Raw genomic sequence first — 56,616 nt, forward strand, 5'->3', positions numbered from 1 at the left:
GAAGGTGGGGGCTTGCCTTACCCTAACCCACCCCTCTCGTCATAAGCCTTCTGCGCCGCCAGCACCGCGTCCATATTGCCCTCCGCCCAGTGGGCCAGTGCCGCAACCGTGTCGGTCAGCGTGCGCCCGAGCGGCGTCAGGGAATATTCGACCGTGACCGGCACCGTCGGAAAGGCCTGCCGCGAAATCAGGCCGTCGCGCTCGAGCTTTTTCAGCGTCTGAGACAGAACCTTCTGCGAAATGCCCTTGATTTCCCGCCGCAGCAGGTTGAAGCGCACCGCGTCCACCCGCAGCTTGTCGAGGATCAGCAGCGCCCATTTGTCAGCGATCCTGTCCAGCACCATGCGTGTGGGGCAGCGATCCTCGTAAACGTCATAGACATGTTCCATCGTCTCATCCCGCTCTGAAAAGCCCGGGTCGGTTTCCTTGAGGATACCAGATAACCGGAAAGTGCTCTCTTTTCCTGATTTCGAATACACAGTACGTATGTTTTCGAAACATGGTTTCTACTAGATACTACGGAGATTTGAGATGACTGGCAAGATACTCGTAATCGGCTCCACCGGCACCATCGGCACGCCGCTGGTAAAGGCGCTTCTGGCCAAGGGCGAAAGCGTGAAAGCGGCCTCGCGCACCGGCAAGGCAGCCGAAGGCGCGGAAGGGGTGCGCTTCGATTATACCGACGCCTCGACCTACACGGATGCCTTCGATGGCGTCGATCGTCTGTTTCTGATCCTGGCTGGCGGGCGTCTGGATGCAATCGACGCGCTGACGCCGGTTGTCGAGGAAGCTGCCCGCCGCAATGTGAAGATCGTGTTCCTCAGCGTCTTCGGCGTCGATGCCGACGATTCCATTCCCTATCGCCAAGTGGAACTGAAGATCATCGCTTCCGGCGCGCCTTACGTCATTCTGCGCCCCAACTGGTTTGCCGATAATTTCCACACCTACTGGAAGGCCGGCATCGAACACGGCCAGATCGCCGTTCCGGCAGGCGAAGGCAAGTCGAGCTTCATCGACGTGCGCGATATCGCCGACAGTGCAGCGGCAGCGCTGACCTCGACGGCTTTCGACAATAAGGCGTTCAACCTGACCGGGCCGAAGGCTTTGAGTTACGGCGAGGCGGCCACGATCATCTCGCAGGCCATCGGCAAGCCGGTCGGCTATAGCGCGGTTTCGGACGATGTTTTCATCGGCATTCTGACCGGCGCTGGCGTTCCGAAGGATTACGCCGCCTTCCTCGCGTCGATCTTCTATCCGGTGCGCGAAGGCTGGACGTCGGCGGTCACCGGTGATGTCGAGACTTTGACCGGCCACGCACCGCGCTCGCTGGAAACCTATGTGGCCGACCATGTGGCCGCGCTGAAGGACTGACGCTCATAAACGACACGCCCGTCGCGTCACGCCGGATCGGTGGAGCCGCGGCGGGCCTTGAACAACATCTTCAGCCGCTGGATATCATCCGCATTCCAGCCCTGCGGTGCGGTTACCTGCATCCACGCATCGATATAGTGCTCCGGCGCATAGACATGGCCGTAACCGATCGGCGCCGTGGTGGCGGCGGCAACATCAAGTCCGAGCTGCAGCAGGGTCACGACCGGGAACCAGCGGAAGGATGTGGAGACGTCAGGGCCGTGATGAACCATCCATTGCGGTCGCCGGTAAAGCGATGCGGCCTCGAAGAAGGTGATCGGGTCGCTGGCATATTGCAGATAGACGATGCGCATCGGGCCCCACTTCGCATCAGGCATATGCGCGGTGGTATATTGGTTGGCGAAGCGGATGACCGAGGAATCGCGGAAACGCGGCAGCCATTCCGGCGTACCCGCCACGCGCCCATTGGTGGCCATGCGCCATGTGGGGCTGGAAAAGGGCGGACCGCTCCACAGGGCACCCTGGAACGGGTCGGAGAGCACATCGTAAAGATCGGATGATTTCTGCGAGTTCAGCGAACCGAGGCTCAGCCCGTGCAGATAGAGTTTCGGGCGCATCTCCTTCGGCAGGGTGGTCCAGTAACCGTAGACGGCCTGAAACAGCGCGCGCGCCGTTTCCACACCGTAATCCGGTTCGGTCAGAAGCGCGATCCAGCTGGAAAGATAGGAATATTGCACGGCAACGCTGGCGATATCGCCGTCATGCAGATATTCGACCGTATCAAGCGCTTCCGGATCGATCCAGCCGGTGCCGGTGGGAATGACGACCAGCAACACCTTGCGCTCGAACCCGCCAACCCGCTTCAGCTCCTCCAGCGCAAGTGCTGCCCTTTCCTCGGGCGTTGCCGCAGAATTCAGGCCTGCATAGACCCTGAGCGGTTCCTTGGCCGGGCGGTGGGTGAAGGCGGAAATCTCCTGTGCCTCCGGCCCGCCGGCCACGAATTCGCGGCCTCTGCGGCCAAGCGATTCCCATGTCATCAGGGAAGCGCTGCTGCCGGTTTTGAGCGCATCGGAAGGGCGCGGTACATCCGGCTCGATCAGCGCATCCACCTGTTTCAGCGAGGAATCGGCAAACTTCAGGCCGATATCGAAGATCAGACCGTTCAGCAGCATCCATGACAGCACGATGGCGGCGGCTATACCGAGCACATTGGCGAGGCGGCGCGGCAGGAAGTGACGGCTGCGCACCGAGAAGAATCGCCGGATGAGCTGGAAAAGCCGTCCAGCGCCGATGAGGAGGGCGGAGACCAGCACCGCAACGCCGCCGGTCTTGGTGGGATGGGCGCTGGGCAACGGATCGAGCTCCATCAGGATACGGATGGAATTCTGCCAGTCTTTCGCCTGCCAAAGAAACGCGATCGCCGTTATCGCGCTGGCAAGGGCGATGAGAAAGCGGATGCTGCGCCGGTTATGGCGCGAGGGGTGGGGCAATTCCAGATAGGTCCATATGGCGGTGAGCGCCACGCCGATCAGGTAACCGATGGCAAAGGAAAATCCGCACAGCACACCCTGCATCAGCCATGTGCGCGGCAGAAGAGACGGCGTGAGCGAAGCGCAGAACAGAATAGTGCCAAAGACGATGCCGGTTGCCGAAAGACCCGCAAACAACCGCCCAACCCATTGTTTCAACAACTTGACTTGCCCCTTTTTCCCGCCGTCTGGCACGAGTGTAGTATGCGGCGGGCGAGGGTGCAAACCCTGTTCGCAGGATAAAAATCACAAGTATAGGAAAATAATCCTTTACAGCGTGACGATGGTTTGATAGGTTTAGGTCACAGTCGGAGATTTGCGGCTGAGCGGCAAAGGTCGGTTTAACCGATGCTTTTTCCGCGACACGTCATTTCTCTCGCAGGTCCACCTCATGGCAAATATCCTCAATTGCGATCTGGCGCTCCACGGCGTCTGGCAGGAAAGCTGCGCCTATGGCGGCGAGGGCAGGCTGGAGGCCGCACCCGAGATAAAATCGCGGGCCGACAAGCTGGCTGCCGAAGATGCGGCGCGCAATGGCAATCTGCGGCAATTGCTGAACGAGCTGACGGTGGAGATGCGCGAACAGTTCTGCATGTACCGCAACCTGCGGCAGACAAGCGAAGCGGCATTTTTATCAACGGTGGAGGATGCTTCGGGCAAACAGGCGCGCGCCGACGTGAAGGCCGCAACGGATCAGCTTTCGCTGATTGTGCGCACACTGGAACGGATCGATGCCCTGCAACGGGTGCTGGCAGAAGAGAGGCAAGCTCTTGCCGGCGAGGACGAAGCCGATACCGAAGATTACGAAATGGCGGTGGCGCATTTCCTCAAACGCATCGACGAACTGGCGGAACAGAAATGCCGCGCGAGGCTGGAGGCAGATCTGGCTCGTAGTGCATCTACAGAAGCAGACACATGACGGATGTTTCGAGCGAACCCCAACTGCAAAAGCAGGTCTTCACCCTTCTGCGCGACTGGCGTTTCATCGGTAACCTGCCGCAACAGCCGCCTGAGGGTGACTGGCGGACGTGGCTTCTGATCGGCGGGCGAGGATCCGGCAAGACCCGCGCCGGGGCCGAATGGGTGCACAGGATTGCGTCCGCCGGCAAGCAATCTGATCTGCGCATCGCGCTTGTTGCGGAAACCCTGGGGGATGCCCGTGAGGTGATGATCGACGGCATTTCCGGCATCTACCGTATCGCCCGCCGTTGCCGCCCCGCCTTCGAGGTATCGCGCCGCCGGCTCATCTGGCCAAACGGGGCCATGGCGCAGGTGTTTTCCTCGGAAGACCCAGAAAGCCTGCGCGGCCCGCAATTTCACATGGCTTGGGCCGATGAACTTGGAAAATGGAAATATCCGCAGGAAACCTGGGACATGCTGCAATTTGGCCTGCGTCTTGGTGAGGCCCCACGGCAATTGGTGACGACGACGCCACGGCCCATTCCCCTCCTGAAGGCGCTTCTCGCCGACCCTTCGAGCCGGGTGGCCAAAATGCCGACGGCGATGAATGCGCAAAATCTCTCACCGGGTTTCCTGAAAGCCATGCACGACCGTTACGGCGGTACGCGGCTGGGGCGTCAGGAAATCGGCGGCGAACTGATTGATGAGCGCGAAGGCGCGCTGTGGAAACGTGCCGATCTGGAAGCAATTGTGGAAACCGACCATGAGTCGCTGGCGCGGATCGTGGTCGCGGTAGACCCGCCCGCCGGTATCGGTGAAAATTCCTGCTGCGGCATCGTGGCGGCCGGGCTTGGCATATCAGGCAAGTTGGTCGTGCTTGCGGATTGTTCGGTGGAAGGTGAAACACCGGGCGGCTGGGCGCGGGCCGTTGTCGCCGCCGTTCGCCGTCATGAGGGCGACCGGGTGGTTGCGGAAGTCAATCAGGGCGGCGAGATGGTGCGGGCAATGTTGCAGAGCATAGACGCCAATCTGCCGCTGACCCTGGTGCGGGCAAGCCGGGGCAAGTTCACCCGCGCCGAGCCGGTGGCGGCACTCTACGAACAGGGCAGGGTACGCCACGCCGCACGGTTTGAAAAACTAACCGACCAGATGGCGGATTTCGGACCCGACGGTCTTTCATCCGGACGCTCGCCCGACCGGCTCGATGCGCTGGTTTGGGCAATAACGGCGTTGACGACGACTGTGGCGAGTGAGCCGAGGGTGCGAGGGATGTGATGTCCGCGATTATTGGCCCCATGAATGAGAGCCAATTGCCTATCTAGCCGATGCATATTGGTTCTTCTCCCCGGCGGGGAGAAGAAATCCGGGTCGCCGTTAACGCCCAAAATCGGACGTCTGGCAGATCCTACTTCTTCGGAGACTGCGCGGGTTTCGGCTGAGAACCGGTTTCGCGCATCTGGCGCCACTCGTTTTCGAGCCGGTCATAAACGGTCTGGGGGATTGTCGCTGTCATGGTGGCATTCCTCCTTGAATGGTCAACGCTGCGGAAGTGCGCGGTGAATGGAGTTAGCGCGCTAAGGTTCCGCAACTCAAGGAATTTTTTACCTCAAAACCCCGGTCAGCGGATTAAAATCGATTAGGATTTTTTCAAATCGATTTAGTTCTGACGGCCGTCATGTGGAAAAAACAAAGGGTGATATCGCCCACGATTTTCAGGAGCCGGCTGTGGCCTATGACGAGGCGCGATTCTTCGCGTCGGTGCGAATTTCCATCTACGGTGGTCGCCTGCGAGCTACACAGCTTGACGGGACGAAGGCGATCCTGGCCGGCTTCGGCAAGGCCCTGCCGGGCGGTGATCCCCGCTGGCTCGCCTACATGCTGGCCACCACTTTTCACGAGACGGCTGCGACCATGCAGCCGGTGCGCGAGACATTGGCGGCAAACGATGCCGAGGCGATCGCAAGGCTGGACCGGGCCTTTGCGGCAGGCAGGCTGCCCATGGTGCGCAAACCCTATTGGCGGCCAGACGCCGACGGCAGAAGCTGGCTCGGGCGCGGTTTCGTGCAACTGACGCATCGCCGCAATTACGAGGCCATGTCGCAGCTGACCGGTGTGGACCTTCTGGAGCGTCCCGAGCGCGCCATGGAACCGGATGTGGCAACCGCGATCCTGATCCACGGCATGATAGCCGGCAGCTTTACCGGCCGGAAACTTGCCGATGTCTTCGAGGGCAAGCGTGAGGATTGGGAGGGTGCGCGCGCCATCATCAATGGCCGCGACCGGGCGCGGCCTGTCGGGGACTACGGCCGGGCATTTCATCGCGCACTTTTGGCGGCGCGGATTGAACCGGCGCGGGGCAGATGATAACCCGTTAGCAAGCGCCGCAAGGGCCATATTCGAATTTTGCATGACAGGTGACACCGTGATCCGCCATATCGTTTTTTTCACCGTTCCCGAGGAAAACCGCGACGCCGTGCGCAAGGGGCTCTCCGGCCTCACCGCCATACCGCATTCGCTGAAGCTCGAAATCGGCGAGAATGTGAAGAAGGACCAATGGGGCAATTCGGTCGATTTCATCGTTTATGGCGAGTTCGAAAACGAGGCGGCGCTCGCGGCCTACAAAGCCGACCCCGCTTATGATCTTTCGACGCGTACGGTGAAGCCGCTGCGCGAGACGCGGGTTGCCGCTGATTTCAACAGCGATACGGCAGTGAAAGCGCCAATCCGGTAAGTTTCGTCAAGACTCGGGCCCTCCACCCTCATTCCTGTGCTTGTCACAGGAATCCAGCCGACGCGCGTCTGCGCGGCGAAAAGAGTGCTTTCAGTCCAAAGACTTGGGCTGGCTGAATCCCTGTGACGAGCACAGGGATGAGGGCCTGGCGGGAAACTGAGCCCGCATTAAAACAAGGACAATTCCATGCGATTTCCGTTTTCCCTGCCGTGGCGGCGCCCGGCGGATGGCAGAGCCGTGCCTGAACGCAAGACAGCGGCGGGCGGCTTCATGGCGGTTGCGGCGCAGGGTGGGCAGGCATTCTGGTCCGGCCGCTCCTATGCCGCACTCGCCCGCGAGGGCTTCATGAAAAACCCGGTAGCGCACCGCGCCGCCCGCATGGTGGCAGAAGCCTCCGCATCAGTGAGCTGGCTGCTTTACGATGGCGATGAGGAGATCGGCGATCATTCGCTGCTCGCACTTCTAGGTAAGCCGAGCGCTCATATGGGCGGGCCGGACTTTTTCGAGACGCTGTATGGCCATCTGATGTTGGCTGGCAACGCCTATATCGAACCGCTAGTGGTCGGCGAACGACTGCGCGAGCTGCATCTTCTACGGCCGGACCGGGTGAGCATCATCGAAGGCGCGGATGGCTGGCCCGTGGGTTACGATTATCGTGCCGAGGGCCGCGCCATCAGGCGCATTGCCGCTGAACGTGACGGGCTGGGGCTGCTGCACCTGAAGCTTTTTCATCCGCTGGACGATCGGGCCGGGTTCGCTCCCCTTGCTTCGGCGGGCGCGGCTCTCGATCTCCACAATGCCGCAAGCCAGTGGAACAAACGTCTGCTCGACAATTCCGCTCGCCCTTCCGGTGCGCTGGTCTATCAGCCGAAGGAGGGGGGCAATCTCTCCACCGAGCAATATGAGCGGCTGAAGCGCGAGCTGGAGGAAGGTTATCAGGGCGCGATGAATGCAGGCCGACCGCTTCTTCTGGAAGGCGGTCTCGACTGGAAGGCCATGGGGCTTTCGCCGCGCGATATGGATTTTCTGGAAGCACGCAACGGTGCGGCACGCGACATCGCGCTTGCACTCGGCGTACCGCCGATGCTGATCGGCATTCCCGGCGACAATACCTATGCCAATTACCAGGAGGCAAACCGCGCTTTTTATCGTCTCACCGTGCTGCCGCTCGTCAACCGCACGGCGGCACGGCTCTGCGGCTGGCTGTCGCCGATTTTCGGCTCCGGGCTGCGGCTGGAACCGGATCTTGACAGGATCGCCGGTCTTGCCGGTGAGCGGGACGCCCTGTGGACAAGGATCGGCGCAGCATCGTTTTTGACCGACGAGGAAAAGCGGGAGGCGGTGGGGTATTAGCCTCCGTGCTTGAGCCACCGGGCTGCGTCTTCGACCAATTTCTGAACCAGCGGAATCGTTTTGTGAGGTTAGCCGTTCAAGCGATTCTGAAGACTCGCGAAATGGCGTTTTGAAACTGCACACCCGACCTGCGGGCGACGCGGCGCGTCTGTCCGATTTTTCACATCCTAAACCGGAATGATTACCCATGTCTGAATTCGCCAATGAAGGCGGCATCTGGGCCGCCCGCATCACCGGTGCCGTCGCAGGCGCGGGTGTGTCGCTCGTCTACCTCCTGCCGAAAAGCAAACGCGAGGCGGCGAGCCGTTTCGTGACCGGCGTCTCCTGCGGCATGATCTTCGGCGGCCCCGTGGGCCTGTGGATCGTGCAGCAACTCGAGATTGCCGGCGCGCTTTCCGGCCGGGAAATCATGGTGGCGGGCTCCGCCGCTGCCAGCATGGTGGCCTGGTGGGGGCTTGGCCTGCTGGTGCGCGTGGCCGACCGTTACAACGCCCGTCCGCGCGCTTAGCCTCCACGCGGCACCCCATTTTCACATCGCAGGAGTTTCCCATGCACGTCTATCGCGGGCCGCGCCCCGCCACGCGCAAATTCGCAAATCTGGAACTGCGCGGCATAGCTGGCGACGGCACGTTTTCCGGTTATGCCAGCGTCTTCGGCGAGGTCGATCTCGGCCGCGACGTGATCGAGCGCGGCGCTTTCCGCCGCTCCATCGAGGAACGCGGTGCGGGCGGTATCCGGATGCTCTACCAGCACGATCCGGCCGAGCCGATCGGCGCATGGCGCACCATCCGCGAGGATGAGCGCGGGCTTTACGTGGAAGGTGTTCTCGCCCCCGGCGTCGCCCGTTCGCGCGAGGTCCATTCGCTGATGAAGACAGGCGCGCTGGACGGGCTTTCGATCGGTTTTCGCACGGTACGTTCCAGCAAGGAGGGGCGCTCCGGCAAGGCGGCACGCTCTGGCGTCAGGCGCATTCTGGAGGCCGATCTCTGGGAAATCTCTGTGGTGACCTTTCCGATGCTGCCGTCCGCGCGGGTATCGGATGTCAAACACGCCCGCTTCTTCCGCGACCGCGAAACCGAGCTGGTGCGCACCATGCGCCGCGCGGCGCGTTCGCTTTTCGACACAGCCTTCAAACGCTGACTTCCTCCCAAACACTTCCGAAAACAAGGATGGCGACATGACAGACCAGATGACAAAACCGGCCGCAATGACGGTTGCGCCGCAGGTGAAGGCCGTGCCCGATACGATGACGGCGGCCTTCGACGAGTTCATGGAGGCCTTCGAGGCCTTCCGCGACACCAACGACCAGCGGCTTTCCGATATCGAACGCAAGATGGGGTCCGACGTCGTGACCCGCGACAAGCTCGACCGCATCGACAAGGCGCTCGATGACAACCGCAAGATCATGGACGATCTGGCGCTCAAGAAAGCGCGCCCGGCGCTCGGCCGCAAGCAGGCGCATTCCCTCGATACGGATGAGCACAAGGCCGCCTTCGAAGCCTATATCCGCCGGGGTGAGGAGGGCGCGCTGCGCGATCTGGAGGCCAAGGCCTTTGCCGGATCGACAGGCGTCGATGGTGGTTATCTGCTGCCCACCGAAACGGATGGCGAGATCGGCCGCCGCATGACGGCGATTTCACCGATCCGGTCGCTGGCGACCGTGCGGCAGGTTTCCACTGCCGTGCTGAAGAAGCCGTTTTCGCCGGGCGGATTTGCCACCGGCTGGGTCTCTGAAACGGCGGCTCGCCCCGAGACGACGACACCGAAGCTCTCCGAACTTTCCTTCCCGACCATGGAACTCTACGCCATGCCTGCCGCAACCCAGGGGTTGCTGGATGATGCGGCCGTGGATATCGAGGCCTGGATCGCCTCGGAAGTGGACATTGCCTTTGCAGAACAGGAGGCAGCGGCGTTCATTGCCGGCGACGGCACCAACAAACCGAAGGGTTTCCTCTCCTATACGGCCGTCGCCAATGACAGCTGGAGCTGGGGCAATATCGGTTATGTCGCCACCGGTGTTGCGGGTGGCTTCGCCTCCGCGGGGCCAATGGATGTGCTGCTGGATGCCGTCTATGGACTGAAGGCAGGCCACCGCCAGAACGGCAACTTCGTGATGAACCGCAAGACGCAAGGCGCGCTGCGCCGCTTCAAGGATACCAGCGGCGCCTATCTCTGGCATCCGCCCGCTGCCGCCGGGCAGCCCGCCTCGCTGATGGGCTTTCCCGTGATGGAGGCCGAAGACATGCCGAATGTCGCGGCAAACAGCTTCGCCATCGCTTTCGGTGATTTCCGCGCCGGTTACCTCGTGGTGGACCGCACCGGCGTGCGCATCCTGCGCGATCCCTATTCGGCAAAACCCTATGTGCTGTTCTACACCACCAAGCGCGTGGGCGGCGGCGTTCAGAACTTCGAGGCGATCAAGCTGGTGAAGTTCGGGGTGAATTGACCACAATCTTCCCCGTCACCCCGGACCAAGTCGGGGGTGACGGCGTGCGGATGCTACATTTTCGCCAAACGCTTTCGGCCGAAATTCTTTCTGTCCCATACCCGGAGACCCCATGACCTATGCCCTCATTCATCCGCCGCAGGCGGAGCCGCTGACGCTTGCCGAGGTGAAGGCGCATTTGCGTCTCGACGGCGGCGACGAGGATGCGCTGCTGGCTGCGCTGATCCGTACCGCCCGCGAGCATCTGGAACGTACGACAGGACTTTGCCTGATACGCCAGACCTGGCGGCTCTATCTCGACCGGTGGCCGCCGAGTGGCATGATTCTGATTGGTAAGGGACCGGTGCAAACCATCGAAACGATTCTGGTTTTTGACGGTCAAGGGCGCGCGGCCGACATCACAGCCGCCGACAGATTGCTTGACGGCGAGGCGCGCCCGGCACGGCTGTGGCTGCGCGACCCGCCAGCACCCGGACGGGTGATGAACGGCATCGAGATCGACTTCATTGCCGGTTACGGTGAGGCGGGAACCGATGTGCCCGATACGCTGAAACGCGCCATGCTGATGCATGTGGCCCAGATGTTCGCCTTCCGCGGTGCCGTTGCTCCGGAAAATCAACCCGCAGCGGTTCCGGCCGGTTACGAGCGGCTGGTGTCGCCGTTCTGCCGTGTTGGGCTCTGAGCCATGAACCTCGTTTTTCTCGACCCCGGCAAGCTTACGGCGCGGTTGGAGCTTGAGGTGCGCAGTGAGGTACCGGACGGGCAGGGTGGGGCCGCGGAAAGCTGGAGTTTCCTGCGTTCGCTCTGGGCTGCCATCGAACCTGTTTCGAATGCCTCGCATGAGCGGGCCTCGGCTGAGGGCGTAACAATCACCCACCGCGTCTGGCTGGTCTGGCGCAGCGACATTGCCGCCGGCATGCGCTTTCGCAAGGGACGGCGCATTCTGGCGATCCGAGCCGTGATGGATCCGGACGAGACCCGCCGTTTCATCGTCTGCCGCTGTGAGGAGGAAAGCCCGTGAATGCCGCAAATGTGCTTCTACAGGCGATTTTCGCAAGACTTTCCGGCGACGCTGCTCTGATGGCGCTTATCCCCGGCGGTATCGTCGACCGGCTTTTGCCGCGCGCCATCCTGCCCTTGATCGTTATCGGCGAACTTGAAAGCCGCGATTACTCGACGGCGACGGAAAAGGCCGAAGAACATTTTCTGTCGCTGTACATCTGGAGCGATGCCAATGGCCGCAGGTGCGCGGGTGAGATTGCCGGGCGGGTGAAAACCCTGCTCGACGATGCCGCCCTTCCGCTTGTCGGTATCTCGCTCGTCAATCTGCAGCTTCTCTCGAGCCGTTCGCGGCGCGAGCCGAAGACACGGAACTTCCTCGCAGAAATGCGTTTCAGGGCGCTAACGGAATAGGGTCGGTTCAGGAATTCTGTTTGCGCACGGTGCGCCAAAGCACGATCAGCAGCAGAAACGAAATGCTGATCAGCACGGCGGCGATGGTAAGCATGGCCGCCACCCCGCCGCGATCCAGCGCCAGCGTGAAAATGACGGGCGCCACGGCAATCGCAAGGTTCTGCGGCAGGGAGATACGCGCGGCCTGAAGGCCATATTGTTCCGGTGAAAATACTGCGAGCGGCAACACCGCGCGACTGACGGTGAGCACGCCCGCGCCAAAGCCGAAGAAAATGATGAAGCCGATGAAAGCGGGCATGGCCGGGGCAAAAACGAGCAATAGCACGAAGGATGCGAGCAGCATACCTAAGCCGATCATGCAGGTGACGAAAGGATTGCCGTGTTTTCCAAGCAGAAAATCCAACCCGCGCGCCATGATCGCAAGCACGCTGCGCACGGCTGCCAGTTGCACGGCGAGCGATTGCGATGCGCCGGCATGGACCAGCAGCAAAGGCAGGAGCGGCGAAAAGCCAAAGGCTGTGAAGGCGCTAAGCGTCGTCATTGCCGCCAGAAGCAGAAAGGCGCGCCGCGTATCGACAGGCGATGTCGAGACCGCAGCGCCTTTCGACGTGCCTGGAGTATTGCTCGTCCTTCGTCCGGGAAGGACAAAAACATAGAGTGGCAGAAGCACGAATATTTGCAGACAGGCATATACCAAAAGGGTGCCGCGCCAACCCAGGTGCTGATCTGCGACGGTGGTGACGGGCAGGAAAACCGCTGCCGAAAGTCCGGTAAACACCATCAGAAGCGTCAGCGACCGGCCACTTTCCGCGCCGACACGTTCCACCACAGCCGTATGGGCCGCCGTCGTCAGGCCGCAGGTCGCGGCCAGACCCATCACGACCCAGCCGAGGACGTAGCTGATCACGCCGCCCGCAAAGGCGAGCACGACAAAACCCGCCGTGAACAGCAACGAACCCGCCACAAGAACAGGGGCGGCACCACGGCGCACCAGCGTTCTTCCCAGAAGCGGGCCGCAGAGGGCGCTGATCGTCATCATGACGGTGAGACCGGCAAAAACGACCTCGTTTGCGATGGCCAGTTCCTGTCCGATGCGTGGCCCCAGTATGGCCAGCATGTCGAAACCGGTGCCCCAGCTGACGACCTGCCCAACCGCAAGCACGCCGATAAGGCGCGCGCGAGACGTGAAGGGGGTGGCATCAGACATGATGAAAATCGCGGGTGCGAGATGCGGGAATGCTTTTGGTAGCAGGCCAGTTGCGACCCGGCAACATCAAACGAGACGACATCAATCGAAACGAGAGGGAGAACACCATGGTGGCGCAGAAGGGCAAGGACCTGCTGCTGAAGTTCAACAACGCCGGCTCCTATGTAACCGTGGCGGGGCTCAGAACCAAGCGTCTGGCCTTCAACGCGCAGGCGGTCGATATTACCGACGGCGAAAGCGCCGGGCGCTGGCGCGAGCTTCTGGCCGGCGCCGGCGTGCAGCGGGCATCGCTGACGGCGTCGGGCATCTTCAAGGATCAGGCAAGCGATGCGCTGGTGCGTGGCGCATTTTTCGCCGGCTCCATTCCGGGCTGGCAGATCGTCATTCCTGACTTTGGCACGATCACCGGGCCGTTCCAGATCGTCGCGCTCGAATATTCCGGTCGCCACGATGGCGAAGTGCAATTCGAGACTGCGCTGGAATCGGCCGGTTTCCTTAATTTCGGAGCACTGTGATGCCGCAAGGGTTACGTTACGGGCGGGCGAACCGCCATCGCGGCGAGATCGAGGCGCTGATCGATGGCGAAAGGCGCGTTCTTTGCCTGACGCTCGGCGCTCTCGCCGAACTCGAAACCGCCTTTCAGGCCGATGATCTCACCGCGCTCGCCGAACGTTTCGTAGCAGGACGTATGAAGGCGACCGATATGATACGGGTAATCGGCGCAGGTCTGCGCGGCGCGGGCAACGTGTTTTCCGATGAGGACGTGGCCGCAGCCACGGTGGAAGGCGGCCTTGCCGGCCACGCCGCCATCGTCGCCGATCTCCTGACAGCCACCTTTGCCGGTTCGAGGGGCACACCGCCGGACCCTTGAGTGCCGCGGCAGGTGAGGTGGGCGATCTGACGCCGCGTCCTTTTCCCTGGGAGGCGGTAATACACACCGGTTTCCACCTGCTGCGGCTTTCCTCCGAAACCTTCTGGCGGCTGACGCCAAGGGAGTTCTTTGCCATGACCGGCGGCATCCGCCCCGCTTTCCACACCCTCGACCGCCCGGCGATGGATGCGATGATGCGGCGGTTTCCGGATGGGTGAGTGTGGTTTGCTATTTTGGGGGACGTGCATCTTTCGTGAAAACGACCAGGCAATTCAAACATCTACGGCTCCGTTTTGAATCAGAAAGGCAAGCGTGATTGCAGGCGAAGTATCGATTGCGGACAGTCGCGAGGAAGCGGAAGCGCTCTCGGAGGTGATGGGTGATCTCGAACGGCGTTCCGAGCGGTTCGGGGCGGCGTTGACTTCTGCCATGCAGGCCGCGGTGACGGGCGGCAAGGGGTTGGATGACGTGTTGCGCGGGCTTGGCGAACGGCTCTCCGGCATTGCGCTTTCCGCCGGGCTGAAGCCGCTTGAGAACATGATCGGCAATGCCGTGGGCGGGCTTTTGAATGGCGGCGGTTCGCTGTTTGCCTTTGCCGATGGCGGGGCGCCGGGACGCAGTATCACGCCCTTTGCCGATGGCGGTGTGGTCGCAAGCCCGGCCTTCTTCCCGATGGGCGGCGGGCTTGGCCTGATGGGCGAAGCGGGTGCCGAGGCGATCCTGCCGCTGAAGCGTGGTTCGGATGGGGCGCTCGGTGTTGCCGCACCGGCGGGTGGCGGCGGCGCGCAGATCGTTTTCAATGTGACGGCGTCGGATGCGGCGAGCTTCAGAAAAAGTGAAGGCCAGATCGCCGCCATGCTGGCGCGCAGCGTCGGGCGTGGCCAGCGCGGCCTGTGACGGATTGAACCTCCTCCCTGCACGACCTCTGTGTCGAGCGTGATCCTTCCAGCTTTCCCAGACCACCAAAAAACGAATCCAGGAACAACGACATGGCGGCATTTCATGAAGTGCGGTTTCCGCTGAGGCTGGCACTTGGCGTAAGCGGCGGGCCGGTAAGGAGAACCGATATCGTCAACCTTTCCAATGGGCGGGAGAACCGCAACCAGCGTTGGAAGAATGCCAGACGCGCCTATGACGCAGGATCGGGCATTCGCTCCGTTGCCGATCTTTACGAGGTGCTGTCCTTTTTCGAGGCGCGGCGCGGTGAACTCCATGGCTTTCGGTTTCGCGACCCGGTGGATTTCAAATCATGTCCGCCGGGCCAGACACCTGCTGCAAGCGACCAGAAGATTGGCACCGGTGACGGCACGACGACGGCTTTTCAGCTGGTGAAGACCTATGCCGATGCGGGCGGTTCTTTCACCCGGCGGGTGGAGAAGCCGGTCGAGGCTTCGGTCATCATCTCAGTCGATGGGGTGAAAGCCGTCTTGTCGGATTTTTCGGTCGACCATGCGACCGGTACGGTGACGTTTCGCGCCGATAAGGCGCCGCCTGCCGGTGCCGCAATCCGGGCCGGTTTCGAATTCGACGTGCCGGTGCGATTTGCAATAGACCGCATCGACGTGAACCTCACCGTCTTCGAGGCGGGCCGCATTCCCTCCATTCCATTGATGGAAATCCTGCCATGAAGACCATTCCTGCCGCTTTGGCCGAACATCTGGCGGGCGAGGCCACGACCACCTGCCATTGCTGGAAAGTGACGCTGAAGGACGGCGAGGTCATCGGTTTTACCGACCATGACGAGACCCTTTCCTTCGCCGGTACCGCCTATCTGGCCGCAAGCGGCTTTGGTGCAAGTGACAGCGACAGCGAGGCCGGACTTGGCGCGAGTGCGGGTGAAGTGACGGGCGGCTTTTCCAGTGAGGCGATTTCCGAAAGCGATCTGGCCGCCGGACGTTTCGATGGTGCGCAGGTGGCGCTCTACCTCGTCAACTGGCAGGTGCCGGAACAGCATGTGCTGCTGAACATGCGCGAAATCGGCGAGGTGACACGGGCGGGCGGGGCGTTTCGTGCCGAGCTGCGCAGCATCGCCCATCGTCTTTCCCAGCCGCAGGGCAGGGTCTATGGGCGGCGCTGCGATGCCGCCCTAGGTGATCGGCGATGCGGCGTCGATCTCAATCGATTTACCGGCACCGGCAGCGTTGCGGGCATGGACGCGGCGGGCAACCTGCTGGTAACAGGGCTGGACGCTTTCGCCGATGGTTTCTTCAGCCGGGGGAAATTGCGGTTTCTGAGCGGCCAACTTGCCGGCAAGGGTTTCGATCTCGACGGCCACGAGAAACGCGATGGCGGCACGCTTCTGTCCTTTTGGCTCGCTCCGGAGCAACCGCCGCAGCCGGGTGATGTTTTTTCCGTCATCGCCGGTTGCGACAAGAGTTTTGCGACCTGCAAGGCGAAATTCGCCAATTACCTGAACTTTCGTGGCTTTCCGCATCTGCCGGGGGCGGATTTCGCCTATTCCTACGCCAGCGGCGGCCAGACCCATGACGGCAAGGCGCTGTTTCCATGAGCAGTACCTCAGAAAAAGTGCTGGCGGTCGCGCAAGGCTGGATCGGCACGCCCTACCGGCATCAGGCGTCGTTGCAAGGCGTTGGCTGCGATTGCCTCGGCCTTGTCAGGGGCATCTGGCGCTCGCTTTACGGCGAGGAACCGGAACTGCCGCCGCCCTACACACCAGATTGGGCCGAGCGGGGCGGCGAGGACCGGCTGCTGGATGCCGCGACACGTTATTTTTCGGCGGTGCCTGATATGGAAGAGGCGATGCCGGGCGACCTGCTGCTGTTCCGCTGGCGGGCCGATGCAGCGGCGAAACATCTCGGCATTCTCGCCGGGCCACAGCATTTCATCCATGCCTATGAACAGGCGGCAGTGGTGCGCTCGGCGCTGGTGCCCGGCTGGAAGCGACGTATTGCCGGCGTCTTCCGTTTTCCCGAACCCTGACATTTTTCGAGGCGACCATGGCGACCATTCTCTTTCAGGCGGCGGGTGCAGCACTCGGCGGCGTTTTCGGCCCCGTGGGTGCCATCATCGGCCGCGCGGCTGGCGCGCTGGCGGGCAATGCCGTCGACCGCGCGCTGCTTTCGAACGGGCGGACGGTGTCCGGCGCCCGGCTTTCCACAGCGCGTATTCCGGGTGCGGACGAAGGCGCGGCCGTCAACCGGCTTTACGGCACGGCGAGGATCGGCGGTACGCTGATCTGGGCGACGCGCTTTGAGGAAAGCGTCGAGGTGACGCGTCGTGGCGGCAAGGGCAATCGCGGCCCGAAGGTCGAGTCCTTTCGCTACTTCGCCAATCTCGCCGTCGGGCTGTGCGAGGGCGAGGCGGCCATGGTGCGGCGCGTCTGGGCCGATGGGCGGGAACTGGACCTGAGCGCCATCGAGATGCGCTTTTATCCCGGCAGCGAGACGCAATTACCGGATCCGCTGATCGAGGCAAAACAGGCCGCAGGCAATGCACCCGCCTTTCGCGGGTTGGCCTATGTGGTGTTCGAACGCCTGCCGCTTGACAACTATGGCAACCGCATTCCGCTGATGCAGTTCGAGGTGGTGCGACCGGTCGGCCGGCTGGAAAAAGCCATCCGTGCCATCACCGTCATTCCCGGTGCGACGGAACACGGTTACGCCACGGCGCAGGTTTCGGAACGCACCGGCATGGGCGAAAGTCGCATCATGAACCGCAATTGCCTGACGGCCTTGACCGACTGGCAGGCCGCGATCGACGAATTGCAGGCGCTGTGCCCCAATCTGCAAAGCGTGGCGCTGGTAGTGAGCTGGTTCGGCACCGACATGCGCGCGGGCGAATGCCGCATTCTGCCGGGTGTGGAAGTGGCGGGTCGCGACAGGGAAAGTGCGGCATGGTCCGTCGCCGGTGTTTCGCGCGGGCAAGCGCATCTCGTCAGCCATCACGGCGGCGGCCCGGCCTATGGTGGCACGCCGGATGATAAAAGCGTTGTGCAGGCGATAGCCGACCTCAAGGCGCGTGGTCTGAAGGTCTGCCTTTATCCATTCCTGATGATGGATGTGCCAGCCGGCAACGGCCTGCCGGACCCCTACGGCAAAGGCGAGCAGGACGCCTATGGCTGGCGCGGACGCATCACCTGTTTTCCGGCGCCGGGCCTGGCAGGTTCGCCCGACCGCAGTGCAGGCACGCGCACGGAGATTTCCACCTTTTGCAACCGCACTGAGGGGTATCGCCGCATGGTGCTGCATTATGCGGCGCTGGTGGCGCAGGCGGGTGGGGTGGATGCCTTCCTGATCGGCTCGGAGCTGCGTGGGCTGACAAGCCTGCGCGACCATAACGACGCCTTTCCTTTCGTGGAGGAACTGGTGCGGCTGGCGGCAGATGTGCGCGCCGTTGTCGGGCCGGCAACGAAACTGACCTATGGCGCGGACTGGAGCGAATATTTCGGCTATCAGCCGGCGGACGGTTCCGGCGACGTGTTCTTCAATCTAGATCCGCTGTGGGCAAGCCCTGATATCGATGCGATCGGCATCGACAACTATATGCCGCTTTCCGACTGGCGCGACGAGGATGCCGCAAACGGCAATCCTGATGGTATGAGCGGCCCGGACGATGCTAACGCCTTCCGTTATGCCATCACGGCGGGCGAGGGTTTCGACTGGTATTACGCCAGCGATGCCGACCGCGCGGCGCGGCGACGCAAGCCCATCACTGATGGTCTCAGGGGCAAGCCGTGGGTATTCCGCTACAAGGACCTGCGAAGCTGGTGGCAGAATGCCCATTTTGACCAAGTGCGCGGTGCAGAGAAGTTGACGCCAACCGCATGGGTGCCAGGGTCGAAACCGATCTGGTTCACCGAACTCGGCTGCCCGGCGGTGGACAAGAGTGCGACGCGCCCGAATGTCTTTCCCGATCCGAAATCGACGGAAAACGCTTATCCCTATTTTTCCCGCAGGAGCCGCGCCGACAGCCAGCAGCGACGGTTTCTGGAGGCGCATCTCGACCACTGGAGGGGGAAGGGGGATGCGGCGATGGTGGATCCGAACCGCGTCTATATGTGGACCTGGGATGCGCGGCCGTTCCCCGCCTTTCCGCAGAACGGCGCGGCCTGGAGCGATGGGGCCAACTGGCGTACCGGCCATTGGCTGAACGGCCGGCTTGGGACTGCCACACTTGCCGATACCATCGCCGCGATCCTGACGGACCATGGATTTTCCGGCTTCGACGTCTCTGCCGTCAGTGGCGATCTGACGGGATATGTGCAGGGCGACGTGACCTCGGCCCGCAACCTCCTGGAGCCGCTGATGTCGGCGTTTCAGGTGGATGTGGCCGAGGACGGCGGAACCCTGCGCTTCCGTTCTCGCAATACGGCGGTTCTGCCCGTGCGTGACGCTGCCGTGCTGGCCGATCTGGACGACGAACCGCTGTGGTCGGAAAATCGCGGCCATGACAGCGATTTCGCCGCAGAGGCCGTGCTGACCTCGTTCAATCCGGCGCTGGACTACGAGCAGGCGAGCGTGCGTTCGCGCCGTATCGACAATGCCGGCAGCCGCGTCATGCGGCTCGACCTGAACGCGGCACTCCCGGCGGAAACAGCGGAAGTCGCGGCTGAGGCCCTGTTGCGTGACAACAGGCAGGCACGGCGCACGCTGCGTTTTGCCCTGCCGCCCGCAGATATCGCTCTGGAACCCGGCGATTGCATTCGTCTCCCGCAGAATGTGTTTTCGGAGGCTCCGGCAGGGAGGTTTCTGGTCAGCCGGATTGAGGACGGTACTGTACGGCAGGTGGAGGCGCGCGCCTTTTCCGCCGCATCCGCTGCTTTTTCGGGCGCTTTGGATGAGCGTCGTGTTGGCGGGGCAAACGGCGCGGAAGGTTTTGCCCCGGAGGTGCTGTTTCTCGACCTGCCGCGCCATGACGGCACAGCGTCTGAAAATTCGGCGCGGATTGCCGTTTTTGCACGGCCATGGCGGCCTATCGTCGTTTCGTCCTCCGCAGGCACGGAAGGCTACCGGCAGCGCGCCGTGCTTGACCGGCCCGCGATGATCGGCACGTTGGCCATGCCGCTGACATCAGGCCCCTCCGGCCGTTTCGACCGGCAAAACACCATCCTGATCGATCTGCCATCCGGCGAGCTTTCCTCGGCCACGGAGCTTTCGGTGCTGAACGGCGAGAACCGCATGGCGGTGAGGGCCGCAAACGGTGTTTGGGAGATCATCGCTTTCGCGCGCGCAGAGGAAATTGCGCCCGCGCGCTGGCGGCTTTCCGCTTTGTTGCGTGGGCTTGGCGGCACGGAAGATGCGTTGGCCATTGGCGCGCCGGTGGGCGCCCCTGTCGTGGTGCTGGACGCGGCGGTGCAGCCGCTCGGTCTTGCCGCGACCGAACGCGGACGGCGGCTGAACTGGATCGCCGAGGCGGCGGGAATGGCGGGCGCCCCCGCCGGTCCTTTTGTCTTCGAGGGTGGCTTGCGGGCTGAAACGCCGCTTGCGCCGGTGCATCTTGCGGCCGAGCGGCGCAGGGACGGCATTTTGCTGCGCTGGGTGCGCCGAGGCCGGATGGAGGCCGATGGCTGGGACGCGAGCGAGATACCGCTGGAAGAGCCGTTCGAGCGTTACCGCGTGGAGGTGCTGGATCGCGAGGCCGTTCGACGCACGGCAGAGGTCTCCGAACCCTTCTGGCTGTACCCCAAAGCGGACGAACTCACAGATTTCCCGACCTTGCGGGATCACATTTCCGTGCGTGTCCGTCAGCTCGGCCGTGCGGTGCCTCTGGGAGTGGCGGCGCACGCCGTTCTCCCACTCTGACAACCACCTGAAAAACAACGCAAAGGACGAGATTATGGAGAGTACCAAGGCATGGTATCAATCGCGCACGATCTGGGGCGCCCTGGTTGCGGTTTTCGCACCGCTTTTCAGCGTCGCTGGTCTTGATCTTCCCGCCGGCCTGCACGGCGAGCTGGCGGAGGGACTGGTGACCGTTGCGGGCGGAATTGGCGGCCTCGTCGCACTTTACGGCCGCCTTTCGGCAACCCGTGCCATCCGCTGACGCCACTTGCGCCCATACCGTCCCCGCCGTGCGTCGTGGCGTCGGGGGCGGCATTCATTTGCCATTCAGACGCTTTGCGCTACATATTCGGTCACAATACGGTTCGAGACGCAGCCGATTTTTTTGGAAGATTTGTGCAATGGCATCACCTCTCATCATCGCGACGCTTGCAGCCGGGCTTTCCGGTTTCACGGCGCCCGAGGCTGATTTGCAGGGCCATTACATTCTGGCTGCAAGCGATTGCGGCGCGGCCGTTGCCCGCGTGGTGCGCGAAACCGGTGGTCAGCTTCTTTCGGTCTATCCCTCCGGTGACGGTCAGTCCTGTGTAGTTACCGTTCTCGTCCAGGGTAATGGCGAGCGCCCGCGCAAGGTAACGATGCGCGTGCCGATGTAGCCTTGCCCGCATCGCCGAAATATCGGAAAACAATCCGAGACAGTTAGCATGACCGGCGACGCGCGCGCGGGCCGGGACGTAAGGAAAGGGCGGATAATGCGTATTCTCGTGGTTGAGGACGATGCCAATCTCAATCGTCAGCTGACCGACGCGCTTAAAGAAGCCGGTTATGTTGTCGATCAGGCATTTGACGGCGAGGAAGGCCATTATCTCGGCGATACCGAACCCTATGACGCGATCGTTCTCGATATCGGCCTGCCGCAGATGGACGGCATCACCGTCGTCGAGAAATGGCGCGCGGCGGGCAAGGCCATGCCGGTCCTCATTCTCACCGCCCGTGACCGCTGGAGCGACAAGGTGGCGGGTATCGATGCCGGTGCCGACGATTACGTGACCAAGCCCTTCCATGTCGAAGAAGTTCTTGCCCGCGTGCGTGCGCTCATCCGCCGCGCCGCTGGCCACGCTTCCTCCGAACTCGTCTGCGGACCGGTCAAGCTCGATACCAAATCCTCCAAGGCAACGGTCAACGGCGTGACGCTGAAGCTCACCTCGCATGAGTTCCGCCTGCTTTCCTATCTCATGCATCACATGGGCGAGGTCGTCTCGCGCACGGAGCTGGTCGAACATATGTACGATCAGGATTTCGACAGGGATTCCAACACGATCGAGGTGTTTGTCGGACGTTTGCGCAAGAAGCTCGGGGTTGATCTGATCGAGACCATCCGTGGCCTCGGTTACCGGATGCAAGCGCCGGCAGATGCGAAGTAGCTCTCTTACCGCCCGCGTTCTTCTTCTCGCCTCGGCCTGGTCGGCGCTGGCGCTGGTGGTCATTGCCGTCGTGATCTCGACGCTCTACCGGCAGGGCGTGGAGCGCAGCTTCACCGATCTTCTGCGGGCGCAGCTTTATAACGTCATTAATTCCGTGACGATTTCGAACGAGAATACGCTGGCCGGCAGCCCGCAGCTCGGCGATCTCCGGTTCTCGCAGCCCGATACCGGCTGGTACTGGGTGGTGGAGCCGCTCGGCAATTTCCAGACGGCACCGCTGGTCTCCTCTTCGCTCGGCGTCGCGTCCTTGCCGGTGCCGAGCATTATCGATGCTCCCTTCGATAACAGATACGAGCGTTTTTATGCCGTGACCGACGAGGCGGGCAACAAGGTGCGGGTGGCGGAAACGGAAGTCGTGCTGGATGGTGAAGGCCGCGCGGCGCGTTTCCGCGTTTCCGGCAACCTCAACGTCGTTGAAGACGATGTGCGCAATTTCTCCAACAGCCTTTATCTGGCGCTCGCCGTCTTCGGTGTCGGCAGTCTGGTCGTCAATGGCCTTGCGATTCTCTACAGTCTGCGGCCGCTCGATCAGGCCCGTCTGGCGCTCGGAAAGATCAGGGGCGGGGAGGCGGAAAGCCTCGAAGGCGAATTCCCGCGCGAAATCCAGCCGTTGGCGAACGAAGTCAATGCGCTGATCGACAGCAACCGGCGCATCGTCGAGCGCGCCCGCATGCAGGTCGGCAATCTCGCACATTCGCTGAAAACGCCGATTGCCGTGCTTCTGAACGAGGCCCGCACGCTGGAGCCGCAGCATGGCGATCTGGTGCGCGCGCAGGCTGACGCCATGCAGGCGCAGGTGCAATCCTATCTTTCCCGCGCCCGCATTGCCGCCCAGCGCGGTTCGATCCTTGCCCGTGTGGAAGCGGAGCCGGCGCTGGAACGGCTCGTGCGCGTCATGCGCCGCCTCAACCCCGACAAGCAGTTCGAGCTGAATTTCGAGCATCCGGGGGCGGTGCTGGGCATGGAACAGCAGGATTTGGAGGAGATCGTCGGCAATCTTCTCGAGAATGCCGCGCGTTTTGCACAGACCAAAGTCGTCGTCACGCTTGCGACCGGCACTCACCCGTCCTCCGACCCCGAAATGGGCCGGCGCTCATGGGTGGAGTTGATCGTGGAGGATGACGGGCCGGGGCTGGAGCCCGGGCAGATAAGCGAAGCGATGAAGCGCGGCAGGCGGCTGGACGAAAGCCGTCCTGGCACCGGCCTCGGATTGTCGATCGTTTCCGAAGTGGTGTCTGAGTACCATGGCCACTTTTCCCTCTCGCGCAGCGGGATAGGTGGCCTGAAAGCCGATCTGATTTTGCCTGGCCTCTCGAAAGAGCTTGCGTGAGGCAAGAAAAAAGGCAAGAAATTCAATGCCGATATATAACGCGCGGTGCGGTAAGGAAAAGAGGACAGGGTTTGGTTGACGTGTATGATGGCTGCCGCTCCGTGACGATGCGTTCGCTGGTGTCACGCCCGGCACTTCTCTCGATCCTGTGCGTATCGATGCTGAGCGCCTGCACCACCACGGGCACCCGCTCGGCCGGTGGCAGTCTGTTCGGCGGTTCGGCACAACCTTCAACGCCGTTCCTTGCCAACATGCAGGGCGGCATTGTCGGACGAAGCGGTCTGCAGCTCGAAAAGGGCGACCGCACCAAAGCGCTCGAGGCCGAATATCGCGCACTGGAAACCGCCCCGGTCGGTACGCCGGTGACATGGACCGGCGACGATGCCAGCGGCCAGGTGGTTGCCAATGCGCCCTATCAGGTGGGCAACCAGAATTGCCGGCAATATTCCCACACGCTGACTGTCGATGAAAAGGAAACCCGGGTTCGCGGTGCGGCCTGCCGCAATGCCGATGGCAGCTGGTCTCCTTTGACGTAAATCAAGGTCATGGACCTTTCCGAGTGACAGGAAGGGCTATAGCGGTGCACCTGGACGCCGGGCGGTGCGGCGTGATGTCTCAAATTCGCGTCATCTCCGCGCTTCATGTTTCCATGTGCCGTGCATTCGAGTAATTGAGCCTTATGTTCTGGATTGTCGTTGCGATATTGACGGCGGCTGTCGCCATCGTCCTGATGTACCCGCTGATGCGGAAGACCGAGGTGTCGCAGACGCGCCGCGACGGCGAGGTTGCAGTCTATCGCGACCAGCTTGCCGAACTGGACCGCGAGCGTGCCGCTGGCCTGATCGGCGAGACGGAGGCGGAATATGCCCGCGCCGAAATCGGCCGCCGGCTGCTTGCCGCAGCCGATACCCGTCAAGACGCTGAAAGCAGCGCCCGGCCGCTGCGGCACAATCTCGCCGTAACCCTGATTACCGTTTTGCTGCCTGCACTTGGCCTCTGTCTTTACATCTGGAAGGGAAGTCCGGAAGTGCCGGACATGCCGCTCGAGGCACGTCTGGAGCAACCCGGTAACGACATGAACCTTCTGGTCGCCCGTGCCGAGCGGCACCTCGCCGAAAACCCCGACGACGGTGCAGGCTGGGATATCCTGGCGCCGATCTATTTCAAGACGATGCGGCTTGGCGATGCCGAGCTTGCCTATCGCAACGCGCTTCGTCTGCAAGGGCCGAGCACGGAACGGCTGACGGGACTTGGCGAAACACTGGTGGCGAGCAATGACGGCATCGTCATCGAGGCTGCGCGTGAGGCCTTTGCCGAAGCCGAGCGGCTGAAACCCGGCAATCCACGCGCCCGCTTTTATCTGGCGCTGTCGCTGGAGCAGGCGGGCAAGGCGCAGGAGGCGCGTGCGGCCTTTGCAGCACTGGCGGCGGATGCACCAGCCGGTGCGCCATGGTTGCCGCTGGTGCGGGAACATATCGCCAGAACCGGCGGCGAGGCAGCGCCCGGCCCGACCGCAGGCGACGTGGCGGCGGCGAAAGACATGACGCCCGCCGACCGGCAGGCGATGATCGAGGGCATGGTGGCGAGCCTCGACGCCAAGCTCAGGGAAAATCCCGGTGATTTCGAAGGCTGGATGCGCCTCGTGCGCGCCTACTCCGTCTTGAACAATGCAGCGAAGGCGGGCGAGGCACTGAGAGCCGGTTTGCAGGTTTTCCCGCCTGAGGGCGAAGAGGGTAAGCAGCTTCTGGCGCTGGCGAAGGAATTGGGAGTTTCCGCCGGACCCGTTCGCATGGACGGGCAAGGGCGCGCGATGCCGCAGGGAGTGACGCAATGACCCGCAAACAGAAACGGCTCGCAATCATCGGCGGCGGCATGAGCTTCATCGTCGCGGCCGTGCTGCTCGTCATGTTCGCCTTCGGCCAGTCCATAGCCTATTTCTACATGCCGGCCGATCTGGAGAAGACGCCGGTCAATCCCGGCACCCGCATCCGCCTAGGTGGGCTGGTGGCGGAAGGCTCCGTCAAGCGCGGGGAGGGCCGCACGGTGAGCTTCACAGTGACTGACGGTGAAGCAAACGTGCCCGTCAGCTATACCGGCATTCTGCCCGATCTTTTCCGCGAGGGGCAGGGCGTGGTGACGGAAGGCGTTTTCGATGCAGCGACCCATGGCTTTGTTGCCGACAGCGTTCTGGCCAAGCATGACGAAAACTACATGCCGAAGGAAGTGGCCGACCGGCTGAAAGACAAGGGCCTGTGGCAGAACACCGGAGAGGGCGGGCAACCTTCCGGCGCAGCGCCTTCTCCTGCGGGGGCTTCAGCCGACAAGACCGGAGCGATAAAATGATCAACGAGATCGGCCACTACGTTCTGGTTCTGGCACTCGCCGTGGGGCTGATCGTCTCGACGCTGCCGGTGATCGGCGCGCGCCGCAACGACCGGGCGCTGATGGATATCGCCTCGCTCGGCTCCGTCGTGATGTTCCTGCTCGTGGCCTTGTCCTTTGCGGCGCTGACGCGGGCCTATGCGGTTTCGGATTTCTCCGTGCGCAACGTCTGGGAAAACTCCCATTCGCTGATGCCGATGCTCTACAAGTTGACCGGCGTCTGGGGCAACCATGAGGGCTCCATGCTGTTGTGGCTGCTGATCCTGGTATTTTTCAGCGCGCTCGTTGCCGTCTTTGGTCGCAACCTGCCGGAAACGCTGAAAGCCAATGTGCTGTCCGTGCAGGCCTGGATTTCCGTCGCGTTCCTGCTGTTCATCCTGCTCACCTCCAATCCGTTCATGCGTCTGGAGCGGGTGCCGGCCGAAGGGCAGGACCTGAACCCTATCCTTCAGGACTTCGGCCTCGCCATACATCCGCCGCTGCTTTATCTCGGTTATGTCGGCTTTTCCGTCTGTTTCTCCTTCGCCGTCGCTGCACTTCTGGAGGGCCGGATCGATGCGGCCTGGGCGCGCTGGGTAAGGCCGTGGACGCTCGCCGCATGGACCTTCCTGACGGCAGGTATCTCCATGGGATCTTATTGGGCCTATTACGAACTCGGCTGGGGCGGCTGGTGGTTCTGGGATCCTGTTGAAAACGCCTCCTTCATGCCATGGCTTGCGGGCACCGCACTGCTGCATTCGGCACTCGTCATGGAAAAGCGCGAAGCGCTGAAAATCTGGACCGTGCTTCTGGCGATCATGACCTTCTCGCTGTCGCTGCTCGGCACCTTCCTCGTGCGCTCCGGCGTCTTGACCTCCGTGCACGCCTTCGCCACCGATCCGAGCCGCGGCATCTTCATTCTCGGCATCCTTACCGTTTTCATCGGCGGAGCTTTCGCGTTGTTCGCATGGCGGGCGCCCTCGCTGAAGGTGGGTGGATTGTTCGCGCCGATCTCACGCGAAGGGGCGCTGGTCCTCAACAATCTGATCCTGACGGTCTCGACCGCAACGGTACTAATCGGCACGCTCTACCCGCTCATTCTCGAAACGCTGACAGGCGAAAAAATCTCGGTCGGCGCGCCGTTCTTCAATCTCACCTTCGGCCTCCTGATGATCCCGGTGTTGATCGTCACGCCCTTCGGGCCGATGCTCGCCTGGAAGCGCGGCGATCTTCTCGGCGCTTTCCAGCGGCTTTATGTGGCGGCCGCCATTGCAGCCCTTGCCGGGCTGACGCTCTGGTACGTGGAGAACGGCGGCCCGGTGCTCGCCGCACTTGGCATCGCAGCCGGTTTCTGGCTGATCTTCGGGGCGCTTGCCGATCTCTGGTATCGGGCCAATTTCGGCAAACTGGCCTTCGGCATCGCTTTTCGACGCCTCAAGGGCCTGCCGCGTTCGGCCTTCGGCGCCGCTCTTGCCCATATGGGGCTTGGCATCACCGTGCTTGGCATCGTCACCGTCACCACCTTCGAGACCGAAACCGTTCTTGAAATGAAGCAGGGCATGGAGGCGAAGGCGGGCGGCTACAGTCTCACCTTCGATGGCATCCGCCATGCCGTCGGCCCTAATTTCACCGAGGATCGTGGCCATTTCACCATACGCAAGGCGGGTGTGGAAGTGGCCGACGTCTGGTCCTCCAAACGGCTCTACACGGCACGGCGAATGCCGACCACGGAAGCGGGCATTTTGACCTTCGGCCTCAGCCAGCTCTACGTCTCGCTCGGTGACCCGATGGCGGATGGCGGCATGGTAGTGCGCATCTGGTGGAAACCCTTCATCCTGTGCATCTGGGGCGGCACGCTGTTCATGATGGCCGGCGGTTTGATATCGCTCTCCGACAGACGGTTGAGGGTGGGCGCACCGAGCCGCAAGGCGAAGCCGGCAAAAACGGCCGCGATGCCGGAGGCGGCGGAATGAGGGAGGTTGTGGCGGGGCTCACGCTCCTTCTCGTTCTCATGTTTACGTCATGGCCGGCCTTCGCCTTCAACCCGGACGAGGTGCTGAAAGACCCCGCACTGGAACAGCGCGCCCGCAATCTCACGTCTCAACTGCGCTGCATGGTCTGTCAGAACCAGTCGATCGATGACAGCAATGCCGAACTGGCACGGGATCTGCGCGTTCTGGTGCGGGACAGGCTGGTGGCAGGCGATAGCGATCAGGCTGTAGTCGACTACGTCGTGTCTCGTTATGGCGAATTCGTGCTGCTGAAACCGCGTTTCAGCCTGCGCACCGCACTTTTGTGGGGCGCGCCCATCGTTCTGGCGCTTGCGGGAATATTCGCCATCCTCGTTTTTTCGCGTCGGCGCGCCACCCAGGAGCGGCCGGAAAAACTGAGCGCGGACGAAGAAGAGAGAATTCGTAATCTCATTGAAAAATAACTGATTTTCATATCCGTCCTCGGTTCTTTTTCAACATTACGGTTTTTTCATTCGTCAGACACTTCGCTGTAAGGTGTCGCCTCCTATATCTTCATCATCCACCGCTTCTCCCCCGGTCAAACGGGTTCCAGTCTGAATGAAGAAAGAAGGTACACCATGTCTCACTCGCAAAACGGACGCTCCTCGCTGAAGACGGTTCTGAAGGCAACGACCGTTGGCGGTCTTGCCGCGCTGATGCTTTCCACAGGCATCGCCGCACCGATCGTTCATTCCTTTGCCGCTCCGGTCGAGGTGACTGCGCCGCAGGTTCCGAGCTTCGCCAATGTGGTCGAGGCGGTTTCGCCCGCCGTCGTCTCCGTTCGCGTCCAGTCGAACGTGCAGCCCGCTTCCGATGATTCCAGCAACTTTTCCTTCAATTTCGGCGGCCGTGGTCTCGACCAGCTGCCGGACGACCATCCCCTGAAGCGCTTCTTCAAGGAATTCGGCGGTCCCAACCAGGACCGTCCCGACCGTGGTCCGAACCGTCACCGTGACGGCAAGGGTCCGCTGCGCCCCGTCGCTCAAGGATCCGGCTTCTTCATCTCCGAAGACGGTTATGTCGTCACCAACAACCACGTTGTCGATGACGGCTCCGCCTACACGGTGGTGATGAATGACGGTACCGAACTCGAAGCCAAGCTCGTTGGCCGTGATCCGCGTACCGATCTGGCGCTGCTGAAGGTCGATGTAAACCGCAAGTTCACCTATGTGCAGTTTGCCGACGATAGCAAGATTCGCGTCGGTGACTGGGTCGTAGCCGTCGGTAACCCCTTCGGCCTCGGCGGCACCGTAACCTCGGGCATCGTTTCTGCCCGTGGCCGCGATATCGGCTCCGGCCCCTATGACGATTACCTGCAGATCGACGCCGCCGTGAACCGCGGCAACTCCGGTGGTCCCGCCTTCAATCTCAACGGTGAAGTCGTTGGCATCAACACCGCGATCTTCTCGCCCTCCGGCGGCAATGTCGGAATTGCTTTCGCCATTCCGTCGTCCGTTGCCAAGGACGTGATCGCCGACCTGCAAAAGGACGGCAAGGTCGAACGCGGCTGGCTCGGCGTGCAGATCCAGCCGGTCAGCAAGGACATTGCCGAGTCGCTTGGTCTTGCCGAAGCGAAGGGCGCGCTCGTCGTCTCGCCGCAGTCCGGTTCGCCGGGCGACAAGGCTGGCATCAAGCAGGGTGACATCATCACTGCCGTCAATGGTGACCCGGTCAAGGATGCCCGCGATCTGTCGCGCCGCATCGGCAGCATGACGCCAAACAGCAAGGTTGAAATCTCGCTCTGGCGCGGCGGCAAGTCGCAGTCGGTCACCGTGACGCTTGGCGATCTCGCAAGCGACGATGCCTCCAAGGCAACGCCGGGCCAGGAAAACGACAGTGGCAGCAAGCCTTCCAGCGCAAAGGTGCTGTCGAGCCTCGGCCTGACGGTTGCGCCCGCTGACGACGGCAACGGCCTTGCCATCACTGATGTCGATCCGGACAGCGACGCCGCTGCCCGTGGCCTGAAGACGGGTGAGAAGATCACCTCCGTCAACAACCAGCAGGTGGCTTCTGCCGCCGATATCGAGAAGGTTCTCGAGCAGGCGAAGAAGGACGGACGCTCCAAGGCGCTGTTCCAGATCCAGACGGACAGCGGCAGCCGCTTCATCGCACTGGATATCGACCAGGGTTGATAATCTGAGATGCGACGCCGGTTCTTCTTCGAGCCGGCGTCGCTCGGGACTGTGTCTCCCCTTGAGGGCGGGACAGAGTATGTGGAACGCGCGTGCCGCTTGTTTCTTCTCCGCTAGGGAGGAGGAGGTCGCGGCAGCGGGATCAAGGGCAAGGCCCGCGATAGACCGCGCCCTTGCCCCCTCATCCGACCCTTCGGGCCATCTTCCCCCCGCCGGGGAGAAGACAAGGACCCACAAAGCCGGTCCAGTCAGCACCGAGGAGGAAATCTCATGGAAAACAAGGTTCAGGAAATGTCCGTCGCATCTGTTTCCGGTTGTGCGGAAAAGGGCGAGGGCGCTATTGTCCCGCACATGAAGATTCTTGTTATTGAAGACGATCTCGAGGCTGCGGCCTATATGACCAAGGCGTTCCGGGAAGTCGGTATCGTTGCCGATCACGCGAGCGATGGTGAAAGCGGCCTGTTCATGGGCTGCGAGAATTCCTATGACGTGATGGTGATCGACCGCATGCTGCCGCGCCGCGACGGACTTTCCGTCATCAGCGAGCTGCGCCGGCGCGGCATCGAGACGCCGGTTCTCATTCTTTCGGCGCTTGGGCAGGTGGACGACCGCGTGACCGGCCTGCGTGCCGGCGGCGATGATTATCTGCCCAAACCCTACGCCTTTTCCGAACTTCTCGCACGCATCGAAGTGCTGGGCCGCCGCAAGGGCAAACCCGAACAGGATATGGTCTACCGTGTCGGCGACCTCGAACTTGACCGGCTGTCCCACGATGTCCGTCGCGGCGGCAAGGAAATTCTGTTGCAGCCGCGTGAGTTCCGCCTGCTGGAATATCTCATGAAGAATGCCGGCCAGGTGGTGACCCGCACCATGCTTCTGGAAAACGTCTGGGATTATCATTTCGACCCGCAGACCAATGTCATCGACGTGCATGTGTCCCGCCTTCGTTCGAAGATCGAAAAGGACTTCGAAAAGCCGCTGCTGAAGACCATTCGCGGCGCGGGTTACATGATGAAGGACGAGGGCTGATTGGCGAAAATGGTCCGCCTCAGAATATTGTTCCGGTCAACAGCGGTGCGCCTTTCTGCGCTTTATATCCTGCTGTTTGCGCTCTGCGCAGCCTTTCTGGTCTTTTATGTCACCGCCCTTTCCGAACGGCTGCTGAACCAGCAGACGCGTGACGCGGTGCTGCAGGAAGTGTCGGATGTGCAGCGCATCTACAATCGCGGCGGCATCAACCCGCTGTTGCGGATGATGGAGCGCCGTGCCCGCCAGCCGGGGGCGAGCCTTTACATCATCGCCGGCCCCAATGGCGAAATCCTTGCAGGCAATGTCGCTTCCGTGCAGCCCGGCGTGTTTGACAAGGAGGGCTGGACGGGTTTCCCCTTCCGTTACGAACGTTATTCCGAAAGCGGCGACAGCGTGCAGCATATGGCGACCGCCAATGTCTTCATGCTGGACAACGGCCTGCGCATCCTGATCGGCCGCGATCTCGGCGAACCCACCAAATTCCGGGCGCTGGTGCGCAATGCGCTGATGGTGGCGCTTGCCATCATGAGCGCCGGTGCGCTGCTCATCTGGTTCGGCATCGGCCGCAATGCCTTGAAACGCATCGACCGCATGTCGGCGGCGACCAAGAAGATCATGGCCGGCGATCTTTCGCAGCGCCTGCCGCAGGGCCGCTCCGGCGACGAGTTCGACCGGCTGTCCGGCTCGCTCAACGCCATGCTCGGCCGTATCGAAAAGCTGAACGAGGGCTTGCGGCAGGTGTCCGACAACATCGCCCACGACCTCAAGACACCGCTGACGCGGCTGCGCAACAAGGCGGCCGCCGCCTTGGATGACAACGACGAGACGAAACGGCGCGCGGCACTCGAAGGCATCATCGCCGAATCCGACCAGTTGATCCGCACCTTCAATGCATTGTTGATGATTTCCCGCGTCGAGGCAGGCTCCATCGCCGCCGAAATGACCGATGTGGACATGTCGGCAATCGCTGCCGACAGTGCCGAACTTTACGAACCGGTGGCCGAGGACGCGGGACTTACGCTTGAGGCCGAGATCGAACCCGGTCTTTCGGTGCAGGGCAACCGTGAGCTGATCGGCCAGGCGCTTTCAAACCTCATCGACAACGCCATGAAATATGCCTGCGAATGCGAGGGCGACAAAAAACTCATCGTGCGTCTGGTGAGCGAACCGGACGCCATCGTGCTGTCCGTCTCCGATAACGGCCCCGGCATCCCCGCCGACAAGCGCGGCGAGGTGCTGAAACGTTTCGTGCGGCTGGACGAAAGTCGCTCCAAACCCGGCACGGGGCTCGGCCTGTCGCTGGTGGAGGCCGTGATGGAATTGCACGGCGGATCGCTCGCGCTGTCGGACACCGACACGACAAATTCCGTCTGCCCGGGCCTGACCGTCTCGATGATCTTTCCCGTTTCGACCCAGTAAGCCGCGCTGTCCAACGCCGCTGACACCAGCACCGGCTGGTCACCGCTATTTGTGCGGAAATTCGTTCACCTCCGAGAAATAATCGTCTCTCGAGATTGAATTGAAAGATGATCGGAAGAATATCTTATAAGGTTCTACAGCTGCACTTTATGAGGGGATCGCATCGCGATCGGCAAAAGGACTTATGATCGATGGCAAACATGGCCCCCTTGGTCGGCGACCACCATGGACCGATCATTCTGTTCGATGCCGAATGTGTGCTGTGTTCCGTGAATGCGCAATTCGTACTGCGGCATGACAAGGCCGGATATTTCCGGCTGGCCTCCATGCAGGGAGCCGTCGGCACGGAAATCTACCGTCGGCACGGAATGGACCCCAAAAATCCGGTCAGCCTGCTCGTCGTCGATGGCGACAGGGTGCGACAGGATAGCGACGGCGTTCTTGCTATCTATGAGGCGCTTGGCATGCCCTGGCGGCTGCTTGGCATGTTGCGCATAATTCCCGCATTTCTGCGCGATCCCGTCTATCGTTTTGTCGCCCGCAATCGCTACCGTTGGTTCGGAAAACGCGCGCAATGCTGGGTGGCGCCGCCGGAATACAGGGACAGGATTCTCTGAACTTAGCGACGATCCTCCGCCCAGGGCAGGCGACAATTTCAGGCGGCGGGACAGACACGTGAAGGCGTTGCGGAGATGGTTACGCATCCCCGCAACGCCACGTCGCCATCGGGTCAGAACGTATAAGCCACGCCAATCATTGCGAAGGGCTGGATGTCCTTCTTGGAGAGCGGGCTGTCCTTGGCATCGCCCAGCAGGAAGCCAACACCGCCGGCGCCGGTGATCGACCAGTTCTCGGTCATAAGATAAGTGAGGGAGGCGCTGGCGTCGATGCGCTTGAAGCCTGCCTTGGCGTCATAGCGGCGCAGGCCGGAACGGGCGGATTGGGCCGAGGTGACGCCGAAATAGGATTTCATGTGCTTGTCGTCCGCCCAGGTGGCGGAGAGGTCCGCGCCAAGGATGAACTGGTCGACTTTGTGCGAAACGCTGGCGCCGACGGTTGCGGTCAACCCTTCGCTGCCGCTGATGGTCTTGTCCACCTTCGCATAGACCTCGAAGGGATCGATGCCATAAGCGATAACACCGCCGACCACGCCGCCCGCCTTGATGTCACCCATTCCGCGAAGATTTTTCTTGTCGTCCTTTTCCTTGCGCCCGGCTTCCCAGCCGCCCTTCACGCCCAGTCTGAAGCCGTTGCTGTTCAGCAGGTTGACGGTGACGCCACTGAAATCGATGCTCAGCGTATCTCCATACTCAACGGAAACCAGGGGAACCGCGCCTGCTTCCAGCTTGTCCGAGCCCTCATATTTGGGAGCGTAGGCAGCACCCACGCCAAGTGTGATTTTCCACTCACTGGAACTGCTGTAGCGGGCATCGTCGAAATTGCCCTGCGGTTCGGCGAACCTGTCCGATTTGCCGAGATCGGCAGCGAGGACGGGCGTGCAGACGGCCTGCGCCAGGGGCAGCGCGGTCAGGCACAACGCCATTGCACGCAGGTTCTTTTGCCATTTCACTGTAAAAATCTGTTTCATGATCATATCCGTTGCAGCATCAAGCGTTGCAAAACCTGGGAGTCGGGTTTCGTTGAGCAGGACGCTACGTGGGCATAATTGCGGAGACATTACGCGAGATTGCCGGCCACGACTGAAATGGCGCTTCCTCAGGCCGGACCTCGGAAAAGATCGGCAAAAACGGTTTTCCTGATCGCAAAGCGCCACGCATTTGTTACAACGCGGAGTGTATGCGCCCGGAAGCTTCGACAATGCGTGGCGGCAGGACGATTTTGCGGGGAGCGATCCTTCCTGAGAATCAGGCACGGTCGAAGCGCAAGGATGGGTCGCTCGGGAGAGGGAGAGAGACAGTGACGAAACGGGAAACCGCTGAAAGGCGGCTGAGCGAGGTTCTGCCGGGAGTTATCCGCCCCTATACGCAGACGGAACTGAAATCCGTTCTCTCCACGCTGAAGGATATCGCCAAGGGCGAGCCAGCTGTGGCCGCGCTTCTTGCCGCCGAAAGCCCGCTGAAGGACTTCATCGCTGCGGCTTTCACGCTGTCGCCCTATCTGCGCGACATGGCCGCGGCGGATGAGGGGCTGCTGACGCTCGCGATTTCGAAGCCGCTGGAGCCACTACTGGCCGATCTCGTCCGTGAAGCGCGCGATTGCTGGAAGCCGGGGCAAGAGGGCGGCGTGCCCGTCGAAAACGAGGTGATGTCGCGCTTGAGGATCGCCAAGCGTCGGCTTTCCTTCGTCGCCGCGCTTGCCGATCTCGCGCGCATCTTCACTGCCCGCGATACCACGCGCTGGCTGAGCGACATGGCGGATGCTTCGCTGTCGGCCGCCATCGACCACCTGCTGCTTGTCGGCCATGAGACCGGCAAGCTCAAACTGAAGAACGTGGCCGCGCCAAGCGAAGGTTCCGGCCTGATCGTGCTTGGCATGGGCAAGCTCGGCGCGCGCGAACTGAACTATTCCTCGGACATCGACGCAGTGGTGTTCTTTGAACCCTCTGCTGGCATTATCGACGATCCCTATGCTGCGACAGAGAATTTCGGCCGCATGATGCGCCGCCTCGTGCGTATCATGCAGGAACGCACGGCAGACGGTTACGTCTTCCGCACCGATTTGAGGCTCCGGCCAGACCCCGGCTCGACACCGCTCGCCATTCCCGTGGAAGCGGCGCTGCTTTATTACGAGGGCAGGGGCCAGAACTGGGAACGCGCCGCCTATATCAAGGCGCGGCCGGTGGCCGGCGATCTGAAGGCCGGCGACAATTTCCTGCGCGAACTGACGCCTTTCATCTTCCGCAAATATCTCGATTACGCGGCGATTGCCGATATTCACTCCATCAAGCGGCAGATCCATGCGCATAAGGGCCATGGCGCGATTGCGGTTAAGGGCCATAACGTCAAGCTCGGACGCGGCGGCATCCGCGAGATCGAGTTCTTCGCGCAGACGCAGCAGCTGATTGCCGGCGGCCGTATGCCGACGCTCAGGGTCCGCGCGACGCAGGAGGCGCTTGCGGCGCTCACCGAAGCGAAATGGATCGATGCCGAAACGCGCGACAGCCTGACTGAAGCCTACTGGTTCCTGCGCGAAGTGGAACACCGCATCCAGATGGTGCGCGACGAGCAGACCCACGTGCTGCCCGACACCGAAACTGAACTGAAGCGTATTGCCTTCATGCTCGGTTTTGAAGATACCAAGGCGTTTTCCGAGAAGCTGGAAAAGGTGCTGCGGCTGGTGGAGCGCCGTTATTCGGCGCTGTTCGAACAGGAGACGAAACTCTCCGGTGAGGCAGGCAATCTGGTCTTCACGGGCCAGAAGGACGATCCAGATACGCTGAAAACCCTCTCAGCACTTGGTTTTCAGCGGCCGGAGGATATTTCCCGCGTCATCCGCACCTGGCACAATGGCCGCTACCGGGCAACGCAATCGGTCGAGGCGCGCGAGCGGCTGACGGAGCTGACGCCGGATCTGCTGCGCGCCTTTGGCGAAAGCAAGCGGGCGGATGAGGCGCTGCTGCGCTTTGATAATTTCCTCTCCGGGCTACCGGCGGGCATCCAGCTCTTCTCGCTGCTCGGCAACAATCAGGCGCTGCTGTCGCTGCTGGTGACGATCATGTCGTCGGCCCCGCGCCTTGCCGAAATCATCGCCGCCCGCCCGCATGTTTTTGACGGCATGCTGGACCCGGCGCTGATGAGCGACGTGCCGACGCGCGAATATCTTGCCCAGCGCATGGGCAATTTCCTTTCCAATGCCCGCCACTACGAGGATATTCTCGACCGGCTCCGTATTTTCGCCGCCGAGCAGCGCTTTCTCATCGGCGTGCGGCTGTTGACAGGCGCGATCCGTGGCGAGATCGCCGCCCGCGCCTTCACCCATCTTGCCGATCTGGTTATTGAAGCGGCCCTGAATGCCGTTCTCTCGGAGATGGAGACGGCACATGGGCCATATCCGGGCGGGCGCGTGGCCGTGATGGGCATGGGCAAGCTCGGCTCCTTCGAACTGACCGCGGGTTCGGATGTCGACCTTATTCTCCTCTACGATTACGACGATGCCGCCCATGAATCGATCGGCGCAAAACCGCTCGATGTGGTGCGTTACTTCACTCGCGTCACCCAAAGGCTGATTGCCGCACTATCGGCGCCCACGGCCGAGGGGGTGCTTTACGAGGTGGACATGCGGCTTCGCCCCTCCGGCAACAAGGGGCCGGTGGCGACGCGCATTTCCGCCTTTGAGAAATACCAGCGCGAGGAAGCCTGGACCTGGGAACATATGGCGCTTTCCCGCGCTCGCCTGATCTGTGGCGAAGCCTCGCTGATGGAAGATGCGCGCGGCATCATCGCCTCGATCCTTTCGCAAAAACGCGATGTGGCGAAGGTTTCTGCTGACGTGCTGGAGATGCGCAGCCTCATCGAGCAGGAGAAGCCGCCGGAGAACATTTGGGACTTCAAGCTCATCAATGGTGGGCTGATCGACCTCGAATTCATCGCCCAATATCTGGCTTTGGTCGGTCCCGCCAGGGGTCTCCAGCCGCACGAACCGGGTCGCAACACGGCAGAGGCATTGCAGGTGCTGGCCGCCCCGGTGATGGAGCAGCAATCCTTCGACGACTGCATGGCGGCGACGGCGCTTTACACCGAGATATCGCAGATCGTGCGGCTGTGCATCGACGGTGCTTTCAATCCGAAGGAAGCGCCTGCCGGTCTTATCGATCTGGTTTGCCGGGCCGGGGATTGCCCGGATATTTCCACGCTGGAGGGCGAGGTGAAGCGGCTGGCGAAGGTTGTCAGGAAGGCGTTTGTGGCAACGGTGAAGAATGGCGGGTGATGGTGGGTGCCGGATAAGAAAGATTCTGGATCGTTTTAGTCTGGGTAAGGCTTGCATTCTGAGCATCGATCCGGCGCGGTTGCCGGACGAGCCGCACGAAGCGGGTTACTACGACGTAGAGTTCGAGCTGGTTGGAGACAGCGGCAACAGTGCCGTTATCATGCAAGGGACAATCGCGTTACCCTCTTTTCGACGAAACGTGACAGGTACGATCACGCGATTTGTTGGAATTTATGTAAATCCGGAACCGGAGGCCAGCGACGGCCTCGTCAATATCATAAGGTTTGGCAAACGCCTTGCCGATAATGATGTCGAGAAAATTCAGGGATTGAAGCGCTTTTGATATAGGAAATTATTGGTTGTCACGGTGAGAAACCGTCATGTCATATGCGGCGGGTGCCGCTTCATCCCCCTCTGCCCTGCCGGGCATCTCCCCCACAGGTGGGGAGATCGATATGCGGCGAGGTATTGCCCATCTCGACGTTCGAGAATGAAGTGGCGACAGCACGTCTTGCCGATCTCCCTCCTTGTGGGGGAGATGCCCGGCAGGGCAGAGGGGGGTAAACCACACCCACCAGCGCAAAGGGGCGCACGCCACACCCACGAAGCTTCAATGCACCGTGCCACAGCACCCTGCCGCATGCGGGATGATAATCGTTACCACCGTGCCCCTGCCTTCGCAGGAGCGGATTTTCATCGTGCCGCCATGCAGCCTGACGAGCGAGCGCGAGATGGCGAGCCCGAGGCCTGAGCCGCCCTGGCTTTTGGCGTATTGGCTCTGCACCTGCTCGAAGGGCTGGCCAATCTTGTCGAGCGCCTCGGCGGGAATACCGATGCCGGTATCGGCGATGGTGAGGATCATGGCGGCCTGATGCACATGGGTGCGCAACGCTACGCGGCCGCCATTACCGGTGAACTTCACGGCATTGGACAGAAGGTTGAGCATGATCTGCTTCATGGCGCGGCGGTCGCCCTGCATCGTCAGCCCGGCGCAGACCTTCTGCTGCACGGTGATGTTCTTCTGTTCCGCCTGGATGGCGGTCAGCCGCAGGGTTTCCTCGATCAGCGGCGCGAGATCGATCGTCTCGCGGTTGATCCGCATATGGCCGGCTTCGATCTTGGACATATCGAGAATGTCGTTGATGACATTTAGGAGGTGCTTGCCGCTGTCGTGGATATCCCGGGCATATTCGGAATATTTCGGCGAGCCAACCGGGCCGAACATCTCGTTTTGCAGGATGTCGGAAAAGCCGAGAATGGCGTTGAGCGGCGTGCGCAGCTCATGGCTCATATTGGCGAGGAATTCGGACTTTGCGAGGTTTGCCGCCTGGGCGCGCTCTTTTTCGGCGAGATAATTGGCGTTGGCGTCTGAAAGCTCCGTCTTCTGCCGCTCCAGCTTATGCTGCGAGGCGGAAAGATCGCCGATGGTGGCCATCAGCCGGCGTTCGGAGTCACGCAGGCGCTCCTGATGGCGCTTCAGAAGCGTAATGTCGGTGCCGACGGAGACGAGGCCGCCGTCACGGGTGCGGCGTTCATTGATCTGTAACCAGCGATCATCGGCAAGCTGCACTTCCGTCATGCGCGAAAGGCCAGACTGATCGGGGTCCGCAACGCGCCGCTCCACGACCGGGCGTGCCGCAGCCGCCTGCACGGCGCTCTTTTCGGTGCCCGCTACCAGAACGCTGTCCGGCAGGCCGTAAGCCTTCTGGTAATGGGTGTTGCACATGACGAGACGGTCGTTCTTGTCCCACAGCACGAAGGCTTCCGAGGTGGATTCGATGGCGTCTGCAAGGCGCTGGTCTGCCTCGGCATAACGTTGAGCAAGGCGGTGCTGCTCGGTCACGTCCATGGCGATGCCGATGACGCGCGGGCCATTATTGGTGCGGATGACCTGGGCGCGGGCGCGCAGCCAGACATAGTGGCCTTTCGCGTGGCGCATGCGGAAGATCTGGTCGATCTGGCGCAGATCACCGCAGCCGACAGCACGGGCAAGCTCGTAGAGGTTCCCATCTTCGGAATGCATCATGCGCGCCGCATCGGAAAAGGACAGCGGTGCGGCCTTCGGCGGTCTGCCGAGGATTTCGTAGAGCGAGCCGGACCAGAACATGCGCCGCGTGGAAAGATCGAAGTCCCACAGGCCGCAGCGGCCACGTGACAGCGCCGTCTCCACCCGCAGGTTCGATTCAGCGAAGATGTCGTCAGCGTCGCGGGCGCGTTTGACCTGCATGTAATAGGCGTAGAGCACGACGAGAAGGATCGAGGAGATTCCGGCAAACAGCGTCACGTTCATGGCGATTTCGCTGCGCCAGAAAGAACGGATCGGCTCAAGCGAGCGCGCCGCGATGACCATGCCGCCATCGTCGCCGAAGGGGATCATCGTCGCATAATGCGGCTGGTTGTCGATATTCGTTTCGATGGTGCCGGGCGCGCCGGGAAAACGCTGAACAATGGCGATTTCGGGAAGCAAAGCCGGCAGGGAGGTGCCGATATAAAGCGTGGCGCCCTTGCCGGCGCCGGCGAAAATCCGGCCGTTGCTGCCCGACAGAAGCACCATGGTGCCATCAGCAAGGCTGCCCGAAGGCAGCGCTGCGGCAAGGCTCGCCTCGGCGCGGGTGCGCTCTTGCGAGGCAAAGACAATACCGTTGTTGATAAGGGCTGCTTTGGCCGTCAGCGCTGTCAGTGCGGTAGAGTGGCGGGCTGCCTCTTCCATGCGGCTATATTCGGCAACGATGCCCAGCATGCGTGACGCCGCGATGACGACGAGAAATGCAAGAATGAGAATGGGAATGAGGCGCTTCAGCAGGGTCTCGACCTGCGGCATCGGGCGGTCGGAGCCGTTCATCAAACCCATCAGGTCGCTGGAAAGCCTTTCGCCCCAGGCCGCAAGATCAGAAAATTTGGCATACGGCCGCTCATCGCCCGCAGTCGCCCGCCGCACGTTCGTCATTGTCCCGCCTTCAAGATATCCCCACTGATTCGAAGCGCCGCCGCTCGAATAGGCATAGTGAATCAAATGCGATTCGCCCTGTCCAGAGGCAAAAGTTAAAAGAATTTTAACCCCTTGAACCGACTCCGTATTTTTTCGGGACAGCGCGTTACGGTCTGCACAGCGGCGCCAGGCATTGGAAAAACCGACACCCCGATAGTAGGTCTGGGACGTTCCGGTGTGTTACGTCCGGTGGTTCTCAAGCCTTGTCGAAAGCTTCAAGAGCAGGTCCAAGTGCGCCGAGAACGCCGTTTCCGGCAGCGGGAAGCCCGGTCAGCACCGCGCTGATGATATCGTCACGGCTTGCGCCATGCGCTTTGGCTTCCAGCACATGAAATGCCACACCGCCTTCAAGCCGCAGTGCGGCGAGAATGCCGATATAGACCAGGCATTGCGTCTTGGCATCCAGCGTGGACGCCGCACCCAACCCCTGCACGGCCTGAAGCCAGACAGCCTGATGGGCCGGGGCCTCGGTGATGAAACGCTGGAACGAATTGCTGGTGTTGGAAATATCCGTCATTTGAAGTCCCTTTTCGCTTGCGGCCGCGTTCCGGCCTGTCGCTGACGATTGTGTCGCGCAATGCGTTGCGCCGCCTTGACGGAAATCAAGACGGCGCACAGGCATTGTCCGGAATAGGGGAGTTGGCGAATGTTCGCCGGGTATTATCCTTTCAGAATACGCCCGACGATATCGCTGACATCCGTCGAAAGACCTTTTGCTTCGGCGATTGTCGAAAGCGCTGCCTTGGCGTGTTCGGCGCGGCTTGCTTCCAGCGACCGCCAGGAGCGCATGGAGGTGAGAATGCGCGCGGCAAGCTGCGGGTTACGCTTGTCGATGGCTATGATCTGCTCGGCGAGGAACCGGTAGGCGGCACCATCGGCGCGGTGGAAACCGGTAGGGTTGGAGAAGGCGAGCGTGCCCACCAGCGACCGTACCCGGTTGGGATTGGAGGCGATGAAGTGTTTCGACGTCATCAGCGCCTTGATACGTTCCAGCGCGCCGTCGCCAGGAATGGCGGCCTGCAGCGAGAACCATTTGTCGAGAACCAGCGCATTGTCGGCAAAGCGGGCTTCGAAGGCGGCAAGCGCCTCCTTTGTCTCCGCGCTGTCGGGGAAACGTTGGGTCAGCACACCAAGCGCATGCGCAAGATCTGTCATGTTGGTGGCGCTGGCATAGGCCTTTGCCGCCCTGTCAGGCGTTCCCTCGGCAAAAGCAAGGAAGCTCAACGCGCCGTTGCGAAGCGAACGCCGTCCGGCGCTGTCAGCATCGGGGCTGTAGGCTTCACCATTTCCGTCACTGTCGGCGAGCCGGCGGAGCGTCTCGATACCGGCCGTGGCAATGGCCTTGATCGTCGCGTTGCGTGCCTTGTGGATGGCGTCCGGGTCGGTATTGCCGCCCAGTTCGCGAGCGATGTCCGTTTCGCTCGGCAGCGCCAGCGCCTGCGCCCGGAAAGCGGGTTCAAGCGAAGCGTCGCCGACGATTTCGATCAACGTTGCGATAAGGTCGGCGTCCGAGCGTACTTCTTGGCCGTTCTGCACGGCCCTGGTGGCGGCAATCAGCGCCGGCAAAGCGAGATCGGTAAGCGCCTGGAAACGGGCAAACATATCCGTCTCGTGCCGGGCGACCTGCACCAGATCGGCAGCACTCTGTTCGAAATGCAGGTTGATCGGCGCCGAGAAGCTGCGGTTGAGCGACAGCACTGGGCGCGATGAAATGCCGGAGAAGGAGAATGTCTGGTTGCGTTCGGTCAGATGCAGCACGCCGTCGCGGTATTCGCCGCCCGTGACAGCCTGCGGCTCGGCGATCTGGCCATTGTCGAGAATCAGCGCCAGCGACAGCGGAATATGACGCGGTTGCTTCACCGGTTGGCCGGGCGTTGGTGCGACGGTCTGTTCCAGCGTCAGCCTGAAGGTCGCCTTGGCGGCATCGTAGGCGGAGGAAACGGAGACGAGCGGCGTGCCGGCCTCGGTGTACCACAGCGAAAACTGCGACAGGTCGCGGCCGCTGGCATCGGCAAAACTCTTGACGAAATCCTCAACAGTCGCCGCTTCGCCGTCATGACGTTCGAAATAAAGGTCCATGCCTTTCTTGAAGTCGTCTTCGCCAAGGATCGTGGCGATCATGCGGGTGACTTCGGCGCCCTTTTCATAAACGGTCGTCGTGTAGAAGTTGTTGATTTCGCGATAGGTATCGGGGCGTGGTGGATGGGCCAGCGGACCGGAATCCTCTGGAAACTGCTCCGATTTCAGGTGACGCACATCGGCGATGCGCTTGACCGGGCGCGAGCGCATGTCGGCGGAAAATTCCTGGTCACGATAGACCGTCAGGCCTTCTTTTAGGCACAGCTGAAACCAGTCGCGGCAGGTAATGCGGTTGCCGGTCCAGTTGTGGAAATATTCATGCGCGATGATGCGCTCGATATTGGCGTAGTCTGCATCGGAGGCGGTTTCCGGGTCGGCCAGCACGAATTTGTCGTTGAAGACGTTGAGACCCTTGTTCTCCATCGCGCCCATGTTGAAATCGGACACGGCGACGATCATGAAGATATCGAGGTCGTATTCACGGCCGAAGCGTTCCTCATCCCACTTCATCGAGCGCTTCAGCGCATCCATGGCATAGGCCGCGCGCGGCTCCTTGCCATGCTCGACATAGATCTTCAGCGCCACTTCGCGGCCGGAAAGGGTGGTGAACGTGTCTTCCACCACGCCGAGATCGCCGGCGACAAGCGCAAAGAGATAGCTGGGTTTCGGGTGCGGATCGAACCAGGCTGCAAAGTGGCGGCCTTCATCGTAATTGCCGCCGCCGAGGAAGTTGCCGTTCGACAACAGCAGCGGATTGCCCTCCTTCGCGGCGATGATCGTCACCGTATAGGGTGCCAGAACATCGGGCCGGTCCGGGAAATAGGTGATGCGGCGGAAACCTTCCGCCTCGCACTGGGTGCAATAAACGCCGTTGGTGCGGTAAAGCCCCATCAGCTGCGTATTGACCTGCGGATTGATGTAATTGGTGACACAGATCTCGAAGGGCGTCTCTGCAGGCAGATCGCGGATCGTCAGGCTATCAGGCGTCGCGTCATATTGGCTTGCGGGAATGTCCACCTGATCAAGCAGCAGGCCCGAAAGCGTCAACTCGTCGCCATCGAGAACGAGCGGCGCTGACACATCGACGCCCTCTCGGCGATGAAAGATCAGACGGGCTTCGACCTTGGTATTCTTGGGGTCGAGTTCGAAGGTGAGATCCACCCGCTCCAGAACGAAATCGGTGGGGCGGTAATCTGCCAGGTGAACGATCTGGCCCGTGTCTGTTCGCATGACTGTTCCTGAATAACTTTGTCGTTGTCCTCCGGGCATCATGTCGTCATAAGGCCCGGATGTAAAATAGGTAGAGTATTCGTCACAATCATGTGCGCATCGGGAGGACGTTCTGTCCTGCCATGGAAGGCTTTGCCGGCCCTGCAGACGATTCTGTCGCTGCCGGACCTGCGGACCATGCCAGCAAATGTTGAACGATTGCTGAAATTGTATTTTATTTTCTTCAAATTTTAGCGCGTGTCGCTTTTGGTCTGATTCTCACGTCGCCATCAGGGCCGAAGGCCTGAACAATGGGGGGGAGGAGGCCACAAGCCGGGGAAAGCAATCCTGCGCCTCACCAGATCAACGGAATTCATGGGTAAATAACATTTTTTGTTGTAAAGCGCTTCGGGAATGCTCTAGCCTTGTGCAAATCCAATTCCCCCGCGTCGTCCTCCCCCGCATGAACAATCTCCCGATGGCGTGTTTGCGCAGCCGATATGAGTAACTGCAGATGAACGCCGAACCGACAAATCCCTTTCGGGGGATAAGCCTGAAGCTGATTTCGGTTGGCTTTTTTCTGGTGATGCAGACTTGTATCAAGGCCTCTGGTCCCGATGTGCCGGCCGGTCAGATCACTTTCTTCCGCTCCGCTTTCGCCATCATCCCCATTGTCGTTTATCTTGCCTGGCTGCATGCGCTGACGAGCGCGCTGCACACCAACAATCTCATCGGCCATTTCAAGCGCGGGTTTCTCGGCATTCTCTCCATGGCCTGCGGGTTTTACGGGCTGACGCTGCTGCCGTTGCCGGAATTCATCGCCATCGGTTATGCCTCACCGCTGCTGGCCGTCGTGTTCGCCGCCTTCATCCTGCGCGAGAAGGTGCGCATCTACCGCTGGAGCGCGGTTTTCGTTGGCATGATGGGCGTGCTGGTTATCCTGTGGCCGAAGATGACCCTGTTGCGTGAAGGCGGTTTTGCCGCGGGCGAGGGGCTGGGCGCGATTGCCGTGCTATGCGGGGCAGCACTTGGCGGTCTCGCAATGATCCAGGTGCGGCAACTGGTGGAAACGGAAAAGACGCCGACCATCGTTCTCTATTTCTCGCTCACGGCCACCTTGCTGTCGCTCGTCAGCGTACCCTTCGGCTGGAGCGCTCTGGATACCAAGCAGGCCGTGCTGTTGATCACCAGCGGCATTTGTGGCGGCGTCGCACAGATCTTCCTGACGGAGAGCTATCGCCACGCGGAGGTCTCCACTATCGCGCCCTTCGAATACAGCTCCATCGTTTTCGGGATAGCGGTCTCCTATATCCTGTTCGGAGACATTCCAACGCTCACCATGCTGATCGGCACGGCAATCGTGATTTTCGCCGGCATCTTCATCATTTTCCGCGAGCACCAGCTGGGCCTGGCGAGACGCGCGGCACGCAAGGCCTCCACGCCGCAGGGGTAACGCACCAAATTTGGCGGAGGTCGCAAACATGCGGCATCGTCGACGCCAGAGCCGTTGTCGTTTCGGCGCCTCGTCCCGCAAATGCAAAAGGCGCCTTCCCGAAGAAAGACGCCAGCGCGCAATCAAAGATATGGACCGGTTTTACACCGGCCTGAATGCTCTCAGCGCTCGCGGAAATCCGCAAAGACAGCTGCAGGACGTGTGACGCGAACCTGCTGCATGGCAGCACGTGCGGTCATCTGTTCGTTAGCGGCAGCGCCGAAACGATGGTAACCCTGACTGGAGCGAGGGCCGAGGCCCGCCAGTCGGAGCGTTTCAAAGCCGGAATGTACCGGACGGAAGCGAGTGGTCATTGCCTTGGTTCCTTAAACCGAATTCCTCCCAAGACACAGGCTGGCTTATCGCAGTGCAGCATGGATTCGGCAAGCCGGGTCAGCGCGCCGCTGTTATGCGTAATACGCATGGCTTTTTTCATACTTCGTTTACTCTGAGTAAGAATCAGGCAATCAGCCTTCGGAGACTTTTGCCTTAAACGCCAATAAATCCTGCCATGCCAATGACTTACTGGCAGGTGCGTTTAGAAGTTCCTGCGGATGCAGGCTCGCCAGCGCCGGTAAAACCAGGTGCCCGGCTGCGACATCACGCCACTGTCCGCGCAGCGTATGGATCGTTCCGGTGCCGCCGAAAAAGAAACGTGCGGTCAAGTTGCCAAGAAGCAACAGGTGTTTCGGCTCCGCAAGTGCGATCTGGCGCTCGATGAAGGGGCGGCAAATATCCATTTCGGCCTGAGTCGGCGGGCGGTTGCCCGGTGGACGCCAGGGCACGACATTGCCGAGCATGATGCGTGCGCGGTCAAGGCCGATAGCGGCCAGCATACGGTCGAGCAGCAGCCCGGTCTTGCCGGCAAAAAGCTGGCCCTCGCGGTCGTCATCCGCATCCGGCATCGGGCCGATGACCATGACGGCGCAAGCAGGGTCGCCTTCGGTGAATACCGTGTTGCGGGCGCTGTTCTTGAGGTTGCAGCCGCTGAAACCCTCAAGCGCGATTTTCAGTTCGGAAAGCGACCTTGCGCTTTCAGCCGCAAAACGGGCAGCCGCCACGGCCTGTTCGTCCGGCATGGCAACATTCTGCTGAGGTGCCGGAGCAGGCGGCGCGCCTCTTGTCGGCGCGCTGCGACCTGCCGTCTGCCGCTGCGGAGCATCGGCACGACGCTCCGTGCCGCCGTCCATCTGGTGTGCGGGCGCAGAACTTTCCTGACGCGCTGCCGGTCGGGCAGGGCGGGAGGCGGCAAATTCGGCGAAACGGTCAACAGGTCCGTCTTCCAGCAACCAGTCCACGCCCGCATCCGCATGGAAATGCAGAAGCGCGGCGAGTTCGGCCGGGGAGAGGTCGTGAGCGGCGATCATGGGGTGAAATTATCCCATGTTCCCCGCCCGGGGAACCCGTAAATCACGCTGTCCAGCGCTGAATGTCACCGCTTTCGCCGATCATGGCCAAACCATGGGCAATCGAGAGCAGCTCGCCGCCGGTTTCGATCCGGTCCGCGTCGAAACGACGGGTGAAAAGCTCGCGCACCGCCGGCACGAAGGAGGTGCCGCCGGTGAGGAACACCTTGTCGATTGCCTCAGGCGCGACTTGCGTCTTCTCCAGAACCTCGTCCAGCGCGCCCTCGATCTTGGCGAGGTCGTCGGCGATCCAGTTGTTGAAGTCGCTGCGCTTGACCATTTTGCGGCCGGCCTTGCCGAGCGGCGCGAAGTTGAATTCCGCTTCTTCGGCCGAGGACAGCGCCATCTTGGTGGCGGAAATCGACTGATAAAGCGGATAACCCTCGTCATGCTCCACGAGATCGATGAAGAGTTCGAGCTTGTCCGGCTCCAGCGCCGAGCGCACCAGCGATTTCAGATCGGTGAATTCCTTCGAGGTCTTGAAGATAGACAGCTGGTTCCAGCGACCGAAATTCACGTAGTAGCCGGAAGGCACGTCCAGCACCTTGTCGAAGCTCTTGAACTTGCTGCCCTTGCCGATTTCCGGCGAGACCAGATTGTCGATCATGCGGAAGTCGAAATGGTCACCGGCGACACCGACGCCGGAATGGCCGATGGGGGTGGCGGAGAGCTTGCCGGCATGGGTCTCGAAGCGGATCAGCGAATAGTCGGTGGTGCCGCCGCCGAAATCCGCCACCAGCACATTGGCGTCCTTCTTCAGGCTCTGGGCGAAATAATAGGCGGCCGCCACCGGCTCGTAGACATAGTGAATTTCGGGAAAACCGGCACGCGTCAGCGCTTCGTTGTAGCGGGAGAGCGCCAGCGTCTCATCCGGATTGCTGCCGGCGAAACGCACGGGGCGACCGGCGATGACGGTCGAGACGTCGCTTGGCCACTCTGCGCCCGCATAGGTTTTCAGCTTGCGCAGGAACACGTCCATCAAATCTTCGAAGCTCTGGCGCTTGGCGAAGATCAACGTGCCCTGAAAGAGCGGCGAGGCCGCAAATGTCTTGATCGACTGAAGGAAGCGGCAATCGCCCGCATTGTCGATGAATTGCCTGATGGCTGCGTGGCCCGCTTCCACGTGCAGGGCGGCCGCACCAAGGCCCGAATCCTTCATGAAGGAGAGCGCGGTGCGCATGCTGTCATCCGTGCCCGCGCTGCTGGTAAACTGCATGGAGCGGCTTTCGCCGCCGCCGTCGGAAAGAGCCATGACCGTGTTGGTCGTGCCGAAATCGAGGCCCAGTGCCCGCTTTTGCGTCATCGCCATATCCTTGTCGCCGATAGAAATGCTCACCCGGCCCAAAGGCGGCCCGGCGTGAGAATAAGGGACGCATTTGGCATCCCGATGTCAGAGGAGGGCGGTTGATTGCACAGGCCCGGCAGAATGGCAAGCGCCACTTCTCGGTTTATTAAAACATTAGAATAAAGTAATTTTCCGTTATAAATACAGTTTCGCCATGCAAATTAAATATTTTTTCGCAATCGCAAAGTATAAATAAAGGCTATATCCTCAGGGAGCTTTCTTAATTGTAGCTGTCGCGTTGTAACCCGGAAGTCCAGATGTCCCGCAAGCAGGCATGTTCCGCCCTCCAAGATGTGCCGCCCGGGCCGGAGGTCCTCATTCGCGGCGACGTGGAAATTTTCCATTCCCAGCTTATGAACCTCATGGCGTCATCGCAGCAGGGTTATGCCCTTTTCGATGGCAGCGATGAGTTGCGCTTTGCCAATGCGGCCTTCCGCGAGGCGCTGGGCATGGCTCCGGACGGTTTTCCGAACTGGATGGAGCTGATGCGCGGCGGGTATCGCAGCTCGACAGGAACGGCGGTCGAAACCACCGATTTCGAACTGTGGTTGCGCTCGGCGCGGACAAGGCGCGGCAAGTTGCCTTACCGCACCATCGAAACCAGCCTGAACGATGGACGCTGGATGCTGACGACGGAAACGACGCTGCCGGGCGGCTGGATGTTGTGTGTCGTGACCGATGTTTCCGAGCTTGGCATCCAGTTGCGCGATCTGCGGCAGGAGCGCGACAGGGCGCTGAAATCGGCGCTGAGCGACGAGCTCACGGGCCTCGGCAACCGCCGCTATGCCATGGATATCCTCAACCAGATGCTTGGCCCCAACAAGGCGCAGGCACTTGCGGTGATCATCATGGATATCGACCATTTCAAGGCGGTGAACGACCGTTTCGGGCATGCCTGCGGCGATCTCGTCCTCAAGGATTTCGCCACCCGGCTTTCCGCCGCGATCGGCCGAGACGATCTGGTGGGGCGGATCGGCGGTGAGGAGTTTCTGCTCGTTCTCAGCGGTTCGCGAATGCTGAGCGCGGAAAGCACCATGCAGAAGCTGCTGGCGACGTTGACAGAGGCATCGCCGCTGAGCGATGTGCCGGATTTCCGTTACAGCTGTTCGGCCGGCATTGCCTTTGCCGATCCCGGCGAGAGCGCGAGCGATGTGCTGCGCCGCGCCGACACGGCACTCTATGAAGCCAAGAATACCGGCAGAAACCGCTTCGTAGTCTACGGAGCGGCCTCTTGACCGCTCCGGCGTCGCACCGGCGTCAGTTCGATTTCGCCGCGCCGCCATCCACCCGCAGCATTGTGCCGGTGATGTAGCTTGCCGGAACCGAGCAGAGGAAAGCCCCGGCGGCGGCGAATTCTTCCACCGTGCCAAGCCTGCCTGCCGGAATGCTCTTGACCGAAGCCTCGCGGATTTCCTCCATGCTTTTACCCAGGCGCTTGGCATTGGCGCCATCCAGCTCGTCGATGCGGTCGGTATGGATGCGGCCGGGCAGAAGTAGGTTGGAGGTGATGCCGAAACCGGCCACTTCGCTCGACAATGTCTTGCTCCAGCCCACCAGCGCCCCACGCAGCGTGTTGGAGAGCGCCAGATTGGGTATGGGTTCGAACACGCCGGAGGAGGCAACGGTCAGGATGCGGCCAAAGCCCTGCTCCTTCATCTGCGGCAGCAGCGCATTGGTGAGCGTGATGACGCGCAGCACCATCGACTGGAAGAAGCTCTCCAGCTTCTCGGTCGTGATCTCCTGCGCAAGACCCGGCGTCGGGCCACCGGTGTTGTTGACGAGAATGTCAATGCCGCCGAGCTTGTAGTTCACGGCCTGAACCATGGCCTCGACGAAATTGTCGTCGCCAAGATCGCCCCGCACCCAGTCGGCCTTGCCCTTGCCGAGTGCATTGATCGTCTTGCAGTTCGCGTCCAGCTTTTCGCTGCTTCTGCCAACGAGAAGAACATTCACGCCTTCATTCGCCAGCGCCGTGGCGATGCCGAGCCCAAGGCCGCGAGAGGAGGCGAGAACGAGGGCGCGTTTGCCGGAAATGCCGAAATCCATGGGTTTTGTCCTGTCTTGTTTGCAGCAGATCAAAGAATCGAAGCGTGACTACAGGCGAAAACCTTCCACAGTTTTCGCTATCCCGCTCCATCTGTGCTGTTTATAGGAAGGCGGCGCCCGCTTTTGAAGGTTAAATACGCGTCATGACCGAACAATCTCTGCTGAAATTCTCAATTGCCATCACGGTTCTTCTGGCCGCGTTCGGCATTGGTGCAGGCCTGTTTTCCGGCTCTTTCGCGGTGGTGTTCGATGGCGTTTATGCCCTGACGGATGCCTTCATGACGGTGCTGGCGCTACTGGTGGCGCGGCTGATCGCGGCTTCCGCCGCCCCACGGCCTGGTGGCCGGCTGGCAGAGCGTTTCACCATGGGCTTCTGGCATCTGGAGCCGATGGTCCTCGGCCTCAACGGCACGCTTTTGATGGGCGCTGCGATTTATGCCCTGATCAACGCCATCGACAGCCTGATGGACGGCGGCAGATCGATCGAGTTCGATTACGCCATCATCGTCACCTTCGTCAGCTTTGCCGTTTCGCTCGTCATGGCATGGTTCGTCAAACGCCAGAACCGCAGACTGAAATCGGCCTTCGTGGCGCTGGACGCCAAAAGCTGGCTGATGAGCGCGCTCCTGAGCGCGGCCCTGTTCCTCGCCTTCGCCATCGGCTACGGGCTGACGGGAACGGCGCATCAGTGGATCGCGCCCTATATCGACCCCGCCGTTCTGGCGCTGGTCTGCCTCATCATCATTCCCATGCCGCTCGGCAATGTGAAGCAGGCGCTCGCCGACATCCTTTTGGTGACGCCGTTTGAATTCAAGCAGCATGTGGACAGGGTAGCGGCCGAAGCCGTCGAAAAATTCGGCTTCGCCTCGCACTATTCCTATGTCGCCCGCGTGGGGCGAGGCCGCCAGATCGAACTCTTCTTCATCGTCCCGAAAAACTGGCCACCCCGGCGTCTCGAAGAATGGGACGCGATCCGCGACGAGATCGGCGATGCACTCGGCGGCGAGGGGACGGATCGATGGCTGACGATTGTGTTTACGACGGATGAGGAATGGGCGGTTTGAACGGGGGTGCAGGTAGGCGGCGTTGGCCCAGCTTGGACTTTGATCTACGTGATCTTTAATCGGCCGGCGAAGCTTCCATTACATTCATTGTTGTGCACCAATAGTGAAAATAGTCATCGCCGCTCGCGCTTGATCCTGCCATTCAGAATCTATAGCGTTTTACCGAGTGGTTTGAATTGCGAACTGATTTATATGGGGACAAACAGTGCCAGCGAACAGCGTAAACATAGACTGGGAGGACCGCGACCAGTTTGAAATTGATGATGCTCTAGAAAACGAAGACGATATCAAGGTCTCTCCGCAGGATTTTGAAAGGCTTCTAATTGCTCCGAGTGATTGGACCGTCAGTACCATCTACGAGTTGATAGGCAAGCAGCTTCAACTAGACCCGGCGTACCAACGGCGAAATGTTTGGCAGGGCAAATCGAAATCGCAGTTCATCGAGTCGCTCCTGCTAGGAATTCCAATTCCGCAAATTTTGCTAGCCTCTAAGGCCGGCCAGAAGAACTCTTTCCTTGTGCTCGACGGTAAGCAGCGATTGACGACCATCAAGGAGTTTATTGACGGTCAGTTTGCTGATGGTCGTACATTTAAGCTAAGGGGATTGCGTATCCTAACCGTTTTGAACGGAAAGAGTTGGAGTGATCTAGAGTCTCTCGATGATTGGGGTGACCGTCTTAGAAACGAACCTCTACGCACTACCGTGTTAAGAGGTTGGGAGAATGAGTCTGTTCTATATGAAATATTTTACAGGTTGAACTCTGGAAGCGTCAAGTTGTCTCCAATGGAGTTGAGGATGTCTTTACTCCCAGGAGACTTCCTAAAATTCATCATAGCTTGGACGGAAAATATTGGGCCACTTCATCATCTCTTGCATAAGCGCCAGCCCGACGCGCGAATGTCAGATGTTGAGCTGGCGATAAGATACTTGTCCTTCAGCGACCAGCAGGTTCAGTACTCTGGGGACCTCAAGGCCTTTCTTGATGAATTCTGTAAAATTAAGAATGTCGAATTTGCAGACAACGATAACGCCGCTCTCGAAGCAGAGCGCTTGCTTCAAGGGATGAATGACGCGATTGTTGCAGGATTCACGGAATTCGGCGAACGCCACTTCTGCCGGAAGTATGCAGGCGGGGTTTACGAAACTAGGTTTAATCGTGCGGTATTCGATGTCCTAGTCGGGTCTTTGTCTAACGCTGCTTTGCGAAATTGGGTTGCCGACAATCCGGGCCAACTGAAAGCTGCTTATGAACTGATATCTACCTCCACGCCGGCTTTTATCAAGGCTGTAGAAACAACGACCAAGTCGCCCGAATCAACCAGAAATAGATTTGCAGCTTGGTATCAGGCGGTGCTTGACACCACTGGGATTTCTATAGCGGTGCCGGATATAAAATGAAGTCACCGACACAGTATTATTCTAACTTAAAGAAGTCCCTGCGAGCAGCTCGGAAAATAACGGGCGGGATCAATAAGCTCGGCTGCGAAACAGAGCTGCAGCACCTTAAGTTGCAATCGTATATATTGTTGTGCCATGCTGCGCTGGAGCAGTATATTGAAGATTTGGGGTTGGCTGCAGCGCTAAGTGCAAGAACAACATTCGCCAGCGAGGGTATCATAACTAAGACATTGGTGGCGCTGATTTCGTCAAAACTCGTCGATGAGGTGTCGGTGAAAAGTAAGTCTAAGCTGTCAACGGAATTGGTTTCTAATATTGAGGAGTTTTCTAAGGAGGCATTTTCTAGATACCGTGCGGTAATCACGTCCAATAATGGCATCATCGATAAAGACCAGGGCAGGGTATTTGTTCCTGTCGGCGTTGATCCTGCGTCGGTGGACATTGTTCTCATGAATGCCATGCATTCATTCGGCGCGAAGAGAGGTGATGTCGCTCACAAGTTCAAAGTACAGCGAACGGACACATTGACCGCAGTCCAGACGGATTTGGAGTCAATTGCATCAGGAATAATTGCTTATGATCAAGCAGTTTGCGATGCCTTGAAGGTGCGACTGAGGTAGAGACTTATGCTCTCTGCGCCTCGGTTCCTCTTGCAGCGTAGGGATGTAAAACGAGAAGAAGAGACTGGGACATGCAATCCAGAGGCTATCGCTGTCTGCTAGTTGCGCTTGACGCCGATACGTGTTGTTTTATTCTCAAATTTACCTGAACGTAAAAGTAATAAAATACTCATCAGGTTGTCTGACAATTGAGTGGCGTGCGACATGTTTTGCCGCTATGGAAGCTCGACAAAGGCGTCGTGCTTTGCGAAGACAGGCTAGGGCGAATGTGTTGTCGCAGACTGGCTTTTCGGCCAGTGCAGGCAACACGGTGCGAATGCCGGAAGCGTATATAACAACAGCCGGATGGGACCGGCGAGGTGAGAGGACAAGATGACGGAAGCGATGGAACTGCCGGAACGCGAAGCGATGGAATTCGACGTTGTGATCGTCGGTGCGGGTCCTGCGGGCCTTGCCGCCGCGATCCGTCTGAAGCAGGTCGAGCCGGAGCTTTCGGTCGTCGTTCTGGAAAAGGGTGCTGAAGTCGGCGCGCATATTCTCTCAGGTGCCGTGGTTGATCCCATCGGCATCGACCGGCTTCTGCCCGGCTGGCGTGAGGAAGAGGGGCATCCCTTCAAGACCGAGGTCAAGGACGACCAGTTCATGTTCTTAGGCCCTGCGGGCTCCATCCGTCTGCCAAACTTCATGATGCCGCCGCTCATGAACAATCACGGCAATTACATCGTCTCGCTTGGGCTGGTCTGTCGCTGGCTGGCGGAAAAGGCGGAAGCGCTAGGCGTCGAGATCTATCCGGGCTTTGCCGCCACCGAAGTGCTTTATAATGAAGAAGGCGCGGTGATCGGTGTCGCCACCGGCGATATGGGCATCGAGAAGAACGGTGAACCCGGTCCCGCCTTCACGCGCGGCATGGAGCTGCATGGCAAATATGTGCTGATCGGCGAAGGCGTGCGCGGTTCGCTCGCCAAGCAGCTGATTTCCAGGTTTGACCTTTCGAAAGATCGCGAACCGCAGAAATTCGGCATCGGCATCAAGGAACTCTGGCAGGTCAAGCCGCAACACCACAAACAGGGCCTCGTGCAGCACTCCTTCGGCTGGCCGCTCGGTTTCAAGACCGGCGGCGGCTCGTTCCTCTATCATCTGGAGGACAATCTCGTTGCCGTCGGCTTCGTGGTGCATCTCAATTACAAGAACCCCTATCTTTATCCTTTCGAGGAATTCCAGCGCTTCAAGACGCATCCGGCCATCCGCGACACTTTCGAGGGCGGCAAGCGCATTTCCTATGGCGCGCGCGCGATTACCGAGGGCGGTTACCAGTCGGTGCCGAAGTTGACTTTCCCCGGCGGCGCGCTGATCGGCTGTTCGGCCGGTTTCGTCAATGTGCCCCGCATCAAGGGCAGCCACAATGCGGTGTTGTCGGGCATGCTGGCGGCGGAAAAGATCGCCGCGGCTATTTCCGCCGGTCGCGCCCATGATGAAGTGGCCGAGATCGAGGCGGAATGGCGTGACGGCGATATCGGCAAGGACCTGAAGCGTGTGCGCAACGTCAAGCCGCTGTGGTCGAAGTTCGGCACGCTTGTTGGCGTCGGCCTTGGCGGTCTCGACATGTGGACCAACCAGCTGTTCGGTTTCTCCGTTTTCGGCACGCTGAAACACGGCAAGACGGATGCGCAGAGCCTTGAGCCGGCCTCCAAACACAAGCCGATCGCCTATCCGAAACCGGACGGCGTTTTGACCTTCGACCGGCTGTCATCGGTGTTCCTGTCCTCCACCAACCATGAGGAAGACCAGCCGGTGCATCTTCAGGTGAAGGATATGGACTTGCAGAAGCGTTCCGAACACGACGTCTATGCCGGTCCCTCGACACGTTATTGTCCTGCCGGCGTTTATGAGTGGGTGGAGAAGGACGGCGAGGAGGTCTACGTGATCAACGCGCAGAACTGCGTGCACTGTAAGACCTGCGATATCAAGGATCCGAACCAGAACATCAACTGGGTGCCGCCGCAGGGTGGCGAAGGGCCGGTTTACGCCAATATGTGATCGCGGTGCTGGTCTGCCGGCAACCTTCGTCTTGCCCGGGCTTGCCCCGGGCATCTGCAACCGATTGATTTCACGATACGTGGTTGGATCCTCGCGACGAGCGAAAGGATGACGTCGCGTGCGCGAGGCATCGAAAGTCTCGTCCCCCCTAGTATTTGTGGATTGCCCTTCGATTTCTTACATATAGGATGTTGGGGTGTTGTAGCTTTGCTTGGTCCATGGATTGTGGGTCAGGAATGCGGTAACGCCTTGAATGTGCATATGTTGCGTTTGGGCCGTCGCGCGGCGGCAGGAGTGATGGAATGTCCGGCTTTCAGAGGCTGAATATCGTGCGGAATACAAGGATCGTCGCCGGTCTGGCGGCAGGTATGGTAGTTGCCGTTTCGCTCAGTGGCAGCCCGCTGATGGCCGCCAGCTGCCGCGCCGACGCCATGGCCGGCATCGACTGGCGCGAATGCAACAAGCGGCTCCTGATGCTGGGCGGCAGCAACCTCGATTCGGCGATGCTTTACGGCACGGATTTCACCTATACGGATTTGCGCGGCTCCTCGCTGAAGGGCGCCAATCTTGAAAAGGCGAAACTCATCCGGACGGCTCTTGGAGAGGCGAACCTGCAGGGCGCCAACCTGACGAAGGTGGAAGCCTACCGCAGTGACTTTTCCGCCGCCGACGCCACCAGCGCAAAATTCATCAATGCGGAAATGCAGCGGACCAATTTCAACAAGGCCAAACTGGACGGCGCGGATTTTACCAAGGCTGAACTCGGGCGTGCCGAGTTTCAAGATGCCAGCCTGTCCGGCTCGAAATTTTCGCTGACCAATCTGTCGCGTGCCAGCTTCCAGGGCGCAAAGCTCGGCGGCGCGGTGGATTTTGCCAACGCCTTCCTGCTGTTGACCCGCATTGAGGGGGTCGATCTTTCCGCCGCCACCGGCCTTGAGCAGAAACAGATCGACATCGCCTGCGGCGACGCCAAGACAAAACTGCCGAGCGGCCTGACGACGCCTGCCGCATGGCCATGCCCGGAAGATCCGGAAGACGATTGACCGGGAAGGGCGCGCTTTATCAGGCGCGCACCTCCCACTTCGTGTGACGTGTAGATCAAAAGCCCGAAAGCACGATCTTGCCCTTGGCCGTGTTGCTTTCAATCAAGGCGTGGGCCTTGATGAGGTTTGCGGCGTTGATGGTGCCGAAAACTTCGGTCAACGTCGTCTTGATCTTGCCGGCATCGACCAGTTCCGCAACGTGATTGAGCAGCTTGTGCTGTTCGATCATGTCGGGCGTCTGGAATACCGCGCGGGCAAACATCATTTCCCAATGGATTGAAACGCATTTGCGCTTGAACGCCATGGCGTCGAAACCGCCGGCCGGATCGTCGATCAGCGCAAAACGGCCCTGCGGCGCAATGGTCGCCACGCTGTCTGCGGCGTGAATGTCGCTATGGGTGGTCGAGAATACGAAGCCCGGTGCACCAAGTCCAAGCGCTTCCACCTGCGGGGCAATCGGCTTGCTGTGATCGACGACATGATGCGCGCCGAGGTCTTTGGCCCATTGCATCGTTTCCGGCCGCGAAGCCGTGGCAATGACGGTGAGATCGGTCAGTGCGCGCAGAAGCTGAATGGCAATCGAGCCGACGCCGCCGGCGCCACCGATCACCAGAACAGCATTTGCCGCACCCGGAACGGGCTCTGTCACCCGCAGCCGGTCGAACAGCGTCT

54 protein-coding genes (1 of these 54 only partly in view) are annotated in these 56,616 nt (G+C 60.7%); 42 read left to right on the forward strand and 12 right to left on the reverse strand.

Going from position 1 to position 56,616, the window contains the following annotated elements; translation table 11 throughout:
* Positions 1 to 17: 17 nt before the first annotated feature.
* Positions 18 to 389, reverse strand: a complete 372-nt coding sequence (locus tag AB4Z23_RS04175) for a winged helix-turn-helix transcriptional regulator (RefSeq protein ID WP_019564087.1) — start codon at positions 387 to 389, stop codon at positions 18 to 20.
* A gap of 142 nt (positions 390 to 531) precedes the next feature.
* On the opposite strand from AB4Z23_RS04175, the gene AB4Z23_RS04180 reads away from it, so the two are divergent.
* Entirely contained in the window at positions 532 to 1,371 is an 840-nt protein-coding gene (locus AB4Z23_RS04180) for an SDR family oxidoreductase (protein WP_111789364.1), read from the forward strand.
* A gap of 26 nt (positions 1,372 to 1,397) precedes the next feature.
* Here AB4Z23_RS04180 and AB4Z23_RS04185 read toward each other — a convergent pair whose 3' ends face one another.
* The gene (locus tag AB4Z23_RS04185) at positions 1,398 to 3,038 is read right to left on the reverse strand and encodes an alpha/beta hydrolase (RefSeq protein ID WP_421477970.1); all 1,641 of its coding nucleotides are present in this window, start codon (positions 3,036 to 3,038) and stop codon (positions 1,398 to 1,400) included.
* 253 nt (positions 3,039 to 3,291) lie between these two features.
* Here AB4Z23_RS04185 and AB4Z23_RS04190 point away from each other — a divergent pair, with 253 nt between their 5' ends.
* From AB4Z23_RS04190 to AB4Z23_RS04240, 11 genes are all read left to right on the forward strand, one after another.
* Positions 3,292 to 3,819 (forward strand): hypothetical protein, encoded by a 528-nt coding sequence (locus AB4Z23_RS04190; RefSeq protein ID WP_421477953.1) that lies wholly within the window; start codon positions 3,292 to 3,294, stop codon positions 3,817 to 3,819.
* Positions 3,816 to 5,075 carry a DNA-packaging protein gene (locus AB4Z23_RS04195; protein ID WP_441360003.1) on the forward strand — a complete coding sequence of 420 codons (1,260 nt, stop codon included), beginning with the start codon at positions 3,816 to 3,818 and terminating at the stop codon, positions 5,073 to 5,075. Before AB4Z23_RS04190 ends, AB4Z23_RS04195 begins: the two co-directional genes overlap by 4 nt.
* A gap of 450 nt (positions 5,076 to 5,525) precedes the next feature.
* A complete protein-coding gene (locus tag AB4Z23_RS04200) occupies positions 5,526 to 6,164 on the forward strand; it encodes a hypothetical protein (RefSeq protein ID WP_421477971.1) in 639 nt (212 codons plus the stop codon).
* Positions 6,165 to 6,207: 43 nt separating this feature from the next.
* Entirely contained in the window at positions 6,208 to 6,531 is a 324-nt protein-coding gene (locus tag AB4Z23_RS04205; RefSeq protein WP_003512096.1) for a Dabb family protein, read from the forward strand.
* A 186-nt stretch (positions 6,532 to 6,717) separates the two neighbouring features.
* Positions 6,718 to 7,884, forward strand: coding sequence for a phage portal protein (locus tag AB4Z23_RS04210; protein WP_421477955.1), 1,167 nt, complete (start codon positions 6,718 to 6,720; stop codon positions 7,882 to 7,884).
* A gap of 187 nt (positions 7,885 to 8,071) precedes the next feature.
* Positions 8,072 to 8,392 carry a DUF6107 family protein gene (locus AB4Z23_RS04215; RefSeq protein WP_003512100.1) on the forward strand — a complete coding sequence of 107 codons (321 nt, stop codon included), beginning with the start codon at positions 8,072 to 8,074 and terminating at the stop codon, positions 8,390 to 8,392.
* Between the two features lie 41 nt (positions 8,393 to 8,433).
* Positions 8,434 to 9,024 carry an HK97 family phage prohead protease gene (locus tag AB4Z23_RS04220; RefSeq protein WP_065661221.1) on the forward strand — a complete coding sequence of 197 codons (591 nt, stop codon included), beginning with the start codon at positions 8,434 to 8,436 and terminating at the stop codon, positions 9,022 to 9,024.
* Positions 9,025 to 9,061: 37 nt separating this feature from the next.
* A complete protein-coding gene (locus AB4Z23_RS04225; protein WP_065661220.1) occupies positions 9,062 to 10,330 on the forward strand; it encodes a phage major capsid protein in 1,269 nt (422 codons plus the stop codon).
* A 112-nt stretch (positions 10,331 to 10,442) separates the two neighbouring features.
* Positions 10,443 to 11,012, forward strand: coding sequence for a head-tail connector protein (locus AB4Z23_RS04230; protein ID WP_421477956.1), 570 nt, complete (start codon positions 10,443 to 10,445; stop codon positions 11,010 to 11,012).
* A gap of 3 nt (positions 11,013 to 11,015) precedes the next feature.
* Positions 11,016 to 11,351, forward strand: a complete 336-nt coding sequence (locus AB4Z23_RS04235) for a phage head closure protein (RefSeq protein ID WP_065658132.1) — start codon at positions 11,016 to 11,018, stop codon at positions 11,349 to 11,351.
* A complete protein-coding gene (locus AB4Z23_RS04240; protein ID WP_441360004.1) occupies positions 11,348 to 11,743 on the forward strand; it encodes a DUF3168 domain-containing protein in 396 nt (131 codons plus the stop codon). The genes AB4Z23_RS04235 and AB4Z23_RS04240 overlap by 4 nt, the downstream gene beginning before the upstream one ends.
* A 7-nt stretch (positions 11,744 to 11,750) precedes the next feature.
* Here AB4Z23_RS04240 and AB4Z23_RS04245 read toward each other — a convergent pair whose 3' ends face one another.
* On the reverse strand, positions 11,751 to 12,950 hold the full coding sequence (locus tag AB4Z23_RS04245) for an MFS transporter (protein WP_162731165.1): 1,200 nt from the start codon (positions 12,948 to 12,950) through the stop codon (positions 11,751 to 11,753).
* A gap of 107 nt (positions 12,951 to 13,057) precedes the next feature.
* Between AB4Z23_RS04245 and AB4Z23_RS04250 the strand changes: the two genes are divergently transcribed.
* The 21 genes from AB4Z23_RS04250 to AB4Z23_RS04350 all read left to right on the forward strand — a co-directional run bounded on the left by AB4Z23_RS04250 (position 13,058) and on the right by AB4Z23_RS04350 (position 32,945).
* Entirely contained in the window at positions 13,058 to 13,465 is a 408-nt protein-coding gene (locus AB4Z23_RS04250) for a phage major tail protein, TP901-1 family (RefSeq protein WP_003512111.1), read from the forward strand.
* Positions 13,465 to 13,821 (forward strand): gene transfer agent family protein, encoded by a 357-nt coding sequence (locus AB4Z23_RS04255; protein WP_421477957.1) that lies wholly within the window; start codon positions 13,465 to 13,467, stop codon positions 13,819 to 13,821. The genes AB4Z23_RS04250 and AB4Z23_RS04255 overlap by 1 nt, the downstream gene beginning before the upstream one ends.
* Positions 13,818 to 14,039, forward strand: a complete 222-nt coding sequence (locus AB4Z23_RS04260) for a rcc01693 family protein (protein WP_013635743.1) — start codon at positions 13,818 to 13,820, stop codon at positions 14,037 to 14,039. Before AB4Z23_RS04255 ends, AB4Z23_RS04260 begins: the two co-directional genes overlap by 4 nt.
* A 97-nt stretch (positions 14,040 to 14,136) precedes the next feature.
* Positions 14,137 to 14,718, forward strand: coding sequence for a phage tail tape measure protein (locus AB4Z23_RS04265; RefSeq protein WP_111789360.1), 582 nt, complete (start codon positions 14,137 to 14,139; stop codon positions 14,716 to 14,718).
* A gap of 92 nt (positions 14,719 to 14,810) precedes the next feature.
* Positions 14,811 to 15,449, forward strand: coding sequence for a phage distal tail protein, Rcc01695 family (locus AB4Z23_RS04270; RefSeq protein WP_421477958.1), 639 nt, complete (start codon positions 14,811 to 14,813; stop codon positions 15,447 to 15,449).
* A complete protein-coding gene (locus tag AB4Z23_RS04275; RefSeq protein WP_441360005.1) occupies positions 15,446 to 16,330 on the forward strand; it encodes a DUF2163 domain-containing protein in 885 nt (294 codons plus the stop codon). Before AB4Z23_RS04270 ends, AB4Z23_RS04275 begins: the two co-directional genes overlap by 4 nt.
* Entirely contained in the window at positions 16,327 to 16,761 is a 435-nt protein-coding gene (locus AB4Z23_RS04280; RefSeq protein WP_421477960.1) for a C40 family peptidase, read from the forward strand. Before AB4Z23_RS04275 ends, AB4Z23_RS04280 begins: the two co-directional genes overlap by 4 nt.
* Positions 16,762 to 16,778: 17 nt before the next feature.
* Positions 16,779 to 20,582 (forward strand): baseplate multidomain protein megatron, encoded by a 3,804-nt coding sequence (locus tag AB4Z23_RS04285; protein WP_421477961.1) that lies wholly within the window; start codon positions 16,779 to 16,781, stop codon positions 20,580 to 20,582.
* Between the two features lie 34 nt (positions 20,583 to 20,616).
* Positions 20,617 to 20,823 (forward strand): hypothetical protein, encoded by a 207-nt coding sequence (locus AB4Z23_RS04290; RefSeq protein WP_003512133.1) that lies wholly within the window; start codon positions 20,617 to 20,619, stop codon positions 20,821 to 20,823.
* Between the two features lie 139 nt (positions 20,824 to 20,962).
* Positions 20,963 to 21,217, forward strand: coding sequence for a hypothetical protein (locus AB4Z23_RS04295; RefSeq protein WP_003497070.1), 255 nt, complete (start codon positions 20,963 to 20,965; stop codon positions 21,215 to 21,217).
* A gap of 96 nt (positions 21,218 to 21,313) precedes the next feature.
* A complete protein-coding gene (locus tag AB4Z23_RS04300; RefSeq protein ID WP_003512135.1) occupies positions 21,314 to 21,985 on the forward strand; it encodes a response regulator transcription factor in 672 nt (223 codons plus the stop codon).
* On the forward strand, positions 21,975 to 23,375 hold the full coding sequence (locus AB4Z23_RS04305; protein ID WP_003512137.1) for a sensor histidine kinase: 1,401 nt from the start codon (positions 21,975 to 21,977) through the stop codon (positions 23,373 to 23,375). Before AB4Z23_RS04300 ends, AB4Z23_RS04305 begins: the two co-directional genes overlap by 11 nt.
* Before the next feature lie 107 nt (positions 23,376 to 23,482).
* Entirely contained in the window at positions 23,483 to 23,911 is a 429-nt protein-coding gene (locus tag AB4Z23_RS04310) for a membrane protein (protein WP_025592860.1), read from the forward strand.
* 143 nt (positions 23,912 to 24,054) lie between these two features.
* Positions 24,055 to 25,209 carry a c-type cytochrome biogenesis protein CcmI gene (gene ccmI / locus AB4Z23_RS04315; RefSeq protein WP_421477962.1) on the forward strand — a complete coding sequence of 385 codons (1,155 nt, stop codon included), beginning with the start codon at positions 24,055 to 24,057 and terminating at the stop codon, positions 25,207 to 25,209.
* Positions 25,206 to 25,718 (forward strand): cytochrome c maturation protein CcmE, encoded by a 513-nt coding sequence (gene ccmE / locus AB4Z23_RS04320; RefSeq protein ID WP_003512141.1) that lies wholly within the window; start codon positions 25,206 to 25,208, stop codon positions 25,716 to 25,718. The genes ccmI and ccmE overlap by 4 nt, the downstream gene beginning before the upstream one ends.
* On the forward strand, positions 25,715 to 27,709 hold the full coding sequence (locus AB4Z23_RS04325) for a heme lyase CcmF/NrfE family subunit (protein ID WP_003512142.1): 1,995 nt from the start codon (positions 25,715 to 25,717) through the stop codon (positions 27,707 to 27,709). The genes ccmE and AB4Z23_RS04325 overlap by 4 nt, the downstream gene beginning before the upstream one ends.
* Entirely contained in the window at positions 27,706 to 28,170 is a 465-nt protein-coding gene (locus AB4Z23_RS04330) for a cytochrome c-type biogenesis protein (RefSeq protein ID WP_025592862.1), read from the forward strand. Before AB4Z23_RS04325 ends, AB4Z23_RS04330 begins: the two co-directional genes overlap by 4 nt.
* A gap of 156 nt (positions 28,171 to 28,326) precedes the next feature.
* Positions 28,327 to 29,880, forward strand: a complete 1,554-nt coding sequence (locus AB4Z23_RS04335; RefSeq protein ID WP_003512147.1) for a Do family serine endopeptidase — start codon at positions 28,327 to 28,329, stop codon at positions 29,878 to 29,880.
* A 270-nt stretch (positions 29,881 to 30,150) separates the two neighbouring features.
* Entirely contained in the window at positions 30,151 to 30,909 is a 759-nt protein-coding gene (locus tag AB4Z23_RS04340) for a response regulator transcription factor (RefSeq protein ID WP_013635754.1), read from the forward strand.
* 9 nt (positions 30,910 to 30,918) lie between these two features.
* Complete coding sequence (locus AB4Z23_RS04345; protein ID WP_003512151.1) at positions 30,919 to 32,328, forward strand: sensor histidine kinase; 1,410 nt, start codon at positions 30,919 to 30,921, stop codon at positions 32,326 to 32,328.
* A 191-nt stretch (positions 32,329 to 32,519) separates the two neighbouring features.
* Positions 32,520 to 32,945 (forward strand): thiol-disulfide oxidoreductase DCC family protein, encoded by a 426-nt coding sequence (locus AB4Z23_RS04350; protein WP_065661211.1) that lies wholly within the window; start codon positions 32,520 to 32,522, stop codon positions 32,943 to 32,945.
* A gap of 113 nt (positions 32,946 to 33,058) precedes the next feature.
* On the opposite strand, the gene AB4Z23_RS04355 is transcribed toward AB4Z23_RS04350, so the two are convergent.
* A complete protein-coding gene (locus AB4Z23_RS04355; protein WP_421477963.1) occupies positions 33,059 to 33,922 on the reverse strand; it encodes a MipA/OmpV family protein in 864 nt (287 codons plus the stop codon).
* A gap of 323 nt (positions 33,923 to 34,245) precedes the next feature.
* Here AB4Z23_RS04355 and AB4Z23_RS04360 point away from each other — a divergent pair, with 323 nt between their 5' ends.
* Positions 34,246 to 37,215, forward strand: coding sequence for a bifunctional [glutamine synthetase] adenylyltransferase/[glutamine synthetase]-adenylyl-L-tyrosine phosphorylase (locus AB4Z23_RS04360; protein WP_441360006.1), 2,970 nt, complete (start codon positions 34,246 to 34,248; stop codon positions 37,213 to 37,215).
* The gene (locus tag AB4Z23_RS04365; RefSeq protein WP_421477965.1) at positions 37,205 to 37,558 is read left to right on the forward strand and encodes a hypothetical protein; all 354 of its coding nucleotides are present in this window, start codon (positions 37,205 to 37,207) and stop codon (positions 37,556 to 37,558) included. Before AB4Z23_RS04360 ends, AB4Z23_RS04365 begins: the two co-directional genes overlap by 11 nt.
* A gap of 267 nt (positions 37,559 to 37,825) precedes the next feature.
* Here the strand turns inward: AB4Z23_RS04365 and AB4Z23_RS04370 are convergent, their stop codons facing one another.
* The 3 genes from AB4Z23_RS04370 to pepN all read right to left on the reverse strand — a co-directional run bounded on the left by AB4Z23_RS04370 (position 37,826) and on the right by pepN (position 43,513).
* Entirely contained in the window at positions 37,826 to 40,162 is a 2,337-nt protein-coding gene (locus AB4Z23_RS04370; RefSeq protein WP_019564062.1) for a PAS domain-containing sensor histidine kinase, read from the reverse strand.
* A gap of 238 nt (positions 40,163 to 40,400) precedes the next feature.
* Positions 40,401 to 40,721: a carboxymuconolactone decarboxylase family protein gene (locus AB4Z23_RS04375; protein ID WP_003512161.1), complete on the reverse strand. Its 321-nt coding sequence runs from the start codon at positions 40,719 to 40,721 to the stop codon at positions 40,401 to 40,403.
* 143 nt (positions 40,722 to 40,864) lie between these two features.
* Positions 40,865 to 43,513 carry an aminopeptidase N gene (pepN, locus tag AB4Z23_RS04380; protein ID WP_421477966.1) on the reverse strand — a complete coding sequence of 883 codons (2,649 nt, stop codon included), beginning with the start codon at positions 43,511 to 43,513 and terminating at the stop codon, positions 40,865 to 40,867.
* A gap of 493 nt (positions 43,514 to 44,006) precedes the next feature.
* Between pepN and AB4Z23_RS04385 the strand changes: the two genes are divergently transcribed.
* Entirely contained in the window at positions 44,007 to 44,945 is a 939-nt protein-coding gene (locus AB4Z23_RS04385) for a DMT family transporter (RefSeq protein ID WP_003512165.1), read from the forward strand.
* A 161-nt stretch (positions 44,946 to 45,106) separates the two neighbouring features.
* Here AB4Z23_RS04385 and AB4Z23_RS04390 read toward each other — a convergent pair whose 3' ends face one another.
* From AB4Z23_RS04390 to AB4Z23_RS04400, 3 genes are all read right to left on the reverse strand, one after another.
* Positions 45,107 to 45,298 (reverse strand): hypothetical protein, encoded by a 192-nt coding sequence (locus tag AB4Z23_RS04390; protein ID WP_003497027.1) that lies wholly within the window; start codon positions 45,296 to 45,298, stop codon positions 45,107 to 45,109.
* A gap of 153 nt (positions 45,299 to 45,451) precedes the next feature.
* Positions 45,452 to 46,351 (reverse strand): uracil-DNA glycosylase, encoded by a 900-nt coding sequence (locus AB4Z23_RS04395; RefSeq protein ID WP_441360007.1) that lies wholly within the window; start codon positions 46,349 to 46,351, stop codon positions 45,452 to 45,454.
* A 43-nt stretch (positions 46,352 to 46,394) separates the two neighbouring features.
* Positions 46,395 to 47,693 (reverse strand): Hsp70 family protein, encoded by a 1,299-nt coding sequence (locus tag AB4Z23_RS04400; protein WP_003512167.1) that lies wholly within the window; start codon positions 47,691 to 47,693, stop codon positions 46,395 to 46,397.
* Positions 47,694 to 47,992: 299 nt separating this feature from the next.
* Between AB4Z23_RS04400 and AB4Z23_RS04405 the strand changes: the two genes are divergently transcribed.
* The gene (locus AB4Z23_RS04405; RefSeq protein ID WP_038490403.1) at positions 47,993 to 48,970 is read left to right on the forward strand and encodes a sensor domain-containing diguanylate cyclase; all 978 of its coding nucleotides are present in this window, start codon (positions 47,993 to 47,995) and stop codon (positions 48,968 to 48,970) included.
* A gap of 22 nt (positions 48,971 to 48,992) precedes the next feature.
* Here AB4Z23_RS04405 and AB4Z23_RS04410 read toward each other — a convergent pair whose 3' ends face one another.
* On the reverse strand, positions 48,993 to 49,781 hold the full coding sequence (locus AB4Z23_RS04410; protein WP_421477968.1) for an SDR family oxidoreductase: 789 nt from the start codon (positions 49,779 to 49,781) through the stop codon (positions 48,993 to 48,995).
* A gap of 143 nt (positions 49,782 to 49,924) precedes the next feature.
* Between AB4Z23_RS04410 and AB4Z23_RS04415 the strand changes: the two genes are divergently transcribed.
* The 5 genes from AB4Z23_RS04415 (at position 49,925) to AB4Z23_RS04435 (ending at position 55,944) form a co-directional block, all read left to right on the forward strand.
* The gene (locus AB4Z23_RS04415; protein ID WP_174049285.1) at positions 49,925 to 50,845 is read left to right on the forward strand and encodes a cation diffusion facilitator family transporter; all 921 of its coding nucleotides are present in this window, start codon (positions 49,925 to 49,927) and stop codon (positions 50,843 to 50,845) included.
* Between the two features lie 205 nt (positions 50,846 to 51,050).
* Complete coding sequence (locus tag AB4Z23_RS04420) at positions 51,051 to 52,244, forward strand: DUF262 domain-containing protein (protein WP_019564055.1); 1,194 nt, start codon at positions 51,051 to 51,053, stop codon at positions 52,242 to 52,244.
* Positions 52,241 to 52,864 (forward strand): HEPN domain-containing protein, encoded by a 624-nt coding sequence (locus AB4Z23_RS04425; protein WP_019564054.1) that lies wholly within the window; start codon positions 52,241 to 52,243, stop codon positions 52,862 to 52,864. Before AB4Z23_RS04420 ends, AB4Z23_RS04425 begins: the two co-directional genes overlap by 4 nt.
* Positions 52,865 to 53,236: 372 nt before the next feature.
* Positions 53,237 to 54,901, forward strand: coding sequence for an electron transfer flavoprotein-ubiquinone oxidoreductase (locus AB4Z23_RS04430; RefSeq protein WP_421476514.1), 1,665 nt, complete (start codon positions 53,237 to 53,239; stop codon positions 54,899 to 54,901).
* Between the two features lie 302 nt (positions 54,902 to 55,203).
* The gene (locus AB4Z23_RS04435) at positions 55,204 to 55,944 is read left to right on the forward strand and encodes a pentapeptide repeat-containing protein (RefSeq protein ID WP_013635767.1); all 741 of its coding nucleotides are present in this window, start codon (positions 55,204 to 55,206) and stop codon (positions 55,942 to 55,944) included.
* Positions 55,945 to 55,999: 55 nt separating this feature from the next.
* On the opposite strand, the gene AB4Z23_RS04440 is transcribed toward AB4Z23_RS04435, so the two are convergent.
* Positions 56,000 to 56,616, reverse strand: partial view of a zinc-binding alcohol dehydrogenase family protein gene (locus tag AB4Z23_RS04440; RefSeq protein WP_441360008.1) — the 3' portion only. It continues 400 nt past the right edge of the window; only the last 617 of its 1,017 coding nucleotides appear in the window; its start codon lies off the right edge, out of view; its stop codon occupies positions 56,000 to 56,002.

Source organism: Agrobacterium sp. MCAB5 (assembly GCF_052114365.1).
GTDB lineage: Bacteria > Pseudomonadota > Alphaproteobacteria > Rhizobiales > Rhizobiaceae > Agrobacterium > Agrobacterium tumefaciens.

Coding starts and splice junctions, on each gene's coding strand:
- AB4Z23_RS04175 (WP_019564087.1), bottom strand. CDS start 389: ATGGAACATGTCTATGACGTTTACGAGGATCGCTGCCCCACACGCATG.
- AB4Z23_RS04180 (WP_111789364.1), top strand. CDS start 532: ATGACTGGCAAGATACTCGTAATCGGCTCCACCGGCACCATCGGCACG.
- AB4Z23_RS04190 (WP_421477953.1), top strand. CDS start 3,292: ATGGCAAATATCCTCAATTGCGATCTGGCGCTCCACGGCGTCTGGCAG.
- AB4Z23_RS04195 (WP_441360003.1), top strand. CDS start 3,816: ATGACGGATGTTTCGAGCGAACCCCAACTGCAAAAGCAGGTCTTCACC.
- AB4Z23_RS04205 (WP_003512096.1), top strand. CDS start 6,208: ATGACAGGTGACACCGTGATCCGCCATATCGTTTTTTTCACCGTTCCC.
- AB4Z23_RS04210 (WP_421477955.1), top strand. CDS start 6,718: ATGCGATTTCCGTTTTCCCTGCCGTGGCGGCGCCCGGCGGATGGCAGA.
- AB4Z23_RS04215 (WP_003512100.1), top strand. CDS start 8,072: ATGTCTGAATTCGCCAATGAAGGCGGCATCTGGGCCGCCCGCATCACC.
- AB4Z23_RS04220 (WP_065661221.1), top strand. CDS start 8,434: ATGCACGTCTATCGCGGGCCGCGCCCCGCCACGCGCAAATTCGCAAAT.
- AB4Z23_RS04225 (WP_065661220.1), top strand. CDS start 9,062: ATGACAGACCAGATGACAAAACCGGCCGCAATGACGGTTGCGCCGCAG.
- AB4Z23_RS04230 (WP_421477956.1), top strand. CDS start 10,443: ATGACCTATGCCCTCATTCATCCGCCGCAGGCGGAGCCGCTGACGCTT.
- AB4Z23_RS04235 (WP_065658132.1), top strand. CDS start 11,016: ATGAACCTCGTTTTTCTCGACCCCGGCAAGCTTACGGCGCGGTTGGAG.
- AB4Z23_RS04245 (WP_162731165.1), bottom strand. CDS start 12,950: ATGTCTGATGCCACCCCCTTCACGTCTCGCGCGCGCCTTATCGGCGTG.
- AB4Z23_RS04250 (WP_003512111.1), top strand. CDS start 13,058: ATGGTGGCGCAGAAGGGCAAGGACCTGCTGCTGAAGTTCAACAACGCC.
- AB4Z23_RS04255 (WP_421477957.1), top strand. CDS start 13,465: ATGCCGCAAGGGTTACGTTACGGGCGGGCGAACCGCCATCGCGGCGAG.
- AB4Z23_RS04270 (WP_421477958.1), top strand. CDS start 14,811: ATGGCGGCATTTCATGAAGTGCGGTTTCCGCTGAGGCTGGCACTTGGC.
- AB4Z23_RS04275 (WP_441360005.1), top strand. CDS start 15,446: ATGAAGACCATTCCTGCCGCTTTGGCCGAACATCTGGCGGGCGAGGCC.
- AB4Z23_RS04280 (WP_421477960.1), top strand. CDS start 16,327: ATGAGCAGTACCTCAGAAAAAGTGCTGGCGGTCGCGCAAGGCTGGATC.
- AB4Z23_RS04285 (WP_421477961.1), top strand. CDS start 16,779: ATGGCGACCATTCTCTTTCAGGCGGCGGGTGCAGCACTCGGCGGCGTT.
- AB4Z23_RS04290 (WP_003512133.1), top strand. CDS start 20,617: ATGGAGAGTACCAAGGCATGGTATCAATCGCGCACGATCTGGGGCGCC.
- AB4Z23_RS04295 (WP_003497070.1), top strand. CDS start 20,963: ATGGCATCACCTCTCATCATCGCGACGCTTGCAGCCGGGCTTTCCGGT.
- AB4Z23_RS04300 (WP_003512135.1), top strand. CDS start 21,314: ATGCGTATTCTCGTGGTTGAGGACGATGCCAATCTCAATCGTCAGCTG.
- AB4Z23_RS04305 (WP_003512137.1), top strand. CDS start 21,975: ATGCGAAGTAGCTCTCTTACCGCCCGCGTTCTTCTTCTCGCCTCGGCC.
- AB4Z23_RS04310 (WP_025592860.1), top strand. CDS start 23,483: ATGCGTTCGCTGGTGTCACGCCCGGCACTTCTCTCGATCCTGTGCGTA.
- ccmI (WP_421477962.1), top strand. CDS start 24,055: ATGTTCTGGATTGTCGTTGCGATATTGACGGCGGCTGTCGCCATCGTC.
- ccmE (WP_003512141.1), top strand. CDS start 25,206: ATGACCCGCAAACAGAAACGGCTCGCAATCATCGGCGGCGGCATGAGC.
- AB4Z23_RS04325 (WP_003512142.1), top strand. CDS start 25,715: ATGATCAACGAGATCGGCCACTACGTTCTGGTTCTGGCACTCGCCGTG.
- AB4Z23_RS04330 (WP_025592862.1), top strand. CDS start 27,706: ATGAGGGAGGTTGTGGCGGGGCTCACGCTCCTTCTCGTTCTCATGTTT.
- AB4Z23_RS04335 (WP_003512147.1), top strand. CDS start 28,327: ATGTCTCACTCGCAAAACGGACGCTCCTCGCTGAAGACGGTTCTGAAG.
- AB4Z23_RS04340 (WP_013635754.1), top strand. CDS start 30,151: ATGGAAAACAAGGTTCAGGAAATGTCCGTCGCATCTGTTTCCGGTTGT.
- AB4Z23_RS04345 (WP_003512151.1), top strand. CDS start 30,919: ATGGTCCGCCTCAGAATATTGTTCCGGTCAACAGCGGTGCGCCTTTCT.
- AB4Z23_RS04350 (WP_065661211.1), top strand. CDS start 32,520: ATGGCAAACATGGCCCCCTTGGTCGGCGACCACCATGGACCGATCATT.
- AB4Z23_RS04355 (WP_421477963.1), bottom strand. CDS start 33,922: ATGATCATGAAACAGATTTTTACAGTGAAATGGCAAAAGAACCTGCGT.
- AB4Z23_RS04365 (WP_421477965.1), top strand. CDS start 37,205: ATGGCGGGTGATGGTGGGTGCCGGATAAGAAAGATTCTGGATCGTTTT.
- AB4Z23_RS04370 (WP_019564062.1), bottom strand. CDS start 40,162: ATGACGAACGTGCGGCGGGCGACTGCGGGCGATGAGCGGCCGTATGCC.
- AB4Z23_RS04375 (WP_003512161.1), bottom strand. CDS start 40,721: ATGACGGATATTTCCAACACCAGCAATTCGTTCCAGCGTTTCATCACC.
- pepN (WP_421477966.1), bottom strand. CDS start 43,513: ATGCGAACAGACACGGGCCAGATCGTTCACCTGGCAGATTACCGCCCC.
- AB4Z23_RS04385 (WP_003512165.1), top strand. CDS start 44,007: ATGAACGCCGAACCGACAAATCCCTTTCGGGGGATAAGCCTGAAGCTG.
- AB4Z23_RS04390 (WP_003497027.1), bottom strand. CDS start 45,298: ATGACCACTCGCTTCCGTCCGGTACATTCCGGCTTTGAAACGCTCCGA.
- AB4Z23_RS04395 (WP_441360007.1), bottom strand. CDS start 46,351: ATGATCGCCGCTCACGACCTCTCCCCGGCCGAACTCGCCGCGCTTCTG.
- AB4Z23_RS04400 (WP_003512167.1), bottom strand. CDS start 47,693: ATGACGCAAAAGCGGGCACTGGGCCTCGATTTCGGCACGACCAACACG.
- AB4Z23_RS04405 (WP_038490403.1), top strand. CDS start 47,993: ATGTCCCGCAAGCAGGCATGTTCCGCCCTCCAAGATGTGCCGCCCGGG.
- AB4Z23_RS04410 (WP_421477968.1), bottom strand. CDS start 49,781: ATGGATTTCGGCATTTCCGGCAAACGCGCCCTCGTTCTCGCCTCCTCT.
- AB4Z23_RS04415 (WP_174049285.1), top strand. CDS start 49,925: ATGACCGAACAATCTCTGCTGAAATTCTCAATTGCCATCACGGTTCTT.
- AB4Z23_RS04425 (WP_019564054.1), top strand. CDS start 52,241: ATGAAGTCACCGACACAGTATTATTCTAACTTAAAGAAGTCCCTGCGA.
- AB4Z23_RS04430 (WP_421476514.1), top strand. CDS start 53,237: ATGACGGAAGCGATGGAACTGCCGGAACGCGAAGCGATGGAATTCGAC.
- AB4Z23_RS04435 (WP_013635767.1), top strand. CDS start 55,204: ATGTCCGGCTTTCAGAGGCTGAATATCGTGCGGAATACAAGGATCGTC.